At 38.4% G+C, this 57,671-nt stretch carries 42 protein-coding genes and 1 pseudogene (2 of these 43 running past the window's edge); 30 read left to right on the top strand and 13 right to left on the bottom strand.

Features of this window, described 5'->3' with window-relative positions; all coding sequences use genetic code 11:
* The 6 genes and pseudogenes from KO521_RS18365 to KO521_RS18345 form a co-directional block, all read left to right on the top strand.
* On the top strand, positions 1–309 hold the final stretch of the coding sequence (locus tag KO521_RS18365) for a VCBS repeat-containing protein (RefSeq protein WP_215941357.1). Its footprint begins 3,051 nt before the window's first position; 309 of the gene's 3,360 nt are visible here — the last part of the coding sequence; its start codon lies beyond the left edge, outside the window; it ends in the stop codon at positions 307–309.
* Positions 309–2,093 (top strand): annotated as a pseudogene (locus KO521_RS20690) (CRTAC1 family protein); the annotation flags it as partial. The gene KO521_RS18365 and the pseudogene KO521_RS20690, both read left to right, overlap by 1 nt.
* A gap of 306 nt (positions 2,094–2,399) precedes the next feature.
* A complete protein-coding gene (locus KO521_RS20685) occupies positions 2,400–3,626 on the top strand; it encodes an FG-GAP repeat domain-containing protein (RefSeq protein WP_436801493.1) in 1,227 nt (408 codons plus the stop codon).
* On the top strand, positions 3,619–4,971 hold the full coding sequence (locus tag KO521_RS18355) for a vanadium-dependent haloperoxidase (protein WP_215941355.1): 1,353 nt from the start codon (positions 3,619–3,621) through the stop codon (positions 4,969–4,971). Before KO521_RS20685 ends, KO521_RS18355 begins: the two co-directional genes overlap by 8 nt.
* Positions 4,972–4,976: 5 nt before the next feature.
* Positions 4,977–5,876 (top strand): AraC family transcriptional regulator, encoded by a 900-nt coding sequence (locus tag KO521_RS18350; protein WP_215941354.1) that lies wholly within the window; start codon positions 4,977–4,979, stop codon positions 5,874–5,876.
* Positions 5,877–5,914: 38 nt separating this feature from the next.
* Positions 5,915–6,781, top strand: a complete 867-nt coding sequence (locus KO521_RS18345) for a hypothetical protein (RefSeq protein ID WP_252730105.1) — start codon at positions 5,915–5,917, stop codon at positions 6,779–6,781.
* A gap of 12 nt (positions 6,782–6,793) precedes the next feature.
* On the opposite strand, the gene KO521_RS18340 is transcribed toward KO521_RS18345, so the two are convergent.
* Positions 6,794–10,519: a metallophosphoesterase gene (locus tag KO521_RS18340; RefSeq protein WP_215941353.1), complete on the bottom strand. Its 3,726-nt coding sequence runs from the start codon at positions 10,517–10,519 to the stop codon at positions 6,794–6,796.
* Between the two features lie 39 nt (positions 10,520–10,558).
* On the opposite strand from KO521_RS18340, the gene KO521_RS18335 reads away from it, so the two are divergent.
* The gene (locus KO521_RS18335; protein WP_215941352.1) at positions 10,559–11,761 is read left to right on the top strand and encodes a Pycsar system effector family protein; all 1,203 of its coding nucleotides are present in this window, start codon (positions 10,559–10,561) and stop codon (positions 11,759–11,761) included.
* On the opposite strand, the gene KO521_RS18330 is transcribed toward KO521_RS18335, so the two are convergent.
* Positions 11,758–14,136: a GAF domain-containing protein gene (locus KO521_RS18330; RefSeq protein ID WP_215941351.1), complete on the bottom strand. Its 2,379-nt coding sequence runs from the start codon at positions 14,134–14,136 to the stop codon at positions 11,758–11,760. The genes KO521_RS18335 and KO521_RS18330 overlap by 4 nt on opposite strands.
* A gap of 115 nt (positions 14,137–14,251) precedes the next feature.
* Between KO521_RS18330 and KO521_RS18325 the strand changes: the two genes are divergently transcribed.
* The 3 genes from KO521_RS18325 (at position 14,252) to KO521_RS18315 (ending at position 16,560) form a co-directional block, all read left to right on the top strand.
* Positions 14,252–15,154 (top strand): metallophosphoesterase, encoded by a 903-nt coding sequence (locus tag KO521_RS18325; RefSeq protein ID WP_215941350.1) that lies wholly within the window; start codon positions 14,252–14,254, stop codon positions 15,152–15,154.
* Between the two features lie 45 nt (positions 15,155–15,199).
* Positions 15,200–15,850, top strand: a complete 651-nt coding sequence (locus KO521_RS18320; RefSeq protein ID WP_215941349.1) for a hypothetical protein — start codon at positions 15,200–15,202, stop codon at positions 15,848–15,850.
* Between the two features lie 107 nt (positions 15,851–15,957).
* A complete protein-coding gene (locus KO521_RS18315) occupies positions 15,958–16,560 on the top strand; it encodes a DUF1684 domain-containing protein (protein ID WP_215941348.1) in 603 nt (200 codons plus the stop codon).
* 70 nt (positions 16,561–16,630) lie between these two features.
* Here KO521_RS18315 and KO521_RS18310 read toward each other — a convergent pair whose 3' ends face one another.
* Complete coding sequence (locus KO521_RS18310) at positions 16,631–17,635, bottom strand: sugar kinase (protein WP_215941347.1); 1,005 nt, start codon at positions 17,633–17,635, stop codon at positions 16,631–16,633.
* Between the two features lie 436 nt (positions 17,636–18,071).
* On the opposite strand from KO521_RS18310, the gene KO521_RS20510 reads away from it, so the two are divergent.
* Genes KO521_RS20510 through KO521_RS18290 form a run of 5 tightly spaced genes read left to right on the top strand, consistent with a single transcriptional unit; the run spans position 18,072 to position 21,464 of the window.
* Positions 18,072–18,800, top strand: a complete 729-nt coding sequence (locus KO521_RS20510; RefSeq protein WP_252730104.1) for an amidase — start codon at positions 18,072–18,074, stop codon at positions 18,798–18,800.
* A 1-nt stretch (position 18,801) separates the two neighbouring features.
* The gene (locus KO521_RS20505; protein ID WP_354668231.1) at positions 18,802–19,650 is read left to right on the top strand and encodes an amidase family protein; all 849 of its coding nucleotides are present in this window, start codon (positions 18,802–18,804) and stop codon (positions 19,648–19,650) included.
* Between the two features lie 36 nt (positions 19,651–19,686).
* Positions 19,687–20,196 (top strand): GNAT family N-acetyltransferase, encoded by a 510-nt coding sequence (locus KO521_RS18300; RefSeq protein ID WP_215941346.1) that lies wholly within the window; start codon positions 19,687–19,689, stop codon positions 20,194–20,196.
* Positions 20,197–20,208: 12 nt separating this feature from the next.
* Positions 20,209–20,607 (top strand): OsmC family protein, encoded by a 399-nt coding sequence (locus tag KO521_RS18295; protein ID WP_215941345.1) that lies wholly within the window; start codon positions 20,209–20,211, stop codon positions 20,605–20,607.
* On the top strand, positions 20,604–21,464 hold the full coding sequence (locus KO521_RS18290) for an endo alpha-1,4 polygalactosaminidase (RefSeq protein ID WP_215941344.1): 861 nt from the start codon (positions 20,604–20,606) through the stop codon (positions 21,462–21,464). Before KO521_RS18295 ends, KO521_RS18290 begins: the two co-directional genes overlap by 4 nt.
* A gap of 51 nt (positions 21,465–21,515) precedes the next feature.
* Here the strand turns inward: KO521_RS18290 and KO521_RS18285 are convergent, their stop codons facing one another.
* Positions 21,516–24,536: a DNA polymerase III subunit alpha gene (locus KO521_RS18285; RefSeq protein ID WP_215941343.1), complete on the bottom strand. Its 3,021-nt coding sequence runs from the start codon at positions 24,534–24,536 to the stop codon at positions 21,516–21,518.
* A 75-nt stretch (positions 24,537–24,611) separates the two neighbouring features.
* Positions 24,612–25,826 carry a DNA polymerase Y family protein gene (locus tag KO521_RS18280; protein WP_215941342.1) on the bottom strand — a complete coding sequence of 405 codons (1,215 nt, stop codon included), beginning with the start codon at positions 25,824–25,826 and terminating at the stop codon, positions 24,612–24,614.
* A 221-nt stretch (positions 25,827–26,047) separates the two neighbouring features.
* Between KO521_RS18280 and KO521_RS18275 the strand changes: the two genes are divergently transcribed.
* The 5 genes from KO521_RS18275 (at position 26,048) to KO521_RS18255 (ending at position 37,621) form a co-directional block, all read left to right on the top strand.
* The gene (locus KO521_RS18275; RefSeq protein ID WP_215941341.1) at positions 26,048–29,764 is read left to right on the top strand and encodes an AraC family transcriptional regulator; all 3,717 of its coding nucleotides are present in this window, start codon (positions 26,048–26,050) and stop codon (positions 29,762–29,764) included.
* A 179-nt stretch (positions 29,765–29,943) separates the two neighbouring features.
* Positions 29,944–33,009 carry a SusC/RagA family TonB-linked outer membrane protein gene (locus KO521_RS18270; protein ID WP_215941340.1) on the top strand — a complete coding sequence of 1,022 codons (3,066 nt, stop codon included), beginning with the start codon at positions 29,944–29,946 and terminating at the stop codon, positions 33,007–33,009.
* Positions 33,010–33,027: 18 nt separating this feature from the next.
* Positions 33,028–34,617: a RagB/SusD family nutrient uptake outer membrane protein gene (locus tag KO521_RS18265; protein ID WP_215941339.1), complete on the top strand. Its 1,590-nt coding sequence runs from the start codon at positions 33,028–33,030 to the stop codon at positions 34,615–34,617.
* A 79-nt stretch (positions 34,618–34,696) separates the two neighbouring features.
* The gene (locus tag KO521_RS18260) at positions 34,697–36,505 is read left to right on the top strand and encodes an alkaline phosphatase (RefSeq protein ID WP_215941338.1); all 1,809 of its coding nucleotides are present in this window, start codon (positions 34,697–34,699) and stop codon (positions 36,503–36,505) included.
* A gap of 12 nt (positions 36,506–36,517) precedes the next feature.
* Positions 36,518–37,621, top strand: coding sequence for an acyltransferase family protein (locus KO521_RS18255; protein ID WP_215941337.1), 1,104 nt, complete (start codon positions 36,518–36,520; stop codon positions 37,619–37,621).
* A gap of 86 nt (positions 37,622–37,707) precedes the next feature.
* On the opposite strand, the gene KO521_RS18250 is transcribed toward KO521_RS18255, so the two are convergent.
* Complete coding sequence (locus KO521_RS18250; protein WP_252730102.1) at positions 37,708–39,756, bottom strand: hypothetical protein; 2,049 nt, start codon at positions 39,754–39,756, stop codon at positions 37,708–37,710.
* Between the two features lie 48 nt (positions 39,757–39,804).
* On the bottom strand, positions 39,805–42,633 hold the full coding sequence (locus tag KO521_RS18245; RefSeq protein WP_215941336.1) for a TonB-dependent receptor: 2,829 nt from the start codon (positions 42,631–42,633) through the stop codon (positions 39,805–39,807).
* 178 nt (positions 42,634–42,811) lie between these two features.
* Between KO521_RS18245 and KO521_RS18240 the strand changes: the two genes are divergently transcribed.
* The 9 genes from KO521_RS18240 to KO521_RS18200 all read left to right on the top strand — a co-directional run bounded on the left by KO521_RS18240 (position 42,812) and on the right by KO521_RS18200 (position 49,379).
* On the top strand, positions 42,812–43,498 hold the full coding sequence (locus KO521_RS18240) for a response regulator transcription factor (RefSeq protein WP_215941335.1): 687 nt from the start codon (positions 42,812–42,814) through the stop codon (positions 43,496–43,498).
* A 111-nt stretch (positions 43,499–43,609) separates the two neighbouring features.
* A complete protein-coding gene (locus tag KO521_RS18235) occupies positions 43,610–44,689 on the top strand; it encodes a sensor histidine kinase (RefSeq protein ID WP_215941334.1) in 1,080 nt (359 codons plus the stop codon).
* 10 nt (positions 44,690–44,699) lie between these two features.
* The gene (gene trmB / locus KO521_RS18230) at positions 44,700–45,368 is read left to right on the top strand and encodes a tRNA (guanosine(46)-N7)-methyltransferase TrmB (RefSeq protein WP_215941333.1); all 669 of its coding nucleotides are present in this window, start codon (positions 44,700–44,702) and stop codon (positions 45,366–45,368) included.
* Positions 45,369–45,371: 3 nt separating this feature from the next.
* Positions 45,372–46,004 (top strand): LysE family translocator, encoded by a 633-nt coding sequence (locus KO521_RS18225; protein ID WP_215941332.1) that lies wholly within the window; start codon positions 45,372–45,374, stop codon positions 46,002–46,004.
* Entirely contained in the window at positions 46,001–46,336 is a 336-nt protein-coding gene (locus KO521_RS18220; RefSeq protein ID WP_215941331.1) for an MGMT family protein, read from the top strand. The genes KO521_RS18225 and KO521_RS18220 overlap by 4 nt, the downstream gene beginning before the upstream one ends.
* 163 nt (positions 46,337–46,499) lie before the next feature.
* Positions 46,500–47,639: an Mrp/NBP35 family ATP-binding protein gene (locus tag KO521_RS18215; RefSeq protein WP_215941330.1), complete on the top strand. Its 1,140-nt coding sequence runs from the start codon at positions 46,500–46,502 to the stop codon at positions 47,637–47,639.
* 1 nt (position 47,640) lies between these two features.
* Positions 47,641–47,883, top strand: coding sequence for a NifU family protein (locus KO521_RS18210; protein ID WP_215941329.1), 243 nt, complete (start codon positions 47,641–47,643; stop codon positions 47,881–47,883).
* 70 nt (positions 47,884–47,953) lie between these two features.
* Positions 47,954–49,012 (top strand): NAD(P)/FAD-dependent oxidoreductase, encoded by a 1,059-nt coding sequence (locus tag KO521_RS18205; RefSeq protein WP_215941328.1) that lies wholly within the window; start codon positions 47,954–47,956, stop codon positions 49,010–49,012.
* A gap of 37 nt (positions 49,013–49,049) precedes the next feature.
* Positions 49,050–49,379 carry a 2Fe-2S iron-sulfur cluster-binding protein gene (locus tag KO521_RS18200; protein ID WP_215941327.1) on the top strand — a complete coding sequence of 110 codons (330 nt, stop codon included), beginning with the start codon at positions 49,050–49,052 and terminating at the stop codon, positions 49,377–49,379.
* Here KO521_RS18200 and KO521_RS18195 read toward each other — a convergent pair.
* Positions 49,376–51,112 (bottom strand): ABC transporter ATP-binding protein, encoded by a 1,737-nt coding sequence (locus KO521_RS18195; protein WP_215941326.1) that lies wholly within the window; start codon positions 51,110–51,112, stop codon positions 49,376–49,378. The two genes, KO521_RS18200 and KO521_RS18195, sit on opposite strands and share 4 nt — an antisense overlap.
* Before the next feature lie 118 nt (positions 51,113–51,230).
* Between KO521_RS18195 and KO521_RS18190 the strand changes: the two genes are divergently transcribed.
* Complete coding sequence (locus tag KO521_RS18190; protein ID WP_215941325.1) at positions 51,231–53,411, top strand: acylase; 2,181 nt, start codon at positions 51,231–51,233, stop codon at positions 53,409–53,411.
* Between the two features lie 24 nt (positions 53,412–53,435).
* Here the strand turns inward: KO521_RS18190 and KO521_RS18185 are convergent, their stop codons facing one another.
* The 5 genes from KO521_RS18185 to KO521_RS18165 all read right to left on the bottom strand — a co-directional run.
* Positions 53,436–54,098 carry a hypothetical protein gene (locus KO521_RS18185; RefSeq protein ID WP_252730101.1) on the bottom strand — a complete coding sequence of 221 codons (663 nt, stop codon included), beginning with the start codon at positions 54,096–54,098 and terminating at the stop codon, positions 53,436–53,438.
* A gap of 58 nt (positions 54,099–54,156) precedes the next feature.
* A complete protein-coding gene (locus tag KO521_RS18180) occupies positions 54,157–54,894 on the bottom strand; it encodes a GDSL-type esterase/lipase family protein (RefSeq protein WP_215941324.1) in 738 nt (245 codons plus the stop codon).
* Positions 54,895–54,911: 17 nt separating this feature from the next.
* The gene (locus KO521_RS18175) at positions 54,912–56,228 is read right to left on the bottom strand and encodes a gluconate:H+ symporter (protein ID WP_215941323.1); all 1,317 of its coding nucleotides are present in this window, start codon (positions 56,226–56,228) and stop codon (positions 54,912–54,914) included.
* Between the two features lie 103 nt (positions 56,229–56,331).
* A complete protein-coding gene (locus KO521_RS18170) occupies positions 56,332–56,736 on the bottom strand; it encodes an ACT domain-containing protein (protein WP_215941322.1) in 405 nt (134 codons plus the stop codon).
* Positions 56,737–56,880: 144 nt separating this feature from the next.
* Positions 56,881–57,671: the 3' portion of a PAS domain-containing sensor histidine kinase gene (locus KO521_RS18165; RefSeq protein WP_215941321.1), read on the bottom strand. It continues 367 nt past the right edge of the window; the window shows 791 of its 1,158 coding nt (coding positions 368–1,158); its start codon lies beyond the right edge, outside the window; it ends in the stop codon at positions 56,881–56,883.

The following is a 57,671-nucleotide window of genomic DNA, read 5'->3' as shown; positions in this document are numbered from 1 at the left end:
TCACGTGTTCAACTTTCATGCGTTTGCGGTATTACTTGTGCCGATGTTAATAAAGATGGAAACCTAGATTTGATTATGGCAGGGAACAATTTTGAATTCAAGCCCCAATATTCACGCTTGGATGCCAGCTACGGCAATGTACTTTTAGGCGATGGAAACCTAGATTTTAAATGGCAAGATTATGGCACTAGTGGTTTTTTCATTAAAAACGAGGTAAAACACTTGAAGCAATTCAAGGATAAAAACGGCAAGAGCTATCTGAATGCAGCTATAAATAATAGCATTCCAAAAATTTATGCGCTAGATTAATGTTGTTACCAAAAGAATCTCAAAGAAAAAACTTACCGTTCGTGCTTTTCAAACACACATATATATACTTCTATCTCGCCCTTTTTATTTTTTCCGCTTGCGGTGAAAAACAGGGTTCACTTTTTACCAATCAACCTGCCACAGAAACAGGCATTACTTTTGAAAACACCCTTACAGAAACTGATGACCTTAATATTCTAGACTATCTCTATTTCTATAATGGAGGTGGTGTAGCCATTGGAGATATTGACAATGATGGTCTTCCTGATATCTTTTTTTCGGGCAATCAAGTGAAGAACAAACTCTATAGAAACAAAGGTAATCTACAGTTTGAGGATATTAGTAAAACTGCCGGTATTGAAGGGAACAGCACTTGGAACACAGGATCGGTAATGGGCGATATAAACGGAGACGGTCTCTTGGATATTTATGTATGCGCCGTGGTGGGCATCAATGGCTTCAACGGTTATAACGAACTGTTTCTAAACAATGGGGATGGCACTTTTACGGAAAGTGCCGCTACATACGGACTTGATTTTGATTCGTACAGTTCCAATGCCGCTTTTCTTGATTTTGATTTAGATGGTGACTTAGACATCTACCTGTTGAACCATGCCGTACACACCCAAGAGTCTTTTGGAAAAGCAGATTTACGCCTAAAACGTAATTTTCAAACAGGAGACAAACTACTACGTAATGACGGCAATACATTTACAGATGTAAGTGAAAATGCGGGAATCTATGGCGGTGTAAACGGATACGGTTTAGGACTAGCAATTTCAGATTTTAACCAAGATGGTTATCCGGACATTTATGTGGGCAATGATTTCCATGAAGATGATTACTACTATTTGAACAAGGGCGATGGTACTTTTACCGAAAGCTCAAAACAATTTTTTGGGCACACCTCTCGCTTTTCCATGGGTAACGATGTGGCGGATATCAACCATGATGGTTGGCCAGATTTGATTTCTTTGGATATGCTTCCACAGGATGAAAAAGTTTTGAAATCGTCTGAAGGCGATGACAATATACAAACCCAAAAATTGCGTACCGAGCGTTATGGATACGGGTATCAGTTCACTAGAAACATGTTGAACATCAATCAGCAAAACAGCACTTTTTCAGAAACCGCACTTATGAGTGGCGTAGCAGCTACGGACTGGAGCTGGAGTGCCCTTTTTGGTGATTATGACCAAGATGGCGAACAAGATTTGTTCATTGCCAATGGCATTCCTAAACGACCTAACGATTTAGATTTCATCAATTTTGTCAGTAGCGAGCAGATTCAAAATAAGATGAATAACACCAAGCTCATGGATCAACAAGCTTTGGACAAAATGCCTGCCGGAAAAATCCATAATTACATTTTTAAGGGTTCGGATGATTTGACGTTCAAAGATGAATCTGGCCAATGGATGATGAAAGATACTTTAGTATCTGGAGCTACGGCCATGGGGGACCTAGACAATGATGGCGACTTGGACCTAGTTACCAATAATCTAAACGGAACGCCTGCGCTGTATATCAATAGAACGGACCATAAAGCAAACTATCTAAAGCTAAAATTGAAAAACAAAGGCAAAAACACTTTTGGTATTGGCACCAAGGTTTTCTCTTACACCAAAGGAAAATTGCAGTATAAAGAACTATACACTGTTCGTGGGTTTCAGGCTTCTTCCGAACCTGTGGTTCATTTTGGTTATGGAGATATCACACAAATTGACTCTCTCAAAATAGTTTGGCCCAATGGTACATATCACACTTTAAAAAATGTAGAAACCAATCAGACTTTGGAGGTAGAAGCCAATAGCAACATTACATTTGACTATACCAGTTTACAACCACGCAACCAACCACTTTTTAAAAAGGTTGAACATAATTTAGGAATCGATTTTATTCATATCGAGGATAATTATACGGATTTCAATCGTCAAAAACTTATCCCTTATCAGATATCGGACCGCGGTCCCGCCACGGCAATTGGAGACATAAATGGCGATGGTAAAGAAGATATTTTCTTTGGCGGTTCCAAGTATATCCCATCTGAAGTTTACCTACAAAGCGATACCGCATTTGCTCCAGTTCGCATGGCAGAAATAGCCAAGGATTCTATTAAAGAAGATGTAACTGCAATTATTTCCGATTTTAATTCAGACGGTAAAAACGACCTCATTGTTGGAACGGGCGGTGGTGACTTCTATAATAAAATGGAACCGTTATTGGATTCGTACTACATTCAAAACAATACTACGTTTGAAACTTCAAGTCTACCCGAAAGCTTCAAGAACACTTCAGTTATAGCTCCTTTTGATGTAGACGAAGATGGAGACCTTGACCTTTTTGTTGGCGGCCAGACCATTTCAAATGACTTTGGAAAAGTTCCAGAATCCGCTCTACTTATAAACGAGAATGGCACATTTTTAAATAAGAACGAAGAGAGTCTGTCTAATTTGGGTATGGTAACCGACGCCATTTGGACCGATTTTGACGCTGACGGCACAAAGGACCTTATCGTAATTGGCGAATGGATGTCTCCAGTATTTTTTAAGAATGTAAAAGGAAAACTGAGTAAAGTTGATGTTATCCAGAAAAATTTAAATGGACTCTGGCAAACTATTGTTCCTTTTGACATAGACCATGATGGCGATACAGATTACTTGCTTGGCAATTGGGGCAGCAACACGAAGTTCAAAGCGTCTGCAGAACATCCTATGAAAATGTTCTACGGTGATTTTGACAATAACAGACAGACCGAAACCATAACCACTATAGAAAAAGATGGTAAATACTATCCTTTGGAAGGTCTGGACGGACTTTCCTCCCAACTCGTTTCCCTTAAAAAGAAATTCACTACCTATACTTCTTTTGCAGGTTCTTCCATAGAAGATATTCTTGATAAAGAGATGTTGAACAAAGCTGAAGTCTTAGAAGTCAACGAGCTACGATCTGGGTATTTAAAAAATGAAAACGGAGATTTCGGTTTCGTTGCGTTTCGTAATGAATTACAGGTCTCACCAATTATGGCAATGCTTTCGCATGATTTTGATGTTGACGGCAAAAAAGAGGTTTTGGTTGCCGGAAATTATTTTGGTGTTAAACCGTACCAAGGCAGGTTCGATTCTTTTGGAGGTGCATTGATTAAAGATCAAAATAATGTAATTTTAGCTCCTCAAATTGGCTTGGATTTGAGTCTAAAATCAGTGAGACACCTAAATATCATTGAACTCAAGAACGAAAAATATCTGTTGGTTACCGTTAACAACAAAGCTGCAGAGGTTTACAGACTGAAAAGAAAACAAAATACCAATGAATAAGATTTTTATCGCAATACTATTACTTGTTTTTGCCATTTCGTGCAAAACCCCTCAAAAGCAAGAACCTATTGTTATTGGCCCCGAAGACCTTAATGCTTCAATAGACGAGGTTACGGAAATTATGATTCATGATATATTTTCCCCTCCGGTAGCAAGTAGAATTTTTGCTTACCCAAACGTGGCGGCTTATGAAATAGTGGCTATGTCCGATGATAGTTATAACTCTTTGGCAGGCCAGTTAAACGGACTTACCTCCATACCTGAACCTGACACTACCCAAACCATTAATTATGACTTGGCAGCTATGGTCGCTCACATGGAACTTAGCAAAAGATTAATATTCTCAGAAGACCGAATGGAAACCCTCCGAGACAGTCTTTACAGTGTATGGGAAGGAAAAAACCCTGTTTTGTTTACCAGTTCCAAAGAATACGGCTTACAGGTGGCAGACCATATTGGTGAATGGATGAAAACCGACAATTATGCACAGACCCGTACTATGCCAAAATTCACGGTAGATGCTGATGACGAAACCCGATGGCAGCCTACACCACCGGCCTATATGGACGGCATTGAGCCTCACTGGAACAAAATCAGGACTTTCGTAATTGATTCTGCGGCTCAGTTCAAGCCTATTCCACCACCGGCATTTTCGCTTGAAGAGGATTCCGATTTTTACAAAGAACTTAAGGAAGTATACGATATAAGCAATAAAATTACAGAAGAAGGCGATAGCTCAGAAGAAATTCAGATTGCCCAATTTTGGGATTGTAACCCTTATGTTTCGGTTACAAGGGGCCATTTAATGTTCGCCACCAAGAAGATTACTCCAGGTGCGCATTGGATGGGTATTGCCAAAATTGCCGCTCGCAAAACAAATAGCGATTTTCACAGGGCCTTATATGCGTACACCAAAGCTTCTATTGCCATGGCAGATGCTTTTATTAGCTGTTGGGACGAAAAATACAGAAGTAACCTTATACGACCTGAAACATTGATCAATCAGCATATTGATGATAGCTGGAAACCTGTTTTGCAAACGCCACCCTTCCCAGAATACACAAGTGGTCATAGCGTGGTTTCAGGTGCTGCCTCCGTAGCATTAACAGATGTTTTTGGGGACAACTTTGCTTTTGATGATGATACCGAAACTCCTTACGGTTTGCCTATACGTAGTTTTAATTCCTTTGAACAAGCTGCCAATGAAGCTGCTGTTAGCCGTATGTATGGTGGTATTCATTACCGTGCAGCTGTAGAAGTTGGTGTTAAGCAAGGTAGGGATTTAGGTAAGTTCGTGGTAGATAATCTCAACATGATCAATCAGAGCAAAGTTGCTCAAAATTAGTTTCTATGCTAAAAAAAATAGCATTAGTTACCATTGCGCTATGCGCTGGAGGGATTTTATGGTACCTTTTTATAATGCCTCAAGATTATGTGATTAGATTCCGGACTAAAGCATCACCTGGAACGGTAAATCAAATTGTGAAATTCTGGGTGGGCCAAAAAGGAAACGCTTCTTTTGAAAGCCAAGAAAGCCTTTCTGATTTTCGTAATACGCTTACTTTAAATGATACTAGACTAAATTTTCATTGGCTTATAGAAAAAGACAATGATTCCGTCTCTCTTGTAAAGGTTTATATTAATGATCCTAAAAACAGTTTAAAGCAGCGCTTACAAATTCCTTTTTTTGACACCGACTTTGAGAAACGCTCAAAAACTACCGTAAAGGAGGTTTTCTCCCTATTAAATAGTCATTTGAAAAATTTTAAAATAACGATAGTTGGCGAAGCCGTTATACCCGAAAAGTACTGCGCCTGTATTTCTCTGAAAAGTATTCAATTAAACAAGGTAAAAGGTATGATGGACCACTACTCTACATTAAGTGGCTTCATGGCTAAAAATAATATTGAGCTGGATGGTAGACCATTAGTAGAGGTTGAAAAATGGAATATTCAAAATGATAGTATAGCCTATAACTTTTGTTTCCCAATACACAAAACCGACAGTCTTCCCAGAAAAAAAGGGATATTCTACAAACGCATAGAAGAACAAAAAGCTATAAAGGCAATCTATAATGGAAACTACCTAACCTCTGATCGTGCGTGGTATGCTTTAATTGATTATGCCGATAAAAAGCATATTAAAGTAAAGAAAGAACCTTACGAAGTGTTCAACACAAATCCAAATATGGGTGGAAACGAATTGGAATGGATAGCTGAAATTTTCATGCCCTTACATGCACAAGAATAGGAATAGCACTTACCTTTGTATTCATTAAAAGCATCCCAATGAAATTAATGGCAAAAAAATTATCGCTCCAAGTTATAATCATCTTTCTGTTCTATAGCTGCTCCAATCACGGCCAATTGATTTATGTGACCAAATTACCAAAGAGTCTTAAAGAGAACTCCGGTATAGCTACATATACGGACAATTCTGCTTGGTTCATAGAGGACAGTGGTAATGATGATATTATAACACAGGTAGATTACGACGGGAAAATTTTAAAGGAATTAAAAGTCAAAAATGGTAAAAACCATGATTGGGAAGACCTTACCGAAGACAAAAAGGGTAATTTATATATTGGTGATTTTGGGAATAATGAGAGTAACAGAAAAAATCTCATAATCTATAAACTACCAAATCCAGAATACGAAAGTGGTGAGCATATTACCGCAGAGCACATAACCTTTAAGTATCCGGAGCAGAAAAAATTCCCGCCAAAAAAGAGCAAGCGTCTGTATGATGCGGAAGCTTTTGTGCACTACAACAATTACCTCTATATCTTTACAAAGAATAGAGCAAACCCATTTACAGGAGAATCACATATTTACAGAGTTCCAGATACCAAAGGAGACTATGACGCCGAGTTCCTTGGCAAAATTACTCTTTGTGGTGATTGGAACACTTGCAAAGTAACTTCCGCGGATATTTCACCAGATGGCAAAACCTTGGTTTTATTAGGTGCGGGAAAGCTTTGGACAATCACCAATTTTGACTTAGAGAACTTACCGGAAAGCAGTCTCATAGAAACCGATTTATTGGTACGTACTCAATTGGAATCTGTTAGTTTCTTGGACAATTCTACCCTTTTACTTTCTGATGAAGAAACTAAAAAAGAAGGTAGAAACCTTTACAAATATGTGCTTAAGTAACCTTTTCAGCAATTAAAAGCCAAATCCTAACCCAAAGGAAAACCGCATACCATCATCACTATTAAAAAGTGCCAAGCGTGCCGTAACGATATCGGCTCCGTTCAAGAAAAAACCACCCCCATAAGAAGTATGCCAATCTTTGGAATTCTCTTTTGGCAACCATACCCTACCATAATCAAATCCGCCATAAAGCCCCATAGACAATGGCAACAACTGTGTTTTAATCTTTCTTAGACTATATCTTATGTCTGTATTCTGATAGTATGATTTTTTACCGGTAAACCGCTGGTTTCTAAATCCTCTTAACCCGTCTAAACCTCCTATGCTAGCAGCCTGATAAAACTCATAATCATCGCCTATATTAAAATGTGCTTTCCATTTCGTAGCCAAAACCAATCTGCCGCTTGGTATCAACTTATAATCAAACGCAAGACTTGGCTTAATATACCCAAAAGCCTTTCCGTTCTCCGTACTTCTCTTATAACCGGTTTCAAGCGAAGTGGACATACCCATTGTTGGGAAAGCTGCATTATCCGCATTGGCATAAGAATAGGTGGCATCAACCCCAACAAATCTATTTACCGTTTCCTCTCCATTGGCTTGGTAAAAGGTATTAATGAACCTATTGTCACTTTCTTCAACTTCTATAGATTCATAGGAAACCCCGGCTTTAAACTTGGCACCCAAGTCGCCTCGCCATACCAAAGCAGGTGCAAATTTTAGGGTTTGCAAACGTACTCGGTTGTAATCTAATCCTAGGTCATCATCAAAATTTTCTGTACTGTTACCAAAATCAAAGAAATTAATTGCAAAATTCGGGCTTGTAAACCGCACTCCCAAATGCAAGTTCCAATTCTCAAAAATATGAGCGAACTCGCCGCTATAGCCGAACTCTATACCGCTGGTTGCAAAATAATACGAAGCATCCAATTTATGTTGCTGGGAGAAAGGGTTTTTTCTAAAACCATTGAAGGTATACGTATCACTAAACCCTATTTTGACTCCGTCATCAGGATTAAAACCAATAGTTGGGATAATCTGATTTACCGAGTTTCTTATCTGCAAAGGCAAATAGTTATTAGTATTGTAATCATCCGTTAGTTTTAGTTTTGCTCCACTAAGTTTCTCAACACTGTTCTTTTTACTCTTATAATCATAAATAGCAATGTTGCCCCCTTCGTTTACCCTATACACATCATTATTCTGCCCCCCTATCAAACGTATTTTTACGGCACTTCTTTCGTCTCCGTTTACCTCAAAAATATCATCATCGTCCAGACCGTAAACCCAAACCTCTTTAGTACTATTTTTATTAAAAATCTTTGTAAAAAACAGTTTATCCTTTTCTCCTTTTATATTTCTGTAAACATTAATCTCTGTCTCCTTGTCATTTAAGATGTTTATCTCAAACCAATCATCTTTATCGGTACCGCTAACTACAGCATATTTATTTAAAACCCCGTAATAGATTTTTGCGGTTTTCTCAATATTTCCGGCTCTAGCCAATAAAACCTCTTTTATCCTATCTACAGTCTCATCTCTCACTTCCTTTGGGAAATGCGTGAATGCTTTATCAATAACCTCAGCAGTTAGATTTTCCCTTATATATTTGGCTTGTTCTTCCCATTCTTCAGGAGTAGTCTGGGTTAAAAGAGCCATATCCAAGACATAAGTTTTTGGAGAAGAATTAAAACCCTTTACATTTCTTATATCCTTGCTAAAGCCTTCCATTAATCGTAAACCAGGTATAATTCTAGTGGCCAGACTCATAAAAAAGCCATCACCATGTTGGGAATAAACCATATCACGGTCTCTAGGAACGGGCTTATACAGTATTTTATCATTTTTCTTGTCTTCAAATTCTGCCCAACGCCATTGATCTACGTGACGGTCCCAATCTCCCATGACCATATCAAAAAGGCGTGCTCTTAGGTAAAGCTTAGAATCAACGGCATACTTTTCATCATCCCGTAGATTTTCAAGCATACTATCCGTACTTTTTAATTCATTGGAATAACCAAAACTTTTTAAATCTCCATGACCATCACCGGCATGTTCCTCTATCATATAAAGTTCATCGCCAAAGGTTTGGTTAAATTCGTTCAATGCAGGTTGTTTTGGTATATAATATAGTACTGGATTAGTATGATACAGTCCTACCGCATCTGAAAGCACATCCGTTGTAAATGGTCCGTACGGATGAGACCCCGTGTAAAAATCAAGAAGAATATCTTCAGTAAATGTATTCTCAAAATTCCCCATTACGTATTGCTCTTGGAAAGCCATCGCTTGCAGATAGAGTTCGGCATCCTTCCGGAGCGCTCTCATTACATACTCTTTACCATCCTTGTCTCTTAGGCGCAATGATTTTGATTGATGTCCACCACCTTTGTGAACAGGAACCAAACCTCCCATTAAAGTATCCAAATTTACCGTTGGAACTTCTACTTTGGTCGCATAGTACTTTCGGTACCGATCTCCCCATAGAAATTTAAAAAACCCACTTCTCTCTATCTCTTCTTCCGAGTAAACGGAAGCTCTTACGGTAGCCGGAAATTCCTCAGGATATTTCTCTTCGAAAAAAGTCCTTGCAGGTGGTAAAACCTGAGAAGTAAATAAAAATTCTTCATTTTTATTGGCATCCAATCCAAAGTAACGTACTTGAGATGACCCATCTGTATACACCTCTAAAGTGGCATATCCTCTTTGTCCGGTTGAAAATTCACTACCGTTTAGTAAGCGTGTTGCACCTGTTTTTGCTCCAGAGCCGCTAACGATTTGAGGTGTATTCTCCTCAACAATATATTGAAGCGTATGCTCATGTCCAGAAACCATAACCACCTTTTCCGAATATTGCGCTAAGGTCAGTAAACGCTTTCTGAGCTCTACATATCTTTTGTTCTGCATATCTTCTACAGATGCACCGGTTGTTCTCCTTAAAACATTTATAACGCTTCCAAGAATAGGAAGCGGACCAATATTTCCCTTGGGATAAAAATTAGATCTTAATGAATATTGACCGCCATGCGTTCCATAGCTGAACATAGGGTGGTGCATGGCGAGAATAGTGGTATTTTGTCTGTTATCCTTTATTTTATCCTCTAATTCTAGCCAAAATGCATTTCGGGTCTTAATATCGCACTTATCATTGATATCCGGCCGTTTGTTCCAGTCCGTTAGGTACCACTCCGTGTCTATGGCTATTATAGTAATGTTATCACTTACCTCTATAGTTTCAATAGGACAGCCATCTTCAGGAAAAAATACATCCTTACTATTCAGCTGATCTTGAATATAATCTTGTTCCCTAGCCAGCCCTACCAAACCCTCAGTATACCAATCATGGTTACCAGGTATAAAAATCGGGTTCCCTTTAAAATTCTCGAGAGTCTTCAATTGGGCGTCCAAATCGTTTTTGGCCTTAATATACGCTGCAGTAGAATCTATGGGGTCAGGAAGACCCGCCGGATAAATGTTATCGCCTAAAAATAAGGCAGTACTATTCTTGTCCGCAGTATCAAGTTTATCCTTAAATATCTTGAGTGCATCGTTCATTCCATTAATAGGAGAAAGACCAGCATCACCTATAAGGTAAAAAGTATGTGCCACTTCTTTGGTGGTAGGGATATCTTTTTTACCTGCTTCATTGGCATACTTTGTTTTAGAAGTAGCGCAACCTATAAATAACATAACCAATGCTATTAAAGCAAAATGTTTACGCAATAGAATACTATTCATTCTCAATATTTTGTAATTTGGAACCATAAACAATGTTTCATGCCGGATTTACTATCGAAAACCGAAGAGTTTGCAACCAACCTGTTAGTCAAAGAGTTAGATTCCAACTATTTGTATCACAACCTAAGGCATACCCAACGGGTCGTTAAAAGTACTAAAGAATTGCTTGACTACTATAACTTAAACGCTATAGATAGTGATGCAATTACTCTTGCTGCGTGGCTTCACGACACGGGTTATACGAAGGGCACGGAGAATCATGAGGAAAAGAGCTGCGCAATAGCAAAGGAATTCCTTACTGAGGAAAATTGCGATTCCCAAATGATTGAAACGGTCTGCAATTTAATCATGGCAACAAAGAGAGGCTACGAACCACAAAATCTCATGGAAGAAATCATGAGAGATGCAGATGCTTCTCACTTATCACAAGGCAGTTACCCGGAAACTTGCGAGATGCTACGGGAGGAATTACGCCTTTTAGGTATTGCGGAAATCTCTACTAAAGAATGGCGCCGGACAAATATTAAAATGTTCCAGACCGAGCATCGTTTTTATACGGATTACGCCATAGAGAACTGGCAAAAAGGAAAAGATGAAAACTTAAAAAAATTAGTGAAGCGGGATAAGAAGCAAAACAAGACCCGCAAAAAAGAAGAGCTCAAAGTACAGTTAAAGAATCAGAGTCCTGAACGGGGCATTCAAACCATGTTTCGGGTTACTATGCGAAATCACTTAAAACTAAGTGATATTGCCGATACTAAGGCAAATATTCTTTTATCCGTGAATGCTATTATTATTTCGTTGATGCTTTCCAATCTAATACCTAAGTTAGATAATCCATCAAACGATTATCTGGTAATTCCTGCTGGGATTTTTGTTCTTTTTAGCGTGGCTTCCATGATTATGTCCGTCTTGGCTACGCGGCCTAATGTTACTAGTGGGGAATTCACTAAAGAGGATGTCAACCAAAAAAAAGTAAACCTACTGTTCTTCGGTAATTTTCATAAGATGAAACTTGAAGATTACGAGTGGGCCATTCAAGAACTGATCAAAGACCAAAAATATGTCTATGATTCCCTAACGAAGGATTTATACTTTCTGGGTCTTGTCTTAGACCGAAAATACAAGTTATTACGTTGGACGTATACCGTTTTCATGATAGGTATGACCTTATCTGTAATTGCTTTCTTTGTAGCCCTTAAATTCTACGGCCCCGAAAGAATTATTGAATTACCCACCTAAGCCTTTAATTCATTCATAAGGTCATCGTAAGTATAAGTCATTTCCAAATCGTTCTCTTTGGTCTTGTATAGAATATCGGCACGTATGGCTTTTAATCCGCTAACACCTTGTAGACCTTCTAATTCAACTATTTCTACCTTGCCGGTAAAGTAGCCTTTAGAACGTAAGAAAGTAATATAGCGTAAATACTCTAGCTCATCTTTTTTCTGAGAATAAACAATGACCATTTTACCTGCTTGCGTTAAACGCTCGTTGGTTCCTTTTATGAAAGATTTATCAATACGTTTTTTGATGATTTCATATCTGGCATTGTATGTACCATCTACATCAAAACGTTTTTCGTCCATTCTAAAGCGAATGGATAGTGATGTGCTATACACCAACACCAATGAGGCAACATCCAATGGAACCGAAAGTTTAGGTTTTAAGGCATAATGAGCGTTTTCCATTTCACACATTACCTGTAATTGCCACAAACGAAGGTTATTTAGATATAACATATCAAAATCTTGATCGCCTACAATCTCATTACCAATGTACATATTATGTTCTACACCATCAGTTTTATAGCGCTCAAAATAATGTGGAAACATTTTTTGAGCTCCCTTTTGTTTTTTGTCCATTAAGGATGCCAGGCACATGTTGATACGTGTAACACTTTCATCATAATTACGCCTGTGGTCATAATAGGAATCCGTTCCCATATCTACAGAAGATTCATAAAATAGAATCTGATTGTTCAACTCCTCATCCACTTTTTTCAAATGAGAAAAGACAGGGTTTATCTCATCCATTACAAAATTAAAAATAGACTGCTCACTATTGGTGTGCAGACTTTCTTTAATACTGTCTATATGATTGTTTACCCTAAACATCAACTCTTCATAAATAGGTAATTTCCTTTTTTGCCATGCAGCCTCAAGAACCGTATTAATAGTTGAAAGTTGAATCATTAAATCTCGTTGAATAGCAATATTTCGTGCCTGAGACGAATTTTTAATATCTACTTGCCCGTATAACGGATACACATCCTTAAATACAATTTCTCTGAAAGTTGGCTGTGTTCCTTCTAGGTTATCCTTTATAAAACGTTTCGCTTCCTCTTCAAAACGCCAGTAAACCGAATCATGTACAGAAGTACATTCATTTTGAATAACGGCATCTACCAAGTTACTTTGCTCTTCTTTTGTACGAAGTACGGCCGATACAATGAATGGCATGACGTCTTCTAATTTATTGGCATTTATACTGTTAAGTACATTAGCTTCATAAGCCACCAATTCTAAAACACCCAAAAGCTCTCCTTTGGCGGCAATGGGTGCCAAAATCGCACTTTTGATATTTTTTTCCTTCAGACCGGAATATAAAGATTCCCCACCGGAAGCTTTACAACTTCGGTCTATGTCTGAAATCGCGAAATAACTATTTTCCTCCAATAGCTTTTGGTAAGAACTCTTGCACAAGGCACTAGTACAATGCAAGGCATCGTTTTCCCCTAATAGAAAACTCTCCATGCCATTGGCGAAAACCTTTTCAAATTGATTGGCTTTTGGATTATACTCTACAAAGCCCACCTGTATATCCGGTGTATTGAAGAAAGACCTAAAGGTTTCTTGCAAATCACCCATAAAATTATCACTGTTTCGCTTATCATTAGCGATTAGGCTGGATTTTATTTCAGATATAGAATGTTCGGCTGTTACATCAAACATATTGGAGATAACGAACCCTTTTGACACAAAACTATTAGGCGGTATTTTCTCCTTCCATAGTTCTATGTTCTCAAAATTGTCCAATAGTTCATCCACATCACTTTGAGTTAGCTTTTTAGCTGTTTTCGTGGGAAGAATATCAATAAAATCCGCATTATACAAGATTCTATAGTGGCGCATTACGCCTTGTTTATCAGGTATATCGTAAAAAAACGGTCTTTTGAAATCAAAATTAAAACCGTAATGAAAATTAAGTACAACCGTACAGGCCAAAATATACATTTGGTCTTCGTGCAGATTACGCATGTGAGGTATAAAATCCTCACCACCAGCATCTTTTAATATTTTCTTGAAACGTTTTGAGGAATTGAAGATAATATCGCTATAAGGCAAAGAAGCCGTCTTTATCTCATTGTTAGTGACCACTTCAGGAAAGATATCTTGCAAAATAAAGTTAATGACATTTTTGTGCTTTTTAAGCAGGGAAACATCATTGAACCCCTCTCGTAGTTCAGGGTACGGTTGTGCCATTTCCAAAATTCGCCGCGCCTTAAGAGACACGGTGTCATTGCCACTTTTGGCCATTACATCATACTGCTTCAAAAGTTTATCAAAACTAATGAGCGACGATATGGGCAAATCTTTTCTAAAATTTTCTTTCATCTTCAGTCTAGTCAGTCGTAAACACCCTTCTAAAGTTACAAAAGAAATTAGTGTTTGTTCAAACAAACTTTATGCCTTTCAACGCTTTTTTTAGATATTTATACAAATTTACGATATGTCGTCCAATACTAGGTTATCCAAAGCGTACCAAACTGCCAAAATGGTACCTTTTGACGACGAATCGAAATTTATTCTCTTCAGTGATTGCCATAGAGGCGACAATAGTTTTGCCGATGACTTTGCAAACAACCGTAACATTTACTTTCACGCCCTTAATTTCTACTATAAAGAAGGTTTTGATTACTGTGAATTAGGTGATGGTGATGAACTTTGGGAAAACCGTTTTTTTGAATCCATTTTTGAGGCCCACAAGAATGTTTACGAGCTTTTGCGAAAGTTTCATTTAAGTAAAAGGCTACACATGATATGGGGAAATCACGATATGGTCTACAAAGATCCTGAATATGTAAAAAAGAATCTAAGCAGTTATTTTGAGCCTATAGACGGGGAGTCAAAAGAACTCTTTGAAGGCATTACCTATCATGAGGGCATTGTGCTAAAACACAAGGGTTCCCAACAAGAAATCTTCCTTACTCACGGCCATCAAGGGGATTGGTGGAATTATACCTTTTGGCGCTGGAGCAGGTTTTTGGTACGCGCACTATGGAAACCTCTTCAAGTATGGGGTATTGCAGACCCTACAAGTCCTGCAAAAAACTACAAAGAGCTTATAAAAGTAGAGCGCCGCATTAAAAAGTGGATTTTAAAAAACAACCTTCTGATTACGATTGTGGGGCATACCCACCGCCCGCGCTTTCCAGAACCCGGAGATATCCCCTTTTTTAACGATGGTAGCTGCGTTCACCCAAGAAGTATTACCGGTATTGAAATCGAGAAAGGAAAAATCTCTCTGATAAAATGGCAAATCTCTACCACCGATGATGGCACGCTTCGTGTAGTACGTGTCTTACTGGAAGGTCCCCAAAAGCTAACGGACTATCAAAAAGCGAAAGGTTAGAAGAATATGTATCTTTGCCTTACCATTAACTAATAATTACATTACATGTTTAAGAAAACACTATTAATTGCCCTTACCGCACTTGTACTTACCTCTTGCTGGAAAAACAAAAGTCCTGAAGACCTTATTCGCTTAAAAGACAAATTCAAAAGCCAAGTGTCTACTTTTGAAAGTAAAAAAGAAACGGCCAATAAGAACGTAAATAAAGGCCTAGAATCTTTAAGTGCACTGAAAGCTGCCTTAGAGGATACTAAAAATGAAGATAAAGAATTTGCCAAAGTATATGGAGATTGGGAAAAAGTAGACAAACGTGTACAAAACCTGAACAAAGAATACGAAGATTTAAAAGAAAAGGCCGCGAACCTATTTACCGCAATGGAAAAACAGACCAATAGCCTTAGTGACGAAACCAGCAAGAAAACACTTTTGAGTGCCATTCAAAAAGCACGCACCAAGTATAACGGAACATTGACCAACACCTCAAAAGCTATTGATAAACTAAGACTTTTACATGGTGATGCCGTAGAAGTCGTAAAAGCACTAGAAGTAGCTGCCGCACTTAATTCTTTTGATAACATAAATGATCAAATGAAAAGCATAGAAGGTCGTGTTGAAGGTATTATGCAAGAATTGAATGTTGCCGTAGTAGAGAGCAAAAAGCTTTACGAACAGAAGATTACGGAACTTGGGGAGTAGGTGAGCTTACTACCCAAAAAGACCTATTATAAAAAAAACTGAACCCTCTAAGTACAAAGAGGGTTCTATTCAGTTTAGTTTGCCAAAGCAAATAAATGTAAAAGAACATGAAAACAATCTTAGCAATACTATTCCTTCTCACAAACACTATAGTATCTGCACAAGAGCAATCTAATAATGACCAAGTCAGGAAGTTTCAAGACGAATTAAATGCAGAGTTCAAAAACCCAGAAAAGTCGCCTTTAAGCAAGAGGGAACGAAAGAAGTTCACCGGTCATGACTTTTATCCTATCAATGAAAATTTACGTGTAGCCGCAAAATTCAAAAGAATTCTTAATCCGCTGCCGTTTCAAATGAAAACAACTACCAACAGAACGCCTACCTATGAAAAATACGGAGAAGTGGTTTTTGAAATAGAAGGGCAACAGCACAAATTAACTATATACCAAAGTCATCGTTTACGGCAAACCGAAGAATTTAAAGACTATTTATTTCTTCCGTTTACTGATTTAACCAACGGAGAAGAAACCTATGGCGGCGGTAGGTATATTGATCTTCGGATCCCAGACTCAGATCAAATAGTAATTGACTTTAATAAGGCATACAATCCCTATTGCGCGTATAATAATTATAGCTCCTGCCCTATTCCGCCAAAAGAAAACGACCTTCCTATAAAAATTGAAGCTGGAGTAAAGGCAGTTAAGAAATAACACCAGCTGCAAAAAGTCGTTAAGAACAAATCTATTTATGCAAACTGTTTTTGGTAGCTGTCCTAATTCATTACCTAAGCAAACGCCCCGTTATATTACCTCCTAATATATTGCTCACCTCCTTAACGGTAGCGAGATTAACATCTCCTTCATAGGTATGCTTAAGTGCACATGCGGCACTTGCAAACTCCATTGCCTTATAATCGTCGTACTTTTGCAAACCATAAATTAAACCGGCAGCAAAAGCATCCCCCGTTCCTATTCGGTCCACTACGTGGGTAATATCAAGATTTTCGGTTTCCCTAAAATCATTGCCATTCCACATTCTAGCCCTTATTTTATGCCAAGAAGAATTCAATGAAGTCCTGATTTTATCGAATACTTTTTCTATAGTAGGGAAAGCGGCCATTAATTGTTTGCTAGCTTCTATAAAATCATCATTCTCATAACCAAAATCCGTACCTAACACCTCATTTATTTCATTAACACCACCAATAAAAATGGTAGAAAAATGGAGTAACTCACGTAAAGCTTCTTTTGGGTCCTGTCCGTATTTCCATAAATTACTGCGGTATGTTGGGTCTGCAGAAACGGCCAATCCTTTTTTCCTTGCCAATTTCAAACCTTCTTTGAGTGTGTCAAAAGCCCCTTGTGACAAAGCTGGTGTAATCCCTGTCCAATGTACCCATTCCCCATTTTCCAAAGCATTTTCCCAGTTTACTTTTGATGGTTCTATTTCAGAAAATGCAGAGTGAGACCGGTTATAGGAAATCATGCTAGGCCTAATAACCGCTCCTACTTCTAAGAAATAAACCCCCAAAGGTCTTTTAGATAAGGATATAGAAGAAGTATCTACACCAAATTTACGAATGTAGGCCAAAGCAGTCTCACCAATAGAATCGTCCGATACGGCGCTAATATGTCTTACATCTCCTCCAAAATTAGAAATTGAAATACCCACATTCAATTCCGTTCCTCCAAAATAAAATTCTACAATATTAGATTGAATAAACTTCTTGTTACCTCGTGGAGAAATTCGCATTAAAACTTCACCGAATGTTATAATCTGGCCCATAGTGTAATTTTGAAGTTAAAAATACCCAATGAAAAGGAGAATATGCACCATCCTTCTAATAGATTTCCCTGAGAAAGAGATAATTCACCAGAATTAACAAAAGCGATACCAACCAATAGTATTTTAACTTTCTTAGCTATATTTCATTTGCTGTGAAGTCCATAATTCCTTTAATAGTAGTTTTATAAAAATCACTAAACAGTATATTTTTTTTACAATTATATCCGCTCAAAAGGTCTAAAAATTGCAGTGCACATAGATAGTTTTAGTGGTATCCGTAATTCACTTTTATGACAAATATAAAATCCACTCCCTATTACTGCGGATTTCCCTGTCAAAAATCCTTTCATATTCCCTAATTTAGTACAGCTACCAGAAAACTATAGAACCTCATGCCATTATCCAATAAAATGGGGCATTACATCAAATTTTGAATATGATCAAATCGAAAAAGAAATTCTTGCTTATACTATTGACCATTGTATTTATTAGTTGTAAGGACCAAAAAGAAGCGCCAACAAATGACATAACGATAGAACTGTCCGAATTAACCATTTCAAACATTCACAAAGCTTATCAAGAAGGCTCTTTTACTAGTAAACAATTGGTACAGGCCTATGTGGAACGGATTGAAAATTTTGACGGTACCATAAATGCCATTACAGTTACAAACCCCAAAGCCATAGCAATTGCAGAAGCGCTTGACAAGGAATACAATGAAACGGGCTTGTTGCGACCCTTACACGGAATTCCTATCATTGTTAAGGACAATATTAATACGGCAGGACTACCAACTACGGCGGGCTCATTAGCTTTAAAAGATTACATACCAAAAGAAGACGCTTTTATTATAAAGAAACTAGTAGATGCGGGTGCCATAGTAATCGCCAAATCTAACATGGCAGAGTGGGCCTTTAGCCCAATGCATACAGAAAGCTCAACTGCGGGAACTACAAGAAACCCTTATAATACAGATTTTGTTCCAGCAGGATCAAGCGGAGGAACAGCTGCTTCTATTGCCTCTAATTTTGGCACTATCGGTCTTGGAACGGATACCGGAAATTCCATAAGAGGACCGTCTTCGCACAACTCATTAGTTGGGTTTAGAACTTACTCTGGGCCTAATAAGCAGAAGTGCCATTGTTCCTCTATATTTGAGAAATGATGTGGTCGGGCCCATGGGCAGAACCGTTGAAGATGCTACTAAAATATTAGAAATTATTGCAGGGTACGATGCGGATGACCCCCTTACCAAAAACTCAAATGGAAACATTCCCCTTACCTATACACAGTTCCTTGACAGTAATGCTCTTGTTGGCGCTAGAATTGGAGTTCTTAGGGAGTTAAGTGATGACAACCCTAATCCGGAAATCAAAAGATTATTTGAACAGTCACTTTTAGATATGGATTCTCTTGGCGCTACTGTGGTAGCCCCTATAGTTGTACCTGATTTTGCTAGTTTAAAAGAAAACCAGTGGTGCGCTCCATTTCGGGAAGATGTTGAGGGCTTTTTGGCCAACTACGTAAAAAATGATTCTATAAAAACCATAGAAGATATTATCAAAGTAGGTAGTACTTCTAAATTTGCAAAAGAACGATTACTAAGAAATGCCGAGCATACAGGCAGATGGGAAGACTCAGAAATTCCATGCTTGGACGCGTATTCGGATGTTCGTAGAGTTGCTTTTCGCGAGGCTATAGAAAATGTAATGGATTCCTTAAACCTAGATGCCATAGTGTACCCTTCTTGGAACAATCCCCCTGCAAGAATTGACCGTTTTCAAGAGGAATATTTAGGAGACAATAACCAGATAATTAGTCCGCATACTGGCCAGCCTGCCTTTACGGTACCTATGGGTTTTACGGCCAAAAACTTACCAGCTGGACTTCAATTCTTGGGTAAAATGTATGATGAACCCATATTAATAGGCTTGGCATATTCTTACGAACAAGGAACAAAACACAGAAAAACACCTAATTTGCAAAAAGCGCCAACCCACAATAAACCGGAATAAATCTAATATAAATCTGTTTAAAAAAATATCATCTTAATGGTAGAGCTTAAAGACTATCAAATAGAAATCGCAAAACAGTTTGCCCAATACCGGAACAACCCGATTATTTTTGACAATGGTTATGATAAAGTTCCCAATCCTTTTACCTTAAAGGATGCCGAAGAGTTTATAGCTATTCAACTTAAAAAGACTTCTGCGCAAAGAAAATTAATCTATTGGAAAGATATTTTTGTCGGCGAAATAGGAATAGATATTAAAAAAGATGTTTTTAGATTGAGTGCCGAGATGGGCTATTTTATTGGTGAGCCTTTTTGGGGAAACGGAATTTCCACCAAGGCCATAGCACTAATGACCGATTACGTTTTCAATACTTTTGATATTGTAAGGATAGAAGCGGGCGTATTTGAATTCAATAAACCTTCTATGCGGGTTTTGGAAAAGAATGACTTTACTTTAGAGAGCATTAAAAAAAAGGCGGCATTTAAAAACGGAAAACTAATAGACGATTATCTCTGGGTAAAGCTGAAGGAAGACTCAGAAAAATAACACTTTTACATTATGGATTACTTTGTAACAGCTCGTTCATTATCTAAGACAAATGCGGCAATAGAGATTAAAGAATCGGAAATTAATTTTGGTATAACTCCAGAAGCAGCAGATAATTTACCAAACCCTGCCGAATTGTTTTTAGGATCATTTTCTTCTTGCATTCTTAAAAACGTGGAGCGTTTCTCTATTCTTATGCATTTTGAATATACCTCTGCCGAAATTATAGTGAAAGCCAGACGTTTGGAAAAACCGCCCAGAATGGATGAAATAAATTACGTCTTAAAAGTATTTAGCAAAGATGAAAGTTTGAATATAGATTTACTAAAAAAGAATATTGAAAAGCATGGAACCATATATAACACGGTAAAATTATCGTGCGCCATTAATGGAGAAATTCAAAAAATATGAAAAATCTATGCACCTTTCTTATGGTAATTTTTCAATTGGCATGTAATACCAGTGATGACACGAATACAACAGAAAAAAATGATATTATTAAAGAAACCGAAAGCCCTGTTGAAACTAGTAGCGCTATATCGGTCTATAACCATGCTTACAATGAAAACTATGAACCAGACCAACTAGGCTATATAACCCTAAATGCGAATAATGCCTATGTATTGCTAGACCCTTTTCAAGATGATGTAATTGCATCTGTGTCTAAAATCAAAGCAAACGGAAACCAATTGGCTGCCTACATAAGCATTGGAACCGGTGAAGACTGGCGAGATGATTTTGAAGACTTGCAACCTTATTTAATTTCCAAACAATGGGGCGAATGGCCAGGGGAATACTTTGTAAATACCACAACCACAGGAATTGTAGACGTAATGAAAGCCCGTATAGATAAAATAGCGGATTGGGGTTTTGATTGGGTAGAATTTGATAATATGGATTGGGCCCTGTATGATGATGTCAGGGAAACCTATGGACTAGAAGTTACCAAAGAAGAAGGCATTGCTTATTTTCAAGAGCTTTGTGATTACGTACATAAAAAAGGCATGAAATGTATGTCAAAAAATTTCACGGAAAATGCGGAAGACTTTGATGGCGTCACCTATGAATCATACAATGCTGAGAAAAATTGGTGGGATACCTCAGGAGCACAAAGCTTTCTAACTGCTGGCAAGCTGGTTGTCATTGTTCATTATAATGAAAGTAATTGTAATCAAGTTTACGCTGATTATATAGAAACCTACAACAAAGACCTTGCTTTTATTTGCGAAGACACCAACCTAAAAAAATACGTTCGCTATAATGAATAATTCTAAGCGGAGCAGCAAGATAAAACTTAAATTTGCCCACTTTAGTATCATTTATGTACTTCGTTTAGCCTCCGCTTTTTTATTTTCAAACACCTTCGTACTCGTTTTCATATCTGCATATCTTGGATCTTGAACATAATCTTGCTTTTGCATTTTTATAACCTCAATACTCAGAAACCCAAATTCACTGACCACTTTACCATAAAACCGATAAATACCTTTACCCCGAAAATTATATTTAGCGGCTACCGGAGGAAAGAGGACCGTATCAAAAACCTGCCCATGTTGATCTACCAAAGTAGCAAAATGCATGGGTTTTCCTGTATGTGTTCTTGTATGCTTAACCGTTATCAAATACCCGTAAATATCTATATGACGATTAAGATATTTTTCAAGATCTTTGCTTCCCTTATTATTTTTTGGAGGTTCAGCCAACAGTTCAAACGGACTGCACAAACAAAAACCTAGTAGTTCTAACTGGGTAAATGCCATCTCCAAATGAGTGGTATACAACTCCGGAATCTTAAAATCTTGATGTTTGGGCGGGAAGAGTTTTGGGTGGTCTATCTTTTTTCCCTTACTAAGAAAAAAATAGGCTTTCCATAACAACTCGTGTTTGTTGACAGTCGTAAATCGAAATGCATTTATACGAATAAGTACATCTACCTGTTCCACAGAAATAAGCACACGATCTAAAAAATCTTCCAAAGACAAAAAAGGACCGTTGCCAGCGCGCTCTTTTAAAATGCGTTCCACTACTCTACTTTCTAATTCCCGTAAAAAACCAAAACCTATAAAAACATCGGTTCCATAGATAGCATTTGCATAATGGCTCCTATTAACACACGGCGGATGTACCGTACCACCCAACATACGCACCTCGTGCACATAAAATTCAGGACGATAAAATCCGCCGCCATTGTTGAGTACGGCCACCATATATTCCAATGGGAAATATGCCCGTAAAAACAGCGTCTGATAACTCTCTACAGCGTACGAAGCAGAATGCCCTTTGGCAAAAGCATACCCGGCAAAACTTGCAATCTGCTCCCATATCTCAAAAATAACGTCATCACTCTCACCCTTTCGCCTACAATTATCTATAAACTTGTCTTTTACTTTTTGAAACTCTTCTCGTGATCTGAATTTTCCGCTCATTCCACGGCGGAGTACATCGGCCTCGCCCAAATCCAAATCGGCAAAATGGTGCGCTACTTTTATAACGTCTTCTTGGTACACCATAACCCCATATGTCTCTGGCATAATACTTAGCAAAACAGGGTGCGCTTTCTCTTCCGTTCTACCCGGATTACGATGCCGCAAAATATACTCGCGCATCATTCCGCTTTTGGCCACACCAGGTCTAATAATAGAACTGGCAGCGACCAAACCCAAATAATTATCGACCTCTAATTTCTTTAAAAGCATACGCATTGCAGGAGATTCCACATAAAAACACCCCATACACTGCGCAGTCTTCACTAGGTTATTAACCGACCCATCAGTCTTTATTTTTTTGATATTATGAATATCGAACGTATCCTTTTTTTCAGGTTGGTTATATACAATAATATCCAGCGCTTCCCGTATTTTGGCGAGTCCGCGCTGCCCAAGAATATCGAATTTGAATAAACCTACGTCTTCCGCTATGACCATATCAAACTGTACGGTCGGAAATCCTTTTGGAGGTAAGTGCGTTGCCGAGAAGTAATGCAAGGGTTTTTCACTGATTAAAATACCTCCAGCATGTATGCTCAGGTAATTGGGCATGTCTTTGATCAAACGGCCGTACTTTAAAACCAAACGCGCCACCTCATCAAGTCTAGACACATCTAATCTGCCCTCACAAAGTAAATCTATTTCACTTTTTGGCAAGCCAAATACCTTTCCCAATTCCCGAATAACACCCCTTTCTTTGAAGGTCACATAGGTACCCAACAAGGCTACATTTTTAAAGCGATTAAAAATGTATTTGGTCATTTCCGGCCGATCCCGATGCGAAAAATCAATATCAAAATCTGGCGGATTAGCACGATATAAATTGATGAATCGCTCAAAGTACAAATCCAGTTCCATGGGATCTACATCTGTTATGCGAAGCAAATATGCCACAATGCTATTGGCTCCACTACCACGACCCACATAGAAAAAACCTTGTTTACGTGCATGAGAAACAATATCCCAATTAAGTAAAAAGTAAGACACAAATCCCATGCTTTTAATAAGCGTTAACTCTTTGCTCACACGATCCAATATATCCTGATCAACCGTTTCATATCTATAAGGCAAACCCTCGTTACAAAGCTTTTCCAAAAGCACCTCATCTTCTTCTTTACTACCTAAATAGGTTTTTTGGTTTTGAGGAGACCTATCAACTGAAAAATCAAAAGAAATGGAACAGGCGTTCATTAAGCGTTCTGTGTTCTCAAGAATAAAGGGGTATTCAGAAAAGACCATTGCCAGGTTTTGAATGGGAAACATTTTTTCTTCTTCGTTGCCTTCTTCGGTCTTATCCAATTTACTCAACAAGCAATTATTATCTATAGCTCGCAATAATCTATGCGCATTGAAATCTCCTTTATTTCGAAATGTAACTGGCTGTTGTACCACCAGTTTATCTTTCAAGTTCAATATTTTTGAAAAGGGCAATCGCCTTAAATCAGAAATAGATATACCAATAAATTCATTTTCGGTAAAAATGGACATGTTGTTTTCTACCACTTTCTCAAAAGGGTACACCACATAGGCATGTTCAAACTTAGGCGCTGCTACGGGTATCTCTTTTTTTTCATGCAAATGCCTTGACAGAAAATTATTGAGCTCTAAATACCCTTCGTTGTTTTTAGCAATACCCACAAAACATTGATCTACTCCATTTCTGAAGTCGATTCCCAAAATAGGTTTGACATTATACTCCGAAGCTTTTCTAACAAAATTAAGCCCGGCCGACGTATTATTAATATCTGTCAAAACCAATTGGGTTATATGATTGGCCTGTGCCAAATGCAAGAGTTCCGTTTCGGAAAACGTACCGTAACGCAGACTATAATAGGTATGGCAGTTTAAATACAAATTGGTTTGTGGTTAATGGTTAAAAATTGGGTTTGATTCTTCAAACTGAAAAACCACTAGCATTCTAATGGGTACTTATTGTTTTCTATGGGCCAGTACAACCGGAGGGCGACCATCGAACGGATTCTGCATTCGCCCAATACTACGTGCACCCATGGCCGAAGCCCTTATGACACTTTTATCGCCATATCTATTCCTAATCCTATCCATGGCATCATATAGGTTTAGCGCCTCTTCTGTATCATCAAAAAGATTAATCTGGTAATTACCCCCTACCAAATGGCTAAACCGAATACCGATCAGCCGCACCAGCAACCTCCGGTTATATAGTGTTTTAAATAGATCCAGTATTTTAGGAATCAGAATATGGTCGCCACTGGTATAGGGTATTCGCAATTGTTTTGAGTAGGTATTAAAATCTGAATACCTAATCTTTACCGCAATACAAGCGGTAAGTTTTTCACCACGCCGTAGTTGATAGGCTAGATTCTCGGTCATCGCAATTAGAATACCCCGTAACATGTTTACGTCTATGGTATCCTTATCGAACGTGCGCTCCGTAGAAATAGATTTACGTTCACAGAATGGTATTACCGGAGTATTATCCAACCCATTAGCACGTTTCCAAATAACCGTTCCGTTTTTCCCTAATACATTCCGCATGACTTCTATGGGCATTTCCTGAACAGTATGAATTTTACGAAGCCCCAAATTCCTAAGGGTCTGATAGGTTTTATCGCCTACCATTGGTATTTTTTTTATGGATAAAGGCGCTAAGAAAGGTTTCTCGAATCCGTAATCTATTTTTAGTTGATTACTGGGTTTTGCTTCACCCGTGGCCACCTTAGAAACCACCTTATTTGCTGATAGCCCAAAGGAAATAGGTAATCCCGTTTCTCTAATAATGCGTCGTCTCAACTCTGAAGCATATTTATAAGAACCAAAAAAGCGGTCCATTCCGGTGAGATCCGCATAGAATTCATCTATACTGGATTTTTCAAAAAGAGGTACCTGCTCTTGTATGATTTCCGTTACAACATCTGAGTGTTTACTATAGGTTCCCGCATTACCTCTTATTGCAATAGCTTCCGGGCAAAGCTCTTTCGCCATTTTCATAGGCATACCGGAATGCACACCATACCCACGGGTTTCATAACTACAGGCAGCTACTACACCCCTATCACTAAGCCCCCCAACAAGTAGCGGCTTATGCATCAAATCGCTATTGATGAGCCGCTCTACGGATACATAAAACGTATCAAGGTCTAAATGTAAAATGGTTTTTTCCATAACTGCATTGAAACAACAATGCTAAATTATGGAATATTTCCTATTATTTGGATTATATCCAAAAACTTGTATGTTAAATTTTGAAATGCGAGGATTGGGGTGAGTTAATACTCTGTCTGAACAGATATTTCATAACCTAAACACAAAATATACGACCCATTCCCATAACATTGATTTACTATTTTAGCACACCAACTACTATTGTGCTATATCTACCCATAATGAGACCGCTATTTTTTATTTTTTTAATACTGCTCTTCAGCAACTTTATCTCTGGACAGAATATAAAATTTAAAACGCTTAGCACAAACGATGGACTATCAAACAACTCTATTACCGATATTATTAGCGATAACGATGGCGTATTATGGATTGCCACATGGGACGGATTAAACAGCTATAACGGAAATACGTTTACCGTTTACAAACATGATTTGAAAACCTCCAATTCTATAGCCGGCAACAATATAGAGCGATTAAAAAAAGATAAAAAGGGCAACATTTGGATACTCACCAAAGACAAAAAAGTAAGCAAATATATTGGCGACAATAATTTTCAAAATTTTACTTTTAATGATACACCCCAATATTTAGTGCTTACCCAAAATGGTACTATTGGGATAAAAACCGGCAGGACCAACTATGAATTTGTAGAAGGTAAATTCGTGGAGTCCGAGTTTTTTGAAGAAAAAAAAGAAGATGAGAGCATACTCCAAGGAATTTTGCTCAATAAATACCCCAATACTATTATCAATGACGTTTTTAAAGATAAATCAGGACATATCTGGTATGCCACAAGGCGTAACGGGGTTTATATCATTCCTAATACTACGAACAACCGTGACAACGAACAAATAGATCATTACTTTCATGACCTATATGACCCTCACAGCTTTAATAGCGATGAAGTAGAAAGAATATACGAAGACGATTTTGGAAACATTTGGCTTGGTCATAAAGATGGTGGATTAAGCATGGCCTATACCGGTTCTGATAAGGTTACCACCATTATACCACACCCCAACAAATTCCCCCATCTACCCAACGAAACTATACGCGCGATTACCACAGATTTTGACAACCGTATCTGGTTGGGCTATTACACAAAAGGTATCTTATATTTTGACCAAGAAAAAAAATGTTTTGTTAAATACAACATTCGCGAAGCGATTATAAATTCAGATTGGGAACGTATTCGATCACTATACACTACAAAAGCAGGAGAGATTTGGGTAGGTACCTATGCTGGTATTATTCGAATAAAAAATGGACGTTACGAGCTTTACGAATCAAAAAACATTGCAGAACTCCCCAATGATAGGAACTATTCTTTTCAAGAAGATAACCAAAACAACCTTTGGATAGCTTGTTGGGGCGGAGCGGCCAAGTTCAACTTAAAAACAAACCGATTTCAATTTTTCAAAGGGCAAGAAAAATTGAAGCCCTACAAAATTAGAAACATAGAATATGATACTGACGAACTCTTGATCAGTACCGAAAACGAAGGTCTACTTATCTTGAATACCTTAACCGGAGCTCTAAAAAATATTACTGTAAAAGATGGTGTTTTGGGCAACAGTATCTATTCTTCATTTAAGGACAAACAATCTGGATACTATTGGATTGCAAGCCTTGGGGGTATTAGCATCTATGATAAAAAGGACCAGCTTATCCATAACATTACAGAAAAAGAAGGCTTACCGAGCCACATGGTTTATGGGCTGCTTTTAGACAGTGACAAGGTCTGGGTGAGTACTACTAAAGGTATAGCCGTGGTTGACAGAAATAATTTTTCAGTAACGTCTTTGAACATGGATGAAGGATGGCAAGCTAGGGAATTCTCTGAAGGTGCCTATTATCAAGATCGAAAGGGCACTATGTTCTTTGCCGGAATAAATGGACTAAATCACTTCTCGCCCGCTACCTTGAACATTACCAAAGAACTCCCTAAACTAAAAGTCCATATTGATAATACTAACGATTTTTCTACTGGTATCACCAAGAACTACAACAACAATTCAATTGATGTAAAAATTGAACCAGTGGTATTTACCGATGACCCAAACAATAAGGTGCTTTACAAACTAGTAGGTTTTGATACCGATTTTCAAACTTTCACGGGAGACCTAGTGCATTATACAGACTTGCCAGACGGAGAATATGTTTTTGAAGTAAGAAACTCCCTTGCCAAAGACATAGCCTTTAAAAGCATACCTATAATCATTAAAAAACCATTTTATAAAACCACATGGTTTTATCTTCTATTGTTGGTCACCTCTCTTTTAGCCTTTACTTTATGGGTTTTGTTCAGAAACCGGAATATCGCAAAAAACCAGAAAAAACTAGAACTTAAAATAGAAGAAAGAACCGAAACCATAAATCGGCAAAAAGAACGCTTAATTAAGGTAAATCATACCTTAGACGAAAAAAACAAGGAAATAAACCGACAAAGGGAAGAGCTCCTAAACTCTTATCACCAACTTAAAAATGAAGATTTTGAAATTGAAAAGTTCAAAACCTTTGTCCTATCGGAGTTTAAAGAACCGGTCTCTAAAATTATAGAAAGTTCAAAAGAACTGACCGAACACGAGTTGGTAAAACATAATATCAATAATGAATCCAGCAAGTTGATCACGTTGCTTTCCGAATGGGATTATCTTACCAATTCAAAAGATATAGGGAAACTCAAAAAATCGGCCACCAAAATAAAACAGACGATAAAAATACTTGTTGACGGACTCTCAGTGCATGCTAAGAAATCAAAAGTAAACTTGGATTATTCCATAAATATAGAAGACCAATGGGTTGAGTTAGACTCCCTGCGCTTTAAGCTGTTTTTCAAATATCTTTTTAACGACATTCTCAAGTACATTTCCAAAAACAGTTATTTAAAAGTGGGCGTCCGAACAAAAGGCGAGTCTTTAGAACTTCTTATTGAATCCGATAGCAAGGTTATTACTGATAATTTTTTTAGCATACAGCATTACAGCCCGTATTACAAAGCTGCCAATACCCTACTTACAGCAATGAACGGGAGTATTTCCGTCAGCAATAACAACAACCTCACAATTTCCGTGAATCTACCCGTTAATGTGGTAGATACTGAAAATAATAAAATAGAAGAGGTACTATGGAAGCACCTCGATCTTAATCAAAAACTACCATCCGACAAGAATAACATACTTGTTTTTTGCACCGATAATGATTATTTACCCGCACTACAATTGTTTGATGATAATGAAAATAATCTCGTTTTTGAGCGTACGGCAGGGGCAATTGCCTCAGCCATTAATCATATAGACATACATTGTTTGGTTCTTTATAACACTGCCATAGACGAACAATTATTACAACTGTTCCATATAATAAAGAACAACACAAAGCAAATTTCCCTTCCTATAATCTATGTATCGGAAGACATAGACCATGTACTACGCATTCAAACTACAGAACTGGGCGTAGACGCCTTTATTCAGTTGCCCATAAGTAAATCTTTTATCCTAAATAAGCTAACGAAACTTACATCTACCAGAAGGGAATATGTAAACAGCAAAACAAAACAGGTTTTCTTTGATACTCCGTTTTCCGAAAATGAGAATTTATCTATTAACCAAAAACTGGCAAAAAAAGCACTTACTCTCATTAACGAAAATCTGAACGACCCCTCTTTTAACGTTCAGAAGCTACAAGAAATGCTTTTTGTATCCAAGATCAAATGCTATAGAGCTTTTAAAGAAGTATTGCAACAGTCTCCTTCTGACGTGATTATAAATCTGCGTTTGCAAAAAGCAGAATATCTACTCAAAAATCACTCCTTAAACATATCTGAGATAAGTATGGAATGCGGTTTTAACGATCCAAAATATTTTAGTCGCCTTTTCAAGAAAAATTTTGAGCGTAGCCCAAAAGAATATCGGACCAAAATCGCACAGGTTTAATGTTATCTAGATATTATTACAAGGTTACGCTAGAATTATTGTAACAAAAGTGCACCAAAAAGAAACAACTCACCCCCTCTTTTGAGTCATAATTACACCTTTCTGATTCCTTTTTCATCTAGTTCAACAGTGCCTCCGTCTACTTTTGGCCTGTAACCAATATTAAAAACAATACTTAAATGAAAAAAGTGTACTTAACTCTGCTCATAGCATTAGGATGTATTTCCTTTTCTTATTCGCAGGTAACAGTAAAGGGAACGGTAGTTTCCGAAATAGACGGAATGCCTATTCCATCTGCATCAATTATATTAGAAGGAAATGCCCAAATAGGCACCTCAACAGATTTTGATGGCAATTTCTCATTGAACCTATCCAAAGAAAACGGAACGCTCGTAATTTCTTCTTTGGGCTTTGCTACGAAAGAAGTAGCCTTCACTGGAGAAGAAACCTTAAACGTATCTCTGAGCGAAGAGGCTAGCTTTCTAGATGAAGTAGTTCTTATAGGCTACGGCTCCTCCAGAAAAGGCGACTTAACTACAGCTATTGCCACGGTCAACAATGTAGAAAGCATTGCTTCTAGGCCGGTGTCTAACGTTACCGAGTTCTTACAAGGTAATGTGGCCGGTGTAACCGTATTATCACAAGGCGGTGACCCCACCTCTAGTGGTAATGTCGTTATTCGTGGACTAGGAACTTTCGCTAACGAAAGTCCACTTACCATAGTAGATGGTGTTCCTTATTATGGTCCAGCCATCAATCCTAATGATATTGCTTCGGTATCCGTGTTGAAAGATGCCGCATCTGCTGCAATCTATGGAGCACAAGCCGCTTCAGGAGTTATCGTAATACAGACCAAAAAAGGAGAAATAGGCAAGCCTCGCGTAACGGTAGATTATTATGGCGGTATTCAAGAAGCCACAAACCTACCTACACCGCTAACGGCACAACAACAGTCCCAAGTTTACAATACGGCTGCTGACAACGCAGGAACTCCAAGACAATCTGCTCACGATGCGGAACAGAATCCTTACGGGCAAGTAAACCGAACCAACTGGGTAGATGCTATTTTTAGACCTGCGGGCATCAACAACGCCAATGTAAATATTAGTGGTGCAGGTGAAAGCATGAATTACCTAACCTCTTTTGGATATACTAAAAGAGATGGCCTTCTAGAAGGGACAAGTTCTGATCGTTACAATTTTAGAGTGAAATCTGATTTTGACCTTTCGGATAAAATTAAAATAGGCGAAAACGTTTATTTCTCAAGAACCGAAGCTGTAGGTACCAATACAGACAACCCATATTCTGGTACTATTATAAACGCAATTTATATGCCTTCTGCTTCTCCAACACGTTATGCAGATGGTAGTTTTGCAGGTGTAGCACCAGAAAACTTATCACAATTTGCCGGAGCGTATGGGGATGTTTATAACCCTTTGGCCTTGTTATTGAGACCTACAACTACTGCGCCCACCAACTTTTTAAATGCCAATGTCTTTTTAGAGTATGATATTGCCAGTGGTCTGTCTTTCAAAACAACGTATTCCTATAGCTATACAAATTCTGAATACAAAAGATTTCAGCCAAAAGTACCCGAGCTGGGGCGTTCTAACCCTAACAACTATCTGGAGCAGAGCAACGCAACAACCAACCGATGGGTATGGGACAATCAGCTAAGCTACAAGAAGTCATTTGGCGACCACAATCTTGATGTTACCGCCATCTATTCCTCTCAGCATACTGATTTTGAAAAACTAACCAGTAAAGGAGAAGGTTTTAGTAATGAAGACGCATTTAATCAGTATTTATCCAATGCCTCCGTCATTCGGAACCCTAGTACTCAAGTGTATGAAGATGCATTGACATCCGCTATAGGAAGGGTAATGTACAATTACAAAAATCGTTATTTTATTTCGGGCAGTATCAGAAGGGATATGACTTCTCGCTTGGCTACAAACAACCAAGCGGACAACTTCCCTTCCGCTACAGTAGGTTGGAGATTATCAGATGAATCGTTCTTTAATGTTACTGCAATCAATGATTTAAAATTCAGGGCTTCATGGGGGCAAATAGGTAATATCAATTCTGTAGGCTATTACTCTTTTGATGTTCCTTTGAACACTACGGTAGTGACCATTGGCGAAGATGCTTCATTTGATGAAAAGGGTGCTTATGTTGGAAAACAATCAAACCCAGATTTAAATTGGGAAGTATCTGAATCAATCAACTTTGGTCTGGACGCAGCTCTTTTCAACAACAGCTTAAGCCTAACTTTCGATTATTTCGAAAAATCAACCAAGGGAATGATTCTTCCTGGTCTTGAAGATCTTAACCAAGGTACCAGTGCTGCCGATGTAAACGGTGGTGAAGTTAAAAATAATGGTTTTGAAATCTCAGCCAGTTATTCCAATAAAATCGGTGATTTAGATTTTACCGTCAATGCCAATACTAGTGTTCTAGATAATGAACTGGTAAACCTTGAGGGTTACAACAAAAGTGGTATAGATTTTATTGCTCATACAGATAATGTTAGAGGTGTATTAAGGCCCTATCGTTCAGAAGTTGGTAGGTCTCTATATTCGGTTTACGTAGTGCCGCAAGTGGGCATTTTCCAAAATCAGGCCGAAATAGATGCACATACAAAAGATGGCGCTTTAATTCAGCCGAATGCACAACCGGGAGATTTTAAATTTACCGATAGCAATGACGATGGAAAAATAGATGACAATGACAAGGTGTTCTACGATAGCTACCAACCGGATTTCACATATAACTTCGGTTTGAACCTCAATTACAAGAACTTTGATTTAGGTATGCTGTTCCAGGGAGTTTCGGGAGTTGAAGTTTTCAACGGCTATAAATTCTCTACTTATAACGCTTCATTAACAGGTTACAATTTAGACAACAGAGTGCTAAATGCTTGGTCCACTACCAATGCCGGTGCCACAACCCCTAGATTATCAACTAAAGATGACAACCAGAACTTTGGTTTGGCCTCTAGCTGGTATCTTGAAGACGCTTCGTATTTAAGAATGAAAAACGTTACGTTGGGCTACAGTATAGACGACAGTATCATGCGTTCCCTACTGCCAGGCTCATCTCTACGTTTCTACATTTCAGCAGAAAACCTATTTACGATAACGGATTATACAGGTATTGACCCTGAGGTTGGTGGCAAAGGATTAGATGTTGCACGATACCCATTATCAAGAACCATCACTGCAGGTTTATCATTATCGCTCTAACCAAAAAAATACTAAAAAATGAAATTCAATAGAATAAAAACAATGAGTTTGGTAGTAGGTCTAGCAGGTCTAAACCTCATTACATGCTCAGACGATTTCACAGAGGTAAGTCCGCTTGGAAGCACATCTTACGCTAACTTTTGGACCTCAGAGCAAGATGCCTCGGAAGCGGTAAACAGTATGTACGCCTATATGACCGACCAAGAGATGTTCTCTAGAGGTTTCTTCTGGTACATTAACGCTTCGGACGATATGATTACGGGTCGTATTAAAGCTTCTGCAGATAATATCAAAGACTTTAATATCACCGGTGGCGAAGGCGGTTACACCTCAACTTGCTATCCCAATAGCTATAAAGTAATACGTCGTGCCAATGATGTTATTCTAAATGTACCCAATATGGATATTAGCGAAACCCTAAAAAACCAATATTTAGGAGAAGCTTATTTTATGCGTGCTTTCAGTTATTTCTGGGTAGCCCATACTTATGGCGATGATGGAAATAACGGAGGCGTACCTATTGTTACTGAAGAAAACATGAACGATGAGCCTGGCAGCTACTCAAGACCTGCCAGTGTTGTTGAAAATTACAAGCAGATAGAAGCAGATCTTATTAAAGCTGCCGAATTGCTACCGCTATTTTCTGATTATTCTTCAGAAAACTACGGTCGCCCGCACAAAGACGCTGCTTATGCCTACATGGCCAAAACCAACTTATACTGGGCACAATATGATGCTTCTAGATATGCCGAGGTGGTTAAACATGCAGATGCCGTTACCAACAGCGGGTCTGGCAGAGCATTGATCAACACGGGCAATCCATCACAAGATTACCGAGAACTTCACAGTCATTTAAACAATTGGACCAGCGAATATATTTGGTCCGTAAACTCCGGAGTGGACAAAGGCAGCATTCTAACCGGTGTTATGCTAGAGAACAAGGGTTGGGGTAAATATAATGGCTGGGGCTATTATACGCCTTCCGAAGGATTGTACAATGAGTTTGAAGCAGATGATGCTAGAAAGGCGGTTACCATTTTAAACTTTGGCGATGACTTTACCTTTTTCGGAGAAGACCGAAGATACCAATCGGAGAACTCTTTATCCGGGTTTCAATTCAACAAATACATGTATGAGTTCCAGTTCGAAAATCCTATCGGAACTTATCTGAACAGTAATGGAGATGACCCATCTACAGTATACAATGTTCCATTAATGCGCTACGCGGAAGTTTTACTTATGAAAGCCGAAGCATTAATTATGGATGGAAAAAATGGTGATGTCCCATTGAATATGGTTCGCGAAAGAGCGGGTCTTCCTGCAATTACCAATGCCACTATGGAAGATTTAAAACATGAAAGACGAGTAGAATTGGCCGGCGAATTTGCCAACAGACATTTTGATCTTGTACGTTGGGGAGATGCCGCTGCTACCTATGCTGAGCCAATATACGGCCGTATTTATACAGATCGTTCCAACCCGGACTCTCCGTACACCTCAGAGATTGTTTGGCCGGCTAGAAATTTTGATGCTTCCTACATGCACGTTTGGCCAATACCTAGTACAGTAATTGAATCATCCGGAATTCCACAAAATAAAGGGTGGTAGTATTAAATATAGTTTGTTAGTTGAGTTTTTTACAAAAAGGGTGCTACCTCATCGGGCACCCTTTTATTAATTTTATAATATGTATAGATTTAAAATAAAATATTCCTTTGTATTCGCCCTTTTCTGCATCACCTTACTTAATGCACAAAAAGACCGAAAAATACTGGTTCTTTCGCATAATGACTATCTACAAAATGTACCGTTTTGGAAGGCATATGCCAACGGACTAGAAATAATAGAGGCCGATGTCTTTTTGAAGAACGGAAAACTAAATGTCACCCATACCGAAGCTGAAATCATTGATGGCAACACCTTACAGGTCCTTTACTTAGAGCCTTTAAAATACGCCATAGAAAACAACATTGGCGACCCATCCGGCCTTATGCTCATGTTAGATATTAAATCAGATGCTGAACCTACGTTAAAAAAGATACTAGCAGTTCTTAAAAAATATCCTACAATCACCTCTAGACACGATATAAAAATCGTCATTTCCGGGCACAGGCCTGATGCCAAAACATATGACTCCTATCCCCACTTTATTTATTTTGACCATCAAAAATTAGAAAGTGACCTAGCTTCTGATGATTGGCAAAAAGTAGCTTTTGTAAGTGTCAGCTTCAAAAACTTTTCGGAATGGAACGGAAAAGGCAGACTTACTGAGGAAGACTATAAAAAAGTCTCCGGAGCCATTAAAAAAGCACATGCACTAAAAAAACCTTTCCGCTTTTGGGGCACACCAGATTCCAAAACTGCCTGGAAAGCATTTTCTGATCTAGGCGTAGACATTATAAATACCGATATGCCCCATAAGGCCACTACGTATGTAAATACAATGGTACAGCGCACCTATAAAAATGAAATTAAATCGGAAGTATACAAGCCAACCTATGCTACGGACCAAAAAGACATGCCTATAAAGAATGTGATATTCCTTATTGGAGATGGGAATGGCCTTAACCAGATTTCATCGGCTGTTTTGGCCAACGAAGGTGAGTTGACCCTATCTCAACTAAAAAGTATCGGTTTTATAAAAACCCAATCTTCAGATGATTTTACCACAGATTCTGCTGCTGCAGGTACTGCTTTAGCTACTGGCACCAAGACCTACAATAGAGCTATTGGTTTAAATCCTAATAGAGAACCCATTGAAAACATGCCCGAATTTCTCTCCAAACACAATTTTGTTTCGGGCGTAATTACTACTGACCATGTTACTGGAGCTACACCAGCCTCGTTCTTCTCCCATCAAAAAGACCGTTCTGATACGGAGCTTATTGCCAATGACCTATTGAAAAGTAAACTTTCTCTTTTTGTAGGTGGTGGTTCTGAAGATTTTGAATTCGATTGGAAAAAGACAGATTTCACCCTTGTAAAAAACATCAATGAGATTGGGGCTAATACAGCTGATAAATTAGGACATTTTCTTTCCGTGGAAGGTGTACCCGGCGTACTAAACGGAAGGGGCAATGCCTTAGCCGAAGCAACAACAAACGGCATTGAATTTTTAAACTCCAAGAACACACCATTTTTCTTAATGGTAGAAGCGGCACAAATAGATAGCAACGGGCACCGCAATAACGTTGGTGGTATAGTTACCGAAGGAATTGACTTTGACAAGGCCATTACCGAAGCTATAAAATTTGCAGACACTTCTGGAAATACTTTAGTAATAGTTACGGCGGATCACGAAACCGGAGGTTTTTCCATTCCACAGGGCAATTTAAAGGAAAGTATTATTGAAGGAACTTTTACAACCTATGATCATACGGCCACAATGGTGCCGATATTTGCGTATGGGCCCCGTTCCCAATATTTTCAAGGCACCTACGAAAACAGCGATGTATTTGAAAAAATAATTAAAGCGCTTAACTTAGGGGATAACTAAAAGTAACCGACCATGAAAAGATTTAAAGCGCTCGATGTATTCCGGGGATTAACCGTATGCCTAATGATTATTGTTAATACCCCTGGCGACTGGAGCTCTACCTTTTCACCTCTTTTACATGCCAAATGGCATGGCTTTACCCCTACCGATTTGGTTTTTCCTTCTTTCCTCTTTGCGGTTGGCAATGCCTTTGCTTTTGTAAAGGCAAAATGGGTGGACAAGCCTTTATCCGAAGTCTTTAAAAAAATAGCAAAACGGACTTTAATCATATTCCTACTGGGATATACCATGTATTGGATTCCATTTGTCTCTTGGACAGAAACCGGTGACCTTGCTGCCGTACCGTTTAGTGAAACACGCATTCTTGGGGTACTCCAGCGCATAGCTTTATGTTATTTTATTGGTGCGGTGATGATATACTTTTTAACCAACAAGCAACTGATTATAGCGTCTGTGGTAATACTTTTAGGATATTGGGGCATACTAAGTGCCTTTGGAGACTACACCTTAGAAGGAAACTTTGCCAGAACCGTAGACCGTCTTATTCTTGGTGACAGCCATCTATATATGGGGAACGGCATTCCTTTTGACCCTGAAGGCCTATTGAGTACCTTACCTTCTATTTGCAATGTTCTGGGCGGTTATCTCATAGGAAAGTATATTATAGATGGAGGAATAAATTATGAAAAACTTGCCAAGATGTTACTTGCAGGAGCGGGTCTACTAGTCATTGCCTATTTGTGGGACCTTGGTTTTCCGGTAAACAAGAAACTATGGAGCAGTTCTTTTGTAGTACTTACCGTTGGCCTTGACATTGTGGTATTATCCATCTTAATTTATACTATAGAATTTGTAAAAAAACCGATTAACTATAACTTCTTTGAAATCTTTGGAAAAAACCCATTATTCATTTATTTGCTCTCCGAATACGTAGCTATAGGTATGCATTTTATTCGTGTTGATGGTGAGCAAAGCCTATTCAGTTATGTTTATCAAAAAGGATTTAGTTGGATTGGTCCTTACTTTGGCTCCTTTGCCTTTGCTATAGTCTTTATGTTATTTTGCTGGAGCCTTGGTCTATGGCTGGACAAAAAGAAGATTTATATAAAAGTTTAGATAACGATTAAGAGCTTATGATTTAATTGGAAACAAAAAACCCCGCTATTGCGGGGTTTAAAATACATTTAACTTAATGTAGTTCTTTATTTTGTAGCCCAATCAAAGATGGCAACATCAACGGCAGTTCCGTTGAAAACATCGTCCTCAGCAGATGTAAGTGCAGTTTCATCAACAATTACATTTTCAAGAGGACCAGCATCTTTCATATCAACGTTTGTATCATAACCTGTAAGGCTAACGTTAGTTAAAGTAGCACCAGAAGTAGCTTTAAACTGAAGAGCAGTTCCTCCTACTGTTGAAACAGCAGTAAAGTCAATCAATTTAGGGTTACCATTAGCTTTATCCGCTTCAACAGCAGTAGAAAAACCTTCTACATTGTGAAGAACATATGCAGTTGTAACTGTACCGTTCCAACCTTCTGTCCAGTCAATAGAATCATCTTGATTATTCTCAAAGTAAAGGTTAGAAGCAGAAACCGTACCACCAAAGAACTCAACACCGTCATCATCACCATCGATCATGGCAACATTGTCAATAGTAGTTCCAGAACCTACAGCATAGAGCGTAAGACCGTTATATTGAGACTCAGCGTTTATCTGTGCTCCTGCATTTTCAATAATCAAGTATTTAATAGAACCTGAATTATCATCATCTGCAGCACCACCGTACTTAAAGTTACTCACCTCAGCAGTAGCATCTACACCGGCTGTTGTAGTAGCATCTCCTAAAAGGACCAAACCGCCCCAGTCACCAGCGTTACCATTCGTAGAAGTCATAATAACTGGATTCTCTTCAGTACCCTCAACCATAATCATAGCTCCTTTTTGAACAACGATAAAAGTTTCAGTTTCATCACCAGACTCAACCTGAGCACTGATTTTAGTTCCAGCAGGAATAGTTAGCGTAGCACCAGACTCAACACTTAAGCTTGTAGTTAAAAGATAGCTTATAGAAGCGTCCAATGTAAGGTCGCTAGTTATGTTTCCTGTTAGGATACTACTTCCACCTACAACGGCATCTGCATTAACCCAGTCAAATATGGCAACATCAACAGTTGCATTAGCATTATAGCTGTTTTCTGGATCACCATCTTCACCTTCGATAATTACATTGGCCAAAGGACCATCATCTTTCATATCAATTGAAGTATCGTAACCGCTTAAAGAAAGACCAGTGATCGTAGCACCAGAAGTAGCTTTAAACTGTAAAGCAGTACCACCAACAGTTGAAACAGCAGTAAAGTTTATCAACTTAGGGTTACCGTTATCCTTATCTGCTTCAACAGCAGTAGAGAAACCTTCTTCTGTATGTAATACGTATGCATTTGTAACCGTACCGTTCCAGCCTTCTGTCCAGTCAATAGAATCATCTTGGTTATTCTCAAAGTATAGGTTAGATGCTGAAACTGTTCCACCAAAGAACTCAACACCATCATCCTCACCATCTATCATTGCAACATTGTCAATAGTAGTTCCAGAACCTACAGCATAAAGTGTAAGACCGTTGTACTGAGACTCAGCATTAATTTGTGCACCCGCATGCTTAATGATCAAGTATTTTATAGAACCTGAGTTATCATCATCAGCAGTACCACCATACTTGAAGTTACTTACCTCTGCAGTAGCATCTATACCAGCTGTTGTAGTAGCATCTCCTAAGATTACCAAACCACCCCATTGTCCTGGTTCGCCACCTGTAGACTGCATTGTTACCGGTGCAGCAGCTGTACCTTGAACATCAATCTCACCACCTTTCTGAACAACGATAAAAGTTTCAGTTTCATCACCAGACTCAACTGTAGCGTTAATTACCGTTCCTGCAGGAATAATTAATTTACCACCAGCTTCAATACTATAGCTTTTTTCTAAATCATAGGTCTTGGTAGCATCTAGAGTTCTCTCCTCTGTTAATGTTCCCGTTAGAGTAGTTCCTTCTTCAGTTGCCTCACATGCCGCACAAGCACCACCACAGTCAATACCCGTTTCATCACCGTTCTGAATTCCATCGGTACAAGTAGGTACAGTTGCATCAGGTCCATCGTCCGGAGCATTGTCATCGCTACTACAACTTGAAAAGGTAATGGCGGCTACCATTGCCAAAACTTTTACAAAGTTTCTCGTTTTCAATTTCATAATTAACATTTTAAAGATTAAAGATTTGATTATTTATTTAGATAATAATTAAAATTTATAGCTAAGACCTAGGCTAATATCCATACCAGTAGTATAAGAAAGCACAGTCTGTTCTGTTTCAATTTCAGTAACTGGGTTGCGCACCAGCTGGGTTTGTTCAATTTTTGGGTTTAAAAGGTTTTGACCCGTAAGGCTAATCTTTAAATGCTCCCCTATCTCTTTACTTATAAGGGCGTTTAGAACAACAAATCCTTTTTCTACAACTGCATCATCATAAAAAATATCTCGGTTGGTCTGATCTGTAGGTACTCCTAAAGAATAAATTTTATCGGAAGCGTAATTGGCTGTAAGTGAAGCTGCAAAAGGATTTTCAGTAGCGGCCTCAAAATTTAGACTTGTATTGAAAATCCAATCAGATGCACCCTGCAGGTCAGACTCCGTAATTCCTTTATATTGAAAACTTCTTACGAGTGTACCGTTTTCGTTATATATTTCCTTAAGATCCTGTTGGTGCCACATGCGTGTTACGTTAAGAACCATATTAAGGTCATATCCAGATTCTGAACCGTCGTCATCATTAAATATTGGCTTCACCAAATCTAACTTTGTTTCGGCTTCAAGACCAAAAATTTCAGCTTTCTCACCAGAGTTGAAATAAGAGAAAATACCGGCAGAACCTGTTTCCCTAACTCTGTTTATTGGATCGGAAATATCTTTATAGAAAGCAGCAACAGAAACCAATTGACCAGCAGAAGGGAAATACTCCCATTTAAGATCAAGGTTGATATCTTTAGAAGCTATTAAATCTGGGTTACCACGGCTAATCTGCCCTGTAGGCGACACATAACTGAATGGTGCAATTTCCTTGAACTCAGGTAATGTTATAGTACGGCTAACTGCTAAACGTAATGCATGAAGCTCATTTAAAGTATACTTAATATTTAAACTAGGATAGAAATTACTATAATCTTGATTACTTTCTCCTGTTCTAGGTGAAAGGTTACCAATGTCATAGGTTACATTTATCTCATCGCTTTGATATCTGATTCCCGCATCAAAATTCCATTTATCAAGACCCACATTAAAGGCGAAGAATGCAGCTTTTGAATCTAGAGTACCCAAGTACAAGTCTTTTCTTTCTCCATTTGCATTAGACCCTAACAGGTTAATTTCCAAAAGTCCGGAATCAAAATTAGATTGACGGAAGATACTTCCCAAGTTATCTATAGAAGGTGGATTTATAGCATTGGTACTTCTTTCTTCCACACCAACAAATTCCGAACTAAAATCTCTTTCCTTGTTTCTGTAAGAAACTCCAAAATCCATTTTAAAAGTTCTGGTCTCTTCATCTATGATTTTTAATTCATCTTTGATGTAACCACTATATTCTATATCCTCAATATTCTGACTAGATTTTCTTTGTTGAAAACCTCCGTTTCTACCCAATTGAACAAAAGTACCATCCGGGTCAAAATTCACCTCATTACGAATACGATTAGGTTCATCAGCCTTTAAGAAGTTGTAACCTCCCGCCCAATGTAACGTATTCTTTTCTCCTAGTTGGTGTCTACCTATTAACTGGGTAACCAACAATCTGGTCTGCTTAGTATTCTGGTCTCTTATGAATTGGAACAAACCTTCGGATGGAGCAGTCTCTTCAAAAATAGTTGCCTCACCATTACGGCCACCTTCAAAGACAGACTCATCTAATTTGTTTACGAAAAAAGTACTGGACTTAATTTTGTTTTTCTCATTGGCCAAATAGGTAATATCTAAAAGACCCGTGTTCACGATTTTCTTACGGAAAGTAGTTGCATCCGTAATCGTATCATCAATAAAGTTTGAACGATATTGTCTAAACAAACCTTCTCTATGTTCAAAAGAACGTGAATGTGATGCACTAAGAAAAACAGAAAGCTTATCCGCGAACTTTTTACCTGCGGCAATAGACATAGAATAATCCATAGGATTTTCTTGTTGCAAAGTATTCCAACCCTGTCTAGTAATTAACTGTTGCGCATTAAGACTTTGATCATAAAAACCAAAATCCGTATTTTTTGAATTTGGTGATACTTTAAAGTTATTGTAGACTCCGTCTTTTGCTACATTTGAGTTTATTCCTCCAGAAACTCCAATTGAAAGCTCACTTGAACCGGCAAGTTCTCTAGAAGTAATATTAACAGCTCCCGAAGCCTCATCCGCAGAACCATCAACGGCAAAGGTTTTGCTGATACTTACATTCTGAAGTACACGTGTTGGAAAAAGTCCAAGATTAATGTTCTTTTTGTCGATATCATCAGAGGGAATTGGCAGACCATTTAAGGTTGTAGACAAATATCTGTCCCCTAAACCTCTTACAAATACATCTCCGGAAGCTTCACTAGTGGTAACGCCGGATATCTTTGTAGTTGCCGTAGCCGCATCGGACACGCCAATTTTAGCCAACTCAACTGCTCCTATACTTTCTTTTATCTCCGTTGCTTTCTTCTGATCCAACAAAAGGGCCGTTTCAGAATCTTTACGCGCAGTAGTGGTCACTACAACCTCATCTAGCGATACACCTTCAGACGCACTCATTGGCACATTAATTGTTGTCACCTTCCCGGCCTCAACAGTTACATCTGCAATATCTACAGTCTCGTACCCTAAATAACTATAGGATACCACATAGGTTCCTGGCTCAACACCGGCAATTTCATATAGTCCATCAAAATCAGAGGTAGTACCTGTTGTAGTGCCTTTTATTACTACATTAGCAAAAGGCAGGGGGTCATCATTCATTTCTTTATCGGTAAGTGTACCAACAATGCTTCCCGTATCTTGGGCGCTTAGTTGAAATGAAAAAAAGCAAAGGGCAATAAAGTATATTAGTCTCATTATCTAGTTTTATAACGCCGCAAATAACGTCACGTGAAGTAAAAGTCGAGTTACGCGTATGTTAAACCTTTATTGCAATAAGGTTAGGTTAACGTTACTATATTAAATCAACGTTAAGAGACTTTGCTATGTCGGTATTATCTTTACTTTTGACGAATTAACCATCTTTACAGACCTTATGAAAAAGAAAGACATTAAGATATTACTTGTTGACGATGAGCCAGATATACTAGAAATAGTGGGTTATAATCTTACTAATGAAGGCTATCAGGTCTTTACTGCGAAAAACGGAGTAGAAGGTGTTGCCATGGCCAAGAAAAAGCAACCACACTTAATTATCTTAGATGTTATGATGCCGGAAATGGATGGTATTGAAGCCTGCGAGACCATTCGCGCAACTTCTGGACTTGAAAGTTCCATCATCACCTTTCTTACCGCTCGTGGCGAAGATTATTCCCAAGTAGCCGGTTTTGACGCTGGTGCAGATGATTATATTACTAAGCCCATAAGACCAAAAGTATTGGTAAGTAAGGTAAAAGCCCTATTGAGAAGACTTAAAGAAGATAACGCGCAACAGGAAGATATCGTACAGGTTGGTAATATCATCATCAATAGAGAAGAGTACAAAATCGTAAACGACGGGAAAGAAATTGTCTTGCCAAGAAAAGAATTTGAACTGCTAGCATTGCTTACTTCAAAACCAAGTAAGGTTTTTAAAAGAGAGGTCATTCTTGATCGGGTTTGGGGTAATGAGGTAGTTGTTGGTGGGCGTACCATTGATGTCCATATAAGAAAACTTCGTGAGAAAATTGGTGAAGACCATTTTAAGACCGTTAAGGGAGTGGGTTACAAGTTCGTTCTTTAATTAAGTAGCTACATTAATTAAGTTATACGTCATTTTTATAGTAATTTTGGGCCGTGAGGTGCCCAACAATGATGTACAACCGTTTTTTAGCGAATATAAAACTAGTTTCTTATGGCTGCTGCTAAGCTAAGAAGGTCATATCGCTTTGCGTTAAGGTCTTCCTTAATGGTGACCTTTACTTTTATTTCGCTATTGGTCTTGTTCCTGTATCTCTTGGGAAAAGTTGATTGGATCATAGTCACCATCTCTGCTCTTTTGTTATTCCCTGTAGCATTCATTGTGATGCAAATACGCATAGAGCGATTTATTTACCGTCGTATAAAAAAAATATATGATGATGTGGCCATGTTGGAAACCTCATCTATCACTACGGGGCCTATAACAACGGATATGAAAACCCTAACCGAAGAAATAGGGAAGTTTGCCAAGGACAAACGTGTAGAAATAGACACGCTTAAAATCAGGGAAGAATACCGCAAAGACTTCCTCGGTAACGTATCGCACGAGCTTAAAACTCCTCTTTTTACCGTACAGGGCTACATAGAAACACTGCTAGATGGTGCAATGGACGATAAAAACGTTCGTAAAAAGTACCTACAACGTGCCAACAAAGGTGTTGACCGCCTTATCTATATCGTGAAAGATCTTGACCTCATCACCAAATTAGAGGTAGGCGACTTAAACCTCAAGAAGGAAGCTTTTGATATTATTGAACTTATTCAGAATGTCTTTGACCTCTTGGAAATGAAATCGGCCAAAAAGAAAATCATACTCACTTTTGATATGGAGTATGATGAGCCTATTATGGTCTTTGCCGATAAAGAAAAAATACAACAGGTACTTACCAACTTTCTTGTAAACTCCATAAAATATGGTCATACCAATGGCACCACGGAGGTAAGCGTAGAAAACCTGATTAAAAACAAAGTAATTGTAAGGGTAACCGATAATGGCGAAGGTATTCCCAAACAACATATACCACGCCTATTTGAACGTTTTTACCGTGTGGACAAAAGCGGAAGCCGTAGTGAAGGTGGTTCCGGTCTTGGCCTTGCCATTGTAAAACATATTGTTGAGGCGCATGGAGAAAAGATATATGTAGAAAGTGAAATAGACGTAGGTTCTGAATTCTCTTTTACTTTAGAAAAAGCAGAAGACACAAGCACCACTACAACCTCAACAAAAATCTAATTTTATACTATTGGGAAGCAAGAACAAACTTAAACGCTTTAAAGAGAACGAAACATTTTCTAATGTCATTCAACCTAAGCGGGATGCCGTAAAAGAAGGGTTTGAAAAAAAAGGAAAATGGAAGGAATTCTTTGGAAATGACCATCCTATTGTACTGGAATTGGGCTGCGGCAAAGGAGAATACACCGTTGGTTTGGCTAAACAAGACCCCAATAAAAACTTTATAGGAATTGACATTAAAGGGGCTCGCCTTTGGAGAGGTGCCAAAACAGCTTTGGAGGACAACCTTAAAAATGTAGCTTTTCTAAGAACACAGATAGAATTGGTAGATGAGCTTTTTGCCCAAGACGAGGTTTCCGAAATCTGGATAACCTTTCCTGACCCACAAATTAAATACAAGCGTACCAAGCACCGCATGACCAATGCGGGTTTTTTGGATAAATACAGAAAAATTCTTCGTCCAGATGGTATTATGCATCTTAAAACGGATAGTGAGTTCATGCACGGATATACCTTAGGGCTATTACATGGCCTAGGATTGGAAGTCACTTATGCTAATCATGATGTATATAAGAATGAAGGAAGCCCAAAAGAGGTGTTAGAACTTCAGACTTTCTATGAAAAACAGTATCTTGAAAAAGGGAAACCTATTACCTATATCCAATTCAAGGTTCACTAATTCATGCAACACCTTTTAATTCTTTTTTTTGCTACATTTTCGGCAGCTTTTATGGCAACCGTTCCTCCTGGACTTTTGAATATGAACGCCGCAAAGGTCAGTGTAGAAAAAGGTAAACTTAATGGCATTATTTTTAGTTTAGGAGTAGCTCTAGTGGTTATCCTCCAAGCTACCATTGCCGTATATATTTCAAAATTCCTTCATAAAAACCCTGAGGTGGTAGATGTGCTGTTGAAAATAGCAGTTGTTGTCTTTGCCTTTTTTATGGTTTATTTTTTCATTGCCGCAGGAAGAAATAAAAAGAGGAAGACTAAAATCGTTAAAGTCAGCAAAAAGAATAGCTTCTTTAAAGGTATGCTTCTAGCCGCTTTAAATTTGCTAACTATTCCTTATTACAGTGGTCTTAATATTATGTGGAATGCTTCTGGATGGATAAAGTTTCAAGTCTGGGATATTCTGGTTTTCATTCTTGCCGCAGGAACGGGCACTTTTACCGTGCTTTATATGTACACGGTATATTTTAATAAATTAGAGAACAAATCAAATCGGTTTTCAAAAAACAGTAATTATATCTTAAGCGGACTCATGTTAGTTTTGCTTACTATAACAGTTTTTAGAATTGCCTACCGCTCATGAAACCAGAGAACAAAAACTTCTTTCAAAAAGTATACGAGGTGGCAGCGCTTATACCCGAAGGGCGTGTTACATCTTATGGCGCCATAGCTAAGTATCTGGGTGCCGCCAGAAGTGCAAGAATGGTGGGCTGGGCCATGAACGGGGCCGGAAGCATGCCAGAAGTACCTGCACACCGCGTTGTAAATAAAATAGGACTGCTAACGGGAAAACATCATTTTGATGGCACAAACCTCATGCAACAGCTTTTAGAAAATGAGGGCATAAAGGTGGTTGACAATCAAATCATGGATTTTGAAAAACACTTTTGGGACCCGTTTAAGGAGTTGGGGTAGTAATCCAACACGTTAGGCCTCTTGTACAACCAAGAACCTCTGATTAACTATTTTAATGAAAATTAAATTGTTATTCCCTATTACTCCATATTACATTTCAATACAAACACTTTAGTTTCTTGCCGTTATGGCGTATCTTTGTTCTTTAGAATGATTTTATATAATGAAGATTGATAAAAAAGAAGTTTTAAGAGCACTAGAGCATATTACCGTACCTGGAGAAGGACAAAATATGGTAGAAAGCGGTGCCGTTAAAAATATACAGATTTTTGGTGATGAGGTTGAGGTGGATATTACTATAAGTAATCCTAGCCTACAGGCCAGAAAAAAAACCGAAGTTGAAATTTTGAAGATCATACACCGCGAGGTCTATGAAAAAGCAAAAATAAAGATCAACATAAAGGTAGATGCCCCTGCAAAACCAAAGACCAATGAGATAAAAGGAAAACCATTACCCGGTATTCAAAATATCATTGCCGTTGCTTCGGGAAAAGGGGGCGTAGGTAAATCTACGGTTACAGCAAATTTGGCCGTTACTTTGGCTAAAATGGGATTTAAAGTAGGTGTTTTAGATGCAGATATCTACGGCCCGTCCATGCCCATTATGTTCGATGTTCCTATGGAGAAGCCTTTGGCCGTTAATGTGGGTGGCAAATCAAAAATGAAACCGGTAGAGAATTATGGTGTAAAACTATTGTCAATCGGATTTTTCACTCAACCGGACCAAGCAGTAATATGGCGTGGACCAATGGCTGCCAAGGCACTGAACCAAATGATATTTGATGCACACTGGGGCGAGTTGGATTTTATGCTGATTGACCTTCCTCCGGGAACTGGGGATATTCACTTGAGTATAATGCAAGCTATGCCCGTAACTGGAGCCGTAGTGGTAAGTACTCCTCAAAATGTAGCTCTTGCAGATGCCAGAAAAGGGGTGGCTATGTTTCAACAAGATTCTATAAATGTTCCTGTATTGGGAATAGCAGAGAATATGGCTTACTTTACCCCTGAAGAGCTTCCTGATAACAAGTATTATATATTTGGCAAAGAAGGCGCCAAAAATCTTGCGGAAGATTTAAATGTACCTTTCCTAGGAGAGATTCCTTTGGTGCAAAGCATACGTGAAGCTGGTGATATTGGTAGACCGGCCGCTATGCAAACGGCAACTCCTGTAGAAGAAGCGTTTGAGAACCTAACAAAAAATGTAGTGCAAGAAGTGGTAGGCAGAAATAAAAGCCTTCCTCCTACTGAAGCAATTAAGATAACAACTATGGCGGGCTGCTCTGTCGTAAAGAAAAAATAATATGACATCCGAAGAACTAAAACAGAATGTTGAGAAGGCGCTAGAAGAGATTCGCCCTTTTTTGCAAAGTGATGGAGGAGATATTTCTTTGATTTCCATAGACAACGAAAACTCTGTAAAGGTAAAATTAGAAGGAGCATGCGTTGGCTGTAGCGTTAACCAAATGACTTTAAAGAGTGGTGTGGAGATGACCATAAAGAAATATGCACCGCAAATAGAAGAAGTAATTAACATTGGCGCTTAACACGCTGACATTGGTCATATTGTTACTCATCTTTTAATTTTAATTTCGTCCAAATTTTAATCTAAACCCGATGATCAAAACAGACATATTGATTATTGGAGCTGGCCCAACCGGGCTTTTTGCCGTTTTTGAGGCAGGCCTTCTACAGCTCAAATGTCATTTAATAGATGCGCTACCACAAGCAGGTGGGCAGTGTTCCGAAATTTATCCAAAAAAACCAATTTATGACATCCCAGGTTTTCCTGAAGTATTGGCAGGTGATTTGGTAAACAATCTCATGGAGCAAATAAAGCCTTTTGAACCTGGATTTACACTAGGTGAAAGGGCCCAGACCATTGAGAAATTAGAAGATGGAACGTTTATAGTAACCACCAACAAAGGCACTAAACATAATGCCCCCATTGTCGCCATTGCAGGTGGCCTTGGTAGTTTTGAACCTCGCAAACCATTACTAGAAAACCTTTCTAAATACGAAGATAAAGGTGTTGCCTATATAATAAAGGACCCGGAAGTGTACCGTGATAAAAAGGTTGTTATTGCCGGTGGAGGAGACTCTGCACTGGATTGGAGTATATTTTTGGCCGATGTAGCATCAGAGGTTTCTTTGGTACACCGTAGAAACGAGTTTAGAGGTGCTTTAGATTCTGTAGAAAAAGTACAACAACTTAAGAATCAAGGAAAAATAAATCTAATTACACCTGCCGAAATCGTAGGATTAAAGGGCGAGGATAAATTAGAGGCTGTTTCTATTAGAAAAACAACAAATCCTGATGAGGATGTTACCCTAGAAGTTGATAATTTTGTTCCGCTTTTTGGACTTTCCCCTAAACTAGGGCCCATTGCAGATTGGGGGCTAGAAATAGAGAAAAATGCCATTAAGGTAAACACATTCGATTATCAGACCAACATACCAGGAATTTATGCCATAGGTGATGTAAACACCTATCCTGGGAAGTTAAAACTGATTCTTTGTGGTTTTCATGAAGCCACATTAATGTGCCAAAGTGCTTATCAGCGTATTTATCCTGATAAGAAATATGTAATGAAATATACAACCGTAGGCGGTGTAACCGGTTTTGACGGAAGTAAAAAAGAAGCACCTAAGGCAGTTGTTAAATCTATAGATTAACAATTGCTATTGCCCAAATTATAATTTAAGTACACCAATGAGCGACATTAAAATAAAGATTACGGATAGAGAAGGTGTTCTACACGAAGTAGATGCCCCAACCGACATGAACATGAACCTAATGGAGGTTGTTCGTTCGTACGAATTGGCTCCTGAAGGAACAATTGGCATCTGTGGTGGTATGGCTATGTGCGCTTCCTGTCAATGTTACGTAGAATCTGACCATAATCTTCCTGAAAAATCAGATGATGAAGATGCGATGTTAGCCGAAGCTTTTGACGTCAAAGAAAACAGCCGTTTGGGTTGCCAAATTCATATGACCCCAGATTTAGACGGATTAGAAGTGGAATTGGCTCCTGAGAGCTAGATTCTAGCCTGATACGTAAATAGATTAAAGTACCTGCCTTCTTTAGTGATAAGCTCATCGTGGGTACCCTCTTCTGCAATTTTACCGTTTTCGATAACCAAAATCTGATTTGCTTTTCGAATGGTACTTAACCTGTGAGCAATTACAAATGTGGTACGCCCTTCTGTTAAGGCAGCTAAACTCTTTTGAATTAAGGCTTCGCTTTCAGTATCCAAATTAGAAGTAGCTTCGTCTAGAATCAAAATTTTAGGGTCTGCCAAAACAGCCCTAGCAATTGCAATACGTTGGCGTTGACCACCGGAAAGTTTCACGCCCCGCTCCCCTATCAACGTATCCAAGCCATCATCAAATCTATCCGTGAATTCATTTACATAAGCTGCCTCAACGGCTTGTTTTAATTTTTCTTCGGAAGCATTGGGTCTCGGAAAAAGAATATTCTCTCGTATAGTTCCCTCAAAAAGAAAATCGTCCTGCAAAACTACTCCCAAGTGTTGCCTGAAGCTATTCAAGTTTACTTTTGAGACATCCTTACCGTCTATTGTAATTTTACCCGACTGTGGATTTAAAAAGGTCGCTGCCAACCCAGCAATAGTAGATTTTCCTGAACCAGAACTCCCTACCAAAGCAACCACATTGCCTGATTTCACCTCAAAATTAATGTTATGGAGCACCTCTTTATCTTCTTCATAAGAAAAAGAAACATCATCAAAAACAATATCGCCGTCAATTTCGTCCAAAATAATGGTTCGGTTCTCCTCATCCGATTCTGGAGTCATATTCATAAGCTCCTCTGTACGGTCCAATCCCGCTAAAGCCTCCGTTAATTGGCTACCAATATTGCTCATTTGCACTATGGGCGCCACCATCAATCCTAATAAAAAAGTGAAGGTCAAGAACTCGCCAATGGTAAGCTCATCCATCATGATTTTGTATCCTCCTATACCCATAATTCCGGTGGTGGCCATACCTAAAAGAAAGGTAGAGGAACTGGTCATAAAAGCAGTGGCCGTCAGACTCTTTTTTACATTTTGAAAAAGACGATTTACTCCTTCTTCAAATATTTTATTTTCTTGTTCCTCGGCATTAAAGCCTTTAATTACACGTACACCACCCAGCGTTTCGGTCAATCTTCCCTTTACTTCAGCATTTATCTTTCCACGGTTTCTAAAAATAGGTCTAATTACCTTAAACGCCTTTAATGCAATAATCGCAAAAATAGCCAATGGCACCAGTGTAAAAACCGTCATAGTCCAACTAATGCGTAAAAGCAATATAAGAGAAACTACTGCCGTAATAGTTCCGCCTACTAGTTGTACCAAACCTGTCCCGATTAGGTTTCGAACCCCCTCAACATCACTCATAATACGGGAAACCAAAGCTCCGGACTTTGCATTATCAAAAAACCGAATAGGCAAGGAGAGTACTTTTTTCTGTACTTGAGCCCTTAGCTCAGAGATTAAAAACTGAGCTTGTACGCTTAATATTTTTGTCAGTAAAAAAGAAGTTACCGCTTGCACTAGTATAGCCAGGCCAACTACACCCACAAGTAATTTTAAAAAATCCATGTCCTTGTTCGGAATAATATCATCCATTAAATATTTAAGTGACATAGGTGCAACAAAACTTGCCGCTTTGCTTATTACAATAAGAAGAAGCCCTAGAAACACAAGATTTCGCCTAGGCCATATAATAGTTTTAAACGCGGTAAGAATACTAACTTTTTTTTCGGCCATAATAAGATTAAATATAAGGTTGCAAGGTACTCAAAACGAAAAAAATAAACAGGGTACCCCATAGGTTGCTTCTATTTATTTGGAGTTTGTCAGTATATTGTAATACAAATAGAGCCATATGAAATATGTAGTAGTAATAAGTTGCTTTCTTCTATCCTCCTTCATTAGCCAACAGGAAAACCAAGAGATCAAGAAATGGGAAGCACAAGCGGCTAATATTGAAATAATAAGAGATGATTTTGGTGTTCCTCATATTTATGGCAAGTCGGACGCCGATGCGGTATTTGGCCTTTTATATGCACAATGTGAAGATGATTTCAACCGAGTAGAACAAAACTACATTTGGGCAACAGGTAGGTTGGCAGAAGTAGAGGGCGAAGATGCGTTATATAGTGATCTTCGTGCAAAACTGTTCATGACCGAGGAAGAGGCTAAAGCGAATTATGAGAAAAGCCCCGCTTGGTTAAAAGAGTTGTGTAATGCCTTTGCCGACGGTATTAATTACTACCTACATACGCACCCAGAAGTAAAACCAAGATTGTTAACGCATTTTGAACCGTGGATGCCCATGTATTTTAGTGAAGGGTCTATTGGTGGGGATATTGAGCGAATTTCTACAAAGAAGATAGCATCTTTTTATGAAAGCGATATGGAACTGCCAGAAATGGAACTGTTGCAAATAGAGAAAGAAAAGGAAGCGGAAGAACCACAAGGGTCTAATGGTATAGCTATATCAGGAAAATTAACCCGGTCGGGCAATCCGTTATTATTGATAAATCCGCATACTTCATTTTACTTTAGGGGAGAAGTTCATGTAGTTTCTGAGGAGGGATTAAATGCTTATGGAGCGGTAACTTGGGGGCAATTTTTCGTATACCAAGGTTTTAATGAAAATACCGGTTGGATGCATACATCAACCTATACGGATGTAATGGATGAATTTAAGGAAACCATTGTTAAAAACGACGATGATTTATTCTATCAATATGGAGAAGAGCTTCGGCCTGTTGAATCGTCTGAAATCGTATTAAAATATCTGGATGGTTCCGACCTAAAAGAGAAAAAATACCCAGCCTACAGAACCCATCATGGACCCATTACCCACGTTGCCGATGGACAATGGACAGCCTCCGCCATGATGTGGGAACCCGTAAAAGCTCTGGAACAGTCATTTATTCGCACAAAACAAATAGGCTATAAAGGATTTCGTGATATGATGGATATCCGCACCAATTCTAGCAATAATACGGTGTATGCGGATACCGAGGGAAACATTGCCTATTTCCATGGCAATTTTGTTCCTAAGCGAGATGTTCAGTTTAATTATGGGAAGCCGGTTGACGGTAGTAATCCAAAGACCGATTGGCAGGGGTTGCATACGGTAGATGAAAATATTTTAGTATTGAATCCAGAAAATGGGTGGATACAAAACTGTAATTCGACCCCGTATACCTCAGCATTACAATTCAGTCCAAAGAAAGAGGATTACCCCTATTACATGTCTAGAGATCAAGAGAATTTTAGAGGAGTTCATGCCATAGAATTATTGAAAGACAGAAAAGGATATACTATAGACAGTTTAATTCAACTGGCACATGACCCTTTTCTGCCGGCATTTGAGCTGTTAATTCCTAACTTAATTGAGACTTATGACGAAAACGGAATAAATGATAAAAGATTGAAGGAGCCTTTATTCCTTCTTAGAGATTGGAATTTTACAACTTCAGAAAAATCCATACCTATGACCTTGGCACATTACTATGGCGAATTAGTTTATCGTCGCATGTCTAGGCCGGAGGGATTATCTTCTAAGGAATTATTATATCATTGGGTAGAAAATGGGGATTATGTTGGAAAATTACAATTGTTCAAAGAAGCAATTGGCAAGCTAGAAGCAGACTTTGGAACATGGAAAATACCGTGGGGAGAAGTAAATAGATACCAACGAACAACTGGAGATATCGTACAACATTTTGATGATGCCAAACCAAGTATTGCCATTGGTTTTGCCTCGGGTAGATGGGGAGCGTTGGCAGCTTACGGTTCTCGTTATACTACTGAGGGTGCCAATAAAATTTACGGAACGCGAGGAAATAGTTTTGCAGCCGTGGTTGAATTTGGAGATAAAGTAAAAGCTAAAAGTATATTGGCCGGTGGGCAAAGTGGAAATCCAAGTTCGCCTCATTTTAACGACCAGATTGAGAGGTATAAAAATATGGATTGGAAAGAAGTTTTATACTACAAAGAAGATGTTTTAAAAAAAGCAGAAGAAACATATCAACCAGGTAACAGGGACTAAATAAAAAACTACAATTACAACGTTCTAATCTTCTTCTTTTGTGATAATTAGAGTAGCTTTTGAACCTTCCGATAATAGCCATTTGTTAGCATAGATAAGCTCACCTTTGTCATCGTAAACATTGACCTGGGCAGTATTGGGTGCCGAAGTACCCGTGTTTAAAGCCTCAAAATCTACACGGTTGAAACCTTTCTTTAAATCTACATTCACACCTTTAAAAGAACCCGTTAAAAGAATATTAGGATCAACGACATCTCCGTTCACATAAATTTTTATGCGATCACCATCTACGTTTTCATGATCGCGACAAACAATACCCACAAACTTTCCGTTGTTTTTAACATCGCCCATGTACATGTCCGGAAAATGTTGCTTTGTACCTTCTTTGGGTTGTACGGGCCCAACCTTAGGGTCTATCTTCATACCTGCACCTGCTTGAACAAGCTCACGGTCATCAATCATCTTAACCGGATTGCGCTTTGCAATATCAAAATCTACCTGAGGCCGGTCTTCAACAACAGAAGGAATATTGAGTGAAGTACCCTCACTTGGCTTTTCATTATCATTGATTTTATTAGCCGCATCAATTTTTAAATCCTTTTTTTGAGGAATATCGGTCTGGGCCGTCATCCCTGAAAAGGAGCACAGCATTACAGCGAACAACAGCACCGAAAAATTTTTAGTCATCGAACAAATTATCGAGATAAAGATAACAAATACCCTGCCATGGGGACTTAAGGCAATGTTAAAACGATAAATTACCGAAAATCGTATCAGCAATCAATCTATGACCCTGCTTATTTGGGTGTATAGGATCTTCATCATAGCATTCCTTTTGACTTGCAAAAAGGGGTTTACGAATATTAATTTCCGCATTTGCATAAGGGTGATGCATATCTAGTATAATATCCGTAAATTCTTCAAGTACCTCCGCATCATACTTGGGGTAAGGATTTTTATAACTATACGATTTTGAGGTTTCAGTACTGGGCAATGTTTCAGCCAATGGTGGTGGAGTTAGAAGAATGGTCTTAATATCTCTCTGGCGCATCTTTTCCAAAAAGGAATACACCCCTATTTTAAAACTTCTAAACAACTCTTCAGAAGGCGCTCCATATATTCCATCATTAATACCATAACAGAATAGTGCTACATCAATTGGATTTTCATCTAAAATTTGGTCCAACCGTTCAAAAAGATAAGGTCTTGGACCAGGGTGGTCCTTTTCCGTAAGTCCGCTTACGGTTTCACTTCCCTTCCCGAAGTTTATAAATGTAATGTTGAGTTCCGGCTTCTCTTTATTGAATATCTCCTGTAGCATTTCTACATAGCCATTACCTCCTGCAGCGGTAATACTATCTCCAAAACAACCCACTATTTGGTTTTTCTTCAACTGGAACTTAGAATGGTCAAAACAGCCTATAAGACCTGTTCCGGCTATAGCAAGAGCGGTTCGGTTTATGAATTGTCTTCTCTTCATCATCTTACAACGTGAATAAATTATATAAAAATATCTAAAATTAGCACCCCTATTAGACCCATAACACCAACAGTGGTCTCCATTACGGTCCATGTTTTTAAAGTGTCCTTTACAGAAAGATTAAAATACTCTTTATAAAGCCAAAATCCACTATCGTTAACATGAGATAGCATTAGACTTCCCGATCCAATAGCCAAAACCATTAATTCCGGACTTACATCCGTATTGGCAATCAACGGCAAAACAATCCCTGCAGCAGTAAGGCCCGCCACCGTTGCTGACCCAACACACACGCGTATAACCGTGGCAATTAACCATGCTAAAATTAAAGGTGAAACGGTAGACCCCTTTAGCATTTCGCCTATATAATCACTTACGCCACTATCAATTAAAACTTGTTTTAAAGCTCCTGCACCGGCTATAATCAAAAGCACCATGGTGATACCCGAAACGGCACTGGCTACGGAATCCATTACATCCTTCATTTTTTTGCCTCTTGCCAGTCCCAAGGTATAAATAGCCACCAGAACGGAAATAAGCATAGCCATTACAGGATTCCCCAAAATGTCCGTTGCTTTTCTCACTTCATTTTCATCTGGAAGTATTAATCCCATTATAGATGCAAAACCAATGAGAATAACCGGCAACAAGGCAGTAAGAATACTAGTAGCCGTACTGGGCATTTCATCATCTGTCAAAATTCTTGGATTTAAAAACTCCTTAAGCGGAGTTGCCTCGACATTTTTTATAGAACGAGATAAAAGAGGACCTGCTACGATAATTGCCGGGATTGCCACAAGAATACCGTATAGCAAGGTCTTACCAATATCAGCATTAAAAATAACCGCGATTCCTGTTGGTGCCGGATGAGGTGGAAGATACCCATGTGTTACCGAAAGCGAGGCCAACATAGGCAGCCCTACATATATTAAGGGAAGTCCTGTTGCTGCTGCGACAGTAAATACCAGGGGTATTAGTATAACGAAACCTACCGTATAGAACATAGGTATACCTACTATAAAACCGGTAAGTACCACAGCCCATTGAATATGCCTTTTACCGAATTTTTCAACCATTTGGGTAGTGATACGCTGCGCCGCACCACTATCTGCTACCAACTTACCCAACATGGCTCCCAGACCAAGAATCAAAATGAGATATCCTAGGGTATTTCCAATACCGGATTGAATGGACTTGGTAACTGTCTCAAAATCCATTCCTTCTGCAACACCCACCAACAGCGAGACGATGATAAAAGCAATGAAAGCGTTGAGTTTAAAGCGGGCAATTAATATAAAAAGAACAAAAATTCCGGCAATAACAATAACAAGTGGCATGAGCTAGGTTGGTATTTAGACTTCTAAGATAGTAAAATAGATGACAATGAAAAGCCATAAAACCAACTTCAGTGAAGACATTTTGAGACTAGTGAAGCATTCCTTAGCCCGTGTAATTCCGGGATAACCGTTCTAGGATCTTTACAGCTTTTGAGGCATCTTTGCAGTCTACAAAAATATGGTCATGATAGTAGGCTGCAACAACATTACAGCTAATATGATGCTTTGCCAATTCTGATGAAAATAAAGCGGTTAGCCCTACGCCTTCTAATGAGGAGTGAACGGATAAAGTAATCCAAGAAGCTACATATTCATAAGGAAGTCGTAGTGCATCGGCTTTTTGTTTGGAGATGATCACCGTTGTAGCCTCTTGCTCTTTAAACTCGCAAAGTGTATCAGCTCTTGAAACCTGGTTCACATTGTTTAAGGTGATAAATACATATTCACCTCCATTTAACTTTGGGGTCATCCCCTTTACCATTTCCACTAAGTTTTTTTCTCCTGCCATTGTGTTCTGTAATGTTGCTGAAATTACTCTTTATTCATCTTCATGAAGTATAATAAGATTGAAACAAAAAGATAGCTCTGTAAAGAGAAATAATCTCTACTGAACTATCAATATAAAAATCTGAAATTCTCTATAAAAATTACTTTATTTCTTAAGTATTCTACTACGAGGTGGTTTTGGTTTATTAATAGGAACAGTAAATTTAAAATCACTCCCCTTACCCAAAGTGCTTTCTGCCCAAATAGTACCTCCCAATTTTTCTACGAATTCCTTACAAAGGACCAAACCAAAACCTGAGCCTTTTTCATTTGCGGTGCCTACACAAGCCATATTTGTATTTACATAGAATAGCTTTTCATAAGTATCTGTTCTCATACCTACGCCATCATCTGAGACTGTAATTTCAACATTTTTATCGTAAAGTTTAGTTGAAACTTCTATTCTACCTCCGGGTTTGGTAAACTTAATAGCATTGGATATCAGATTACGAACAATGGTTTTTATTACCTTATGGTCAGAACATACGTGTATAGGCTCACTTTGCAATAAATTCAAACCAATATTCTTGGTACTGGCAATTGCTTTGGATAATTCTAAAGTTTGGGACAAAATCTTGTTGATATTAACTTTTTCTGATTTAAAATCCCTTAATCCCGTTTGAGATTTTGTCCAATCTAAAAGATTGTCCAGTAAACTAAGAGTATTGCTTGTAGTCTTGTTAATGAGTTCCAAGTATTCTTGAGATTGGCCAATATCATTCTTTTTTATCGAGTCTTCTAACAATTCAGATAACAATGTAATATTGTTAAACGGACTTCTTAAATCATGAGCTATAATAGAGAATAATCTATCTCTTGTAGCTACAACATCTTTCAATTCCGACTCTCTTTTTCTTAAGGCCTCTGCCGCCTTTTTCTTTTCCGTAATATCCCGTA

Origin of the sequence: Zobellia uliginosa (assembly GCF_018860745.1) — a bacterium.
Taxonomy (GTDB): Bacteria; Bacteroidota; Bacteroidia; order Flavobacteriales; family Flavobacteriaceae; genus Zobellia; species Zobellia uliginosa_B.
Note: the sequence above shows the minus strand (reverse complement) of the source record. Positions and strands in the feature narration are given on the sequence as shown.

Bases quoted from the DNA above. Each gene is read 5' to 3' on its own strand.
- KO521_RS20685 (WP_436801493.1), top strand. From the start codon at position 2,400: ATGGCAGAAATAGCCAAGGATTCTATTAAAGAAGATGTAACTGCAATT.
- KO521_RS18355 (WP_215941355.1), top strand. From the start codon at position 3,619: ATGAATAAGATTTTTATCGCAATACTATTACTTGTTTTTGCCATTTCG.
- KO521_RS18350 (WP_215941354.1), top strand. From the start codon at position 4,977: ATGCTAAAAAAAATAGCATTAGTTACCATTGCGCTATGCGCTGGAGGG.
- KO521_RS18345 (WP_252730105.1), top strand. From the start codon at position 5,915: ATGAAATTAATGGCAAAAAAATTATCGCTCCAAGTTATAATCATCTTT.
- KO521_RS18340 (WP_215941353.1), bottom strand. From the start codon at position 10,519: ATGAATAGTATTCTATTGCGTAAACATTTTGCTTTAATAGCATTGGTT.
- KO521_RS18335 (WP_215941352.1), top strand. From the start codon at position 10,559: ATGCCGGATTTACTATCGAAAACCGAAGAGTTTGCAACCAACCTGTTA.
- KO521_RS18330 (WP_215941351.1), bottom strand. From the start codon at position 14,136: ATGAAAGAAAATTTTAGAAAAGATTTGCCCATATCGTCGCTCATTAGT.
- KO521_RS18325 (WP_215941350.1), top strand. From the start codon at position 14,252: ATGTCGTCCAATACTAGGTTATCCAAAGCGTACCAAACTGCCAAAATG.
- KO521_RS18320 (WP_215941349.1), top strand. From the start codon at position 15,200: ATGTTTAAGAAAACACTATTAATTGCCCTTACCGCACTTGTACTTACC.
- KO521_RS18315 (WP_215941348.1), top strand. From the start codon at position 15,958: ATGAAAACAATCTTAGCAATACTATTCCTTCTCACAAACACTATAGTA.
- KO521_RS18310 (WP_215941347.1), bottom strand. From the start codon at position 17,635: ATGGGCCAGATTATAACATTCGGTGAAGTTTTAATGCGAATTTCTCCA.
- KO521_RS20510 (WP_252730104.1), top strand. From the start codon at position 18,072: ATGATCAAATCGAAAAAGAAATTCTTGCTTATACTATTGACCATTGTA.
- KO521_RS18300 (WP_215941346.1), top strand. From the start codon at position 19,687: ATGGTAGAGCTTAAAGACTATCAAATAGAAATCGCAAAACAGTTTGCC.
- KO521_RS18295 (WP_215941345.1), top strand. From the start codon at position 20,209: ATGGATTACTTTGTAACAGCTCGTTCATTATCTAAGACAAATGCGGCA.
- KO521_RS18290 (WP_215941344.1), top strand. From the start codon at position 20,604: ATGAAAAATCTATGCACCTTTCTTATGGTAATTTTTCAATTGGCATGT.
- KO521_RS18280 (WP_215941342.1), bottom strand. From the start codon at position 25,826: ATGGAAAAAACCATTTTACATTTAGACCTTGATACGTTTTATGTATCC.
- KO521_RS18275 (WP_215941341.1), top strand. From the start codon at position 26,048: ATGAGACCGCTATTTTTTATTTTTTTAATACTGCTCTTCAGCAACTTT.
- KO521_RS18270 (WP_215941340.1), top strand. From the start codon at position 29,944: ATGAAAAAAGTGTACTTAACTCTGCTCATAGCATTAGGATGTATTTCC.
- KO521_RS18265 (WP_215941339.1), top strand. From the start codon at position 33,028: ATGAAATTCAATAGAATAAAAACAATGAGTTTGGTAGTAGGTCTAGCA.
- KO521_RS18260 (WP_215941338.1), top strand. From the start codon at position 34,697: ATGTATAGATTTAAAATAAAATATTCCTTTGTATTCGCCCTTTTCTGC.
- KO521_RS18255 (WP_215941337.1), top strand. From the start codon at position 36,518: ATGAAAAGATTTAAAGCGCTCGATGTATTCCGGGGATTAACCGTATGC.
- KO521_RS18250 (WP_252730102.1), bottom strand. From the start codon at position 39,756: ATGAAATTGAAAACGAGAAACTTTGTAAAAGTTTTGGCAATGGTAGCC.
- KO521_RS18245 (WP_215941336.1), bottom strand. From the start codon at position 42,633: ATGAGACTAATATACTTTATTGCCCTTTGCTTTTTTTCATTTCAACTA.
- KO521_RS18240 (WP_215941335.1), top strand. From the start codon at position 42,812: ATGAAAAAGAAAGACATTAAGATATTACTTGTTGACGATGAGCCAGAT.
- KO521_RS18235 (WP_215941334.1), top strand. From the start codon at position 43,610: ATGGCTGCTGCTAAGCTAAGAAGGTCATATCGCTTTGCGTTAAGGTCT.
- KO521_RS18225 (WP_215941332.1), top strand. From the start codon at position 45,372: ATGCAACACCTTTTAATTCTTTTTTTTGCTACATTTTCGGCAGCTTTT.
- KO521_RS18220 (WP_215941331.1), top strand. From the start codon at position 46,001: ATGAAACCAGAGAACAAAAACTTCTTTCAAAAAGTATACGAGGTGGCA.
- KO521_RS18215 (WP_215941330.1), top strand. From the start codon at position 46,500: ATGAAGATTGATAAAAAAGAAGTTTTAAGAGCACTAGAGCATATTACC.
- KO521_RS18210 (WP_215941329.1), top strand. From the start codon at position 47,641: ATGACATCCGAAGAACTAAAACAGAATGTTGAGAAGGCGCTAGAAGAG.
- KO521_RS18205 (WP_215941328.1), top strand. From the start codon at position 47,954: ATGATCAAAACAGACATATTGATTATTGGAGCTGGCCCAACCGGGCTT.
- KO521_RS18200 (WP_215941327.1), top strand. From the start codon at position 49,050: ATGAGCGACATTAAAATAAAGATTACGGATAGAGAAGGTGTTCTACAC.
- KO521_RS18195 (WP_215941326.1), bottom strand. From the start codon at position 51,112: ATGGCCGAAAAAAAAGTTAGTATTCTTACCGCGTTTAAAACTATTATA.
- KO521_RS18190 (WP_215941325.1), top strand. From the start codon at position 51,231: ATGAAATATGTAGTAGTAATAAGTTGCTTTCTTCTATCCTCCTTCATT.
- KO521_RS18185 (WP_252730101.1), bottom strand. From the start codon at position 54,098: ATGACTAAAAATTTTTCGGTGCTGTTGTTCGCTGTAATGCTGTGCTCC.
- KO521_RS18180 (WP_215941324.1), bottom strand. From the start codon at position 54,894: ATGATGAAGAGAAGACAATTCATAAACCGAACCGCTCTTGCTATAGCC.
- KO521_RS18175 (WP_215941323.1), bottom strand. From the start codon at position 56,228: ATGCCACTTGTTATTGTTATTGCCGGAATTTTTGTTCTTTTTATATTA.
- KO521_RS18170 (WP_215941322.1), bottom strand. From the start codon at position 56,736: ATGGCAGGAGAAAAAAACTTAGTGGAAATGGTAAAGGGGATGACCCCA.